The 55,177-nt window shown below is 68.2% G+C and carries 55 protein-coding genes and 2 tRNA genes (1 of these 57 running past the window's edge); 28 read left to right on the top strand and 29 right to left on the bottom strand.

Annotated features, from left to right (window positions below):
• Positions 1–1,385, bottom strand: partial view of an MFS transporter gene (locus tag LY625_RS04155; RefSeq protein WP_233737746.1) — the 5' portion only. The gene continues 301 nt to the left of window position 1, outside the view; the window shows 1,385 of its 1,686 coding nt (coding positions 1–1,385); the start codon lies at positions 1,383–1,385; the stop codon falls past the left edge of the window.
• Between the two features lie 327 nt (positions 1,386–1,712).
• On the opposite strand from LY625_RS04155, the gene ssb reads away from it, so the two are divergent.
• From ssb to LY625_RS04140, 3 genes are all read left to right on the top strand, one after another.
• Complete coding sequence (gene ssb / locus LY625_RS04150; RefSeq protein ID WP_233737745.1) at positions 1,713–2,222, top strand: single-stranded DNA-binding protein; 510 nt, start codon at positions 1,713–1,715, stop codon at positions 2,220–2,222.
• A 16-nt stretch (positions 2,223–2,238) separates the two neighbouring features.
• Positions 2,239–2,796, top strand: a complete 558-nt coding sequence (gene rfbC / locus LY625_RS04145; protein ID WP_233737744.1) for a dTDP-4-dehydrorhamnose 3,5-epimerase — start codon at positions 2,239–2,241, stop codon at positions 2,794–2,796.
• 80 nt (positions 2,797–2,876) lie between these two features.
• Positions 2,877–4,874 carry a S9 family peptidase gene (locus LY625_RS04140; RefSeq protein ID WP_233737743.1) on the top strand — a complete coding sequence of 666 codons (1,998 nt, stop codon included), beginning with the start codon at positions 2,877–2,879 and terminating at the stop codon, positions 4,872–4,874.
• A 67-nt stretch (positions 4,875–4,941) separates the two neighbouring features.
• Here LY625_RS04140 and LY625_RS04135 read toward each other — a convergent pair whose 3' ends face one another.
• Positions 4,942–6,675 carry an oligopeptide:H+ symporter gene (locus tag LY625_RS04135; RefSeq protein WP_233737742.1) on the bottom strand — a complete coding sequence of 578 codons (1,734 nt, stop codon included), beginning with the start codon at positions 6,673–6,675 and terminating at the stop codon, positions 4,942–4,944.
• A gap of 110 nt (positions 6,676–6,785) precedes the next feature.
• On the opposite strand from LY625_RS04135, the gene LY625_RS04130 reads away from it, so the two are divergent.
• Together LY625_RS04130 and LY625_RS04125 are read left to right on the top strand one after the other, a co-directional pair.
• The gene (locus LY625_RS04130) at positions 6,786–8,873 is read left to right on the top strand and encodes a S9 family peptidase (RefSeq protein ID WP_233737741.1); all 2,088 of its coding nucleotides are present in this window, start codon (positions 6,786–6,788) and stop codon (positions 8,871–8,873) included.
• Between the two features lie 19 nt (positions 8,874–8,892).
• The gene (locus LY625_RS04125) at positions 8,893–10,140 is read left to right on the top strand and encodes a DUF819 family protein (RefSeq protein WP_233737740.1); all 1,248 of its coding nucleotides are present in this window, start codon (positions 8,893–8,895) and stop codon (positions 10,138–10,140) included.
• 47 nt (positions 10,141–10,187) lie between these two features.
• Here LY625_RS04125 and LY625_RS04120 read toward each other — a convergent pair whose 3' ends face one another.
• From LY625_RS04120 to LY625_RS04105, 4 genes are all read right to left on the bottom strand, one after another.
• Positions 10,188–11,393 carry a DUF4105 domain-containing protein gene (locus LY625_RS04120; protein WP_233737739.1) on the bottom strand — a complete coding sequence of 402 codons (1,206 nt, stop codon included), beginning with the start codon at positions 11,391–11,393 and terminating at the stop codon, positions 10,188–10,190.
• Positions 11,386–12,270, bottom strand: a complete 885-nt coding sequence (locus LY625_RS04115; protein WP_233737738.1) for a transporter associated domain-containing protein — start codon at positions 12,268–12,270, stop codon at positions 11,386–11,388. The genes LY625_RS04120 and LY625_RS04115 overlap by 8 nt, the downstream gene beginning before the upstream one ends.
• Before the next feature lie 82 nt (positions 12,271–12,352).
• Positions 12,353–12,823, bottom strand: coding sequence for an rRNA maturation RNase YbeY (gene ybeY, locus LY625_RS04110; protein ID WP_233737737.1), 471 nt, complete (start codon positions 12,821–12,823; stop codon positions 12,353–12,355).
• Positions 12,820–13,791 (bottom strand): PhoH family protein, encoded by a 972-nt coding sequence (locus LY625_RS04105; protein WP_233737736.1) that lies wholly within the window; start codon positions 13,789–13,791, stop codon positions 12,820–12,822. The genes ybeY and LY625_RS04105 overlap by 4 nt, the downstream gene beginning before the upstream one ends.
• 100 nt (positions 13,792–13,891) lie before the next feature.
• Between LY625_RS04105 and LY625_RS04100 the strand changes: the two genes are divergently transcribed.
• Positions 13,892–15,559 (top strand): amidohydrolase, encoded by a 1,668-nt coding sequence (locus tag LY625_RS04100; RefSeq protein ID WP_233737735.1) that lies wholly within the window; start codon positions 13,892–13,894, stop codon positions 15,557–15,559.
• Positions 15,560–15,589: 30 nt separating this feature from the next.
• Here LY625_RS04100 and miaB read toward each other — a convergent pair whose 3' ends face one another.
• On the bottom strand, positions 15,590–17,023 hold the full coding sequence (miaB, locus tag LY625_RS04095) for a tRNA (N6-isopentenyl adenosine(37)-C2)-methylthiotransferase MiaB (RefSeq protein ID WP_233737734.1): 1,434 nt from the start codon (positions 17,021–17,023) through the stop codon (positions 15,590–15,592).
• A 138-nt stretch (positions 17,024–17,161) separates the two neighbouring features.
• Here miaB and LY625_RS04090 point away from each other — a divergent pair, with 138 nt between their 5' ends.
• From LY625_RS04090 to LY625_RS04065, 6 genes are all read left to right on the top strand, one after another.
• Positions 17,162–18,046 carry a lytic transglycosylase domain-containing protein gene (locus tag LY625_RS04090; protein WP_233737733.1) on the top strand — a complete coding sequence of 295 codons (885 nt, stop codon included), beginning with the start codon at positions 17,162–17,164 and terminating at the stop codon, positions 18,044–18,046.
• 120 nt (positions 18,047–18,166) lie between these two features.
• Entirely contained in the window at positions 18,167–18,799 is a 633-nt protein-coding gene (gene petA / locus LY625_RS04085) for a ubiquinol-cytochrome c reductase iron-sulfur subunit (RefSeq protein ID WP_233737732.1), read from the top strand.
• 3 nt (positions 18,800–18,802) lie between these two features.
• A complete protein-coding gene (locus LY625_RS04080; protein WP_233737731.1) occupies positions 18,803–20,062 on the top strand; it encodes a cytochrome bc complex cytochrome b subunit in 1,260 nt (419 codons plus the stop codon).
• Entirely contained in the window at positions 20,055–20,822 is a 768-nt protein-coding gene (locus tag LY625_RS04075; protein ID WP_233737730.1) for a cytochrome c1, read from the top strand. The genes LY625_RS04080 and LY625_RS04075 overlap by 8 nt, the downstream gene beginning before the upstream one ends.
• 177 nt (positions 20,823–20,999) lie before the next feature.
• Positions 21,000–21,635: a glutathione S-transferase N-terminal domain-containing protein gene (locus LY625_RS04070; RefSeq protein WP_233737729.1), complete on the top strand. Its 636-nt coding sequence runs from the start codon at positions 21,000–21,002 to the stop codon at positions 21,633–21,635.
• A 12-nt stretch (positions 21,636–21,647) separates the two neighbouring features.
• Complete coding sequence (locus tag LY625_RS04065; RefSeq protein ID WP_233737728.1) at positions 21,648–22,172, top strand: ClpXP protease specificity-enhancing factor; 525 nt, start codon at positions 21,648–21,650, stop codon at positions 22,170–22,172.
• Positions 22,173–22,203: 31 nt separating this feature from the next.
• On the opposite strand, the gene LY625_RS04060 is transcribed toward LY625_RS04065, so the two are convergent.
• The 3 genes from LY625_RS04060 to LY625_RS04050 are packed head-to-tail and all read right to left on the bottom strand — an operon-like array spanning position 22,204 to position 23,661.
• A complete protein-coding gene (locus LY625_RS04060) occupies positions 22,204–22,521 on the bottom strand; it encodes a DUF3301 domain-containing protein (protein WP_233737727.1) in 318 nt (105 codons plus the stop codon).
• A gap of 4 nt (positions 22,522–22,525) precedes the next feature.
• Positions 22,526–23,395, bottom strand: a complete 870-nt coding sequence (gene nadC / locus LY625_RS04055) for a carboxylating nicotinate-nucleotide diphosphorylase (RefSeq protein WP_233737726.1) — start codon at positions 23,393–23,395, stop codon at positions 22,526–22,528.
• On the bottom strand, positions 23,392–23,661 hold the full coding sequence (locus LY625_RS04050; protein ID WP_233737725.1) for a Trm112 family protein: 270 nt from the start codon (positions 23,659–23,661) through the stop codon (positions 23,392–23,394). The genes nadC and LY625_RS04050 overlap by 4 nt, the downstream gene beginning before the upstream one ends.
• A gap of 58 nt (positions 23,662–23,719) precedes the next feature.
• Here LY625_RS04050 and purE point away from each other — a divergent pair, with 58 nt between their 5' ends.
• Positions 23,720–24,223, top strand: coding sequence for a 5-(carboxyamino)imidazole ribonucleotide mutase (purE, locus tag LY625_RS04045; protein WP_233737724.1), 504 nt, complete (start codon positions 23,720–23,722; stop codon positions 24,221–24,223).
• Entirely contained in the window at positions 24,220–25,371 is a 1,152-nt protein-coding gene (locus LY625_RS04040) for a 5-(carboxyamino)imidazole ribonucleotide synthase (RefSeq protein WP_233737723.1), read from the top strand. Before purE ends, LY625_RS04040 begins: the two co-directional genes overlap by 4 nt.
• Before the next feature lie 134 nt (positions 25,372–25,505).
• On the opposite strand, the gene LY625_RS04035 is transcribed toward LY625_RS04040, so the two are convergent.
• On the bottom strand, positions 25,506–26,084 hold the full coding sequence (locus LY625_RS04035) for a Fe-Mn family superoxide dismutase (RefSeq protein WP_233737722.1): 579 nt from the start codon (positions 26,082–26,084) through the stop codon (positions 25,506–25,508).
• 141 nt (positions 26,085–26,225) lie between these two features.
• On the opposite strand from LY625_RS04035, the gene grxD reads away from it, so the two are divergent.
• The 5 genes from grxD to ppnN all read left to right on the top strand — a co-directional run bounded on the left by grxD (position 26,226) and on the right by ppnN (position 32,889).
• Positions 26,226–26,546: a Grx4 family monothiol glutaredoxin gene (gene grxD / locus LY625_RS04030; RefSeq protein WP_233737721.1), complete on the top strand. Its 321-nt coding sequence runs from the start codon at positions 26,226–26,228 to the stop codon at positions 26,544–26,546.
• Positions 26,543–27,313 carry an SDR family NAD(P)-dependent oxidoreductase gene (locus tag LY625_RS04025; protein ID WP_233737720.1) on the top strand — a complete coding sequence of 257 codons (771 nt, stop codon included), beginning with the start codon at positions 26,543–26,545 and terminating at the stop codon, positions 27,311–27,313. The genes grxD and LY625_RS04025 overlap by 4 nt, the downstream gene beginning before the upstream one ends.
• The gene (locus LY625_RS04020) at positions 27,310–27,906 is read left to right on the top strand and encodes a YhgN family NAAT transporter (protein ID WP_233737719.1); all 597 of its coding nucleotides are present in this window, start codon (positions 27,310–27,312) and stop codon (positions 27,904–27,906) included. The genes LY625_RS04025 and LY625_RS04020 overlap by 4 nt, the downstream gene beginning before the upstream one ends.
• A gap of 195 nt (positions 27,907–28,101) precedes the next feature.
• Complete coding sequence (locus tag LY625_RS04015; RefSeq protein WP_233737718.1) at positions 28,102–31,335, top strand: TonB-dependent receptor; 3,234 nt, start codon at positions 28,102–28,104, stop codon at positions 31,333–31,335.
• A 129-nt stretch (positions 31,336–31,464) separates the two neighbouring features.
• Positions 31,465–32,889, top strand: coding sequence for a nucleotide 5'-monophosphate nucleosidase PpnN (gene ppnN / locus LY625_RS04010; protein ID WP_233737717.1), 1,425 nt, complete (start codon positions 31,465–31,467; stop codon positions 32,887–32,889).
• A gap of 437 nt (positions 32,890–33,326) precedes the next feature.
• Here ppnN and LY625_RS04005 read toward each other — a convergent pair whose 3' ends face one another.
• Positions 33,327–34,349 (bottom strand): histidine kinase, encoded by a 1,023-nt coding sequence (locus LY625_RS04005; protein ID WP_233737716.1) that lies wholly within the window; start codon positions 34,347–34,349, stop codon positions 33,327–33,329.
• A 133-nt stretch (positions 34,350–34,482) separates the two neighbouring features.
• Between LY625_RS04005 and LY625_RS04000 the strand changes: the two genes are divergently transcribed.
• The 6 genes from LY625_RS04000 to LY625_RS03975 all read left to right on the top strand — a co-directional run bounded on the left by LY625_RS04000 (position 34,483) and on the right by LY625_RS03975 (position 42,269).
• The gene (locus LY625_RS04000; protein ID WP_233737715.1) at positions 34,483–34,998 is read left to right on the top strand and encodes a GspH/FimT family pseudopilin; all 516 of its coding nucleotides are present in this window, start codon (positions 34,483–34,485) and stop codon (positions 34,996–34,998) included.
• On the top strand, positions 34,995–35,447 hold the full coding sequence (gene pilV / locus LY625_RS03995; protein ID WP_233737714.1) for a type IV pilus modification protein PilV: 453 nt from the start codon (positions 34,995–34,997) through the stop codon (positions 35,445–35,447). Before LY625_RS04000 ends, pilV begins: the two co-directional genes overlap by 4 nt.
• Complete coding sequence (locus tag LY625_RS03990; protein WP_233737713.1) at positions 35,444–36,625, top strand: PilW family protein; 1,182 nt, start codon at positions 35,444–35,446, stop codon at positions 36,623–36,625. Before pilV ends, LY625_RS03990 begins: the two co-directional genes overlap by 4 nt.
• On the top strand, positions 36,615–37,127 hold the full coding sequence (locus LY625_RS03985; protein WP_233737712.1) for a PilX N-terminal domain-containing pilus assembly protein: 513 nt from the start codon (positions 36,615–36,617) through the stop codon (positions 37,125–37,127). The genes LY625_RS03990 and LY625_RS03985 overlap by 11 nt, the downstream gene beginning before the upstream one ends.
• Before the next feature lie 10 nt (positions 37,128–37,137).
• A complete protein-coding gene (locus LY625_RS03980) occupies positions 37,138–41,820 on the top strand; it encodes a PilC/PilY family type IV pilus protein (RefSeq protein WP_233737711.1) in 4,683 nt (1,560 codons plus the stop codon).
• A gap of 83 nt (positions 41,821–41,903) precedes the next feature.
• Complete coding sequence (locus LY625_RS03975; RefSeq protein ID WP_233738324.1) at positions 41,904–42,269, top strand: type IV pilin protein; 366 nt, start codon at positions 41,904–41,906, stop codon at positions 42,267–42,269.
• Between the two features lie 48 nt (positions 42,270–42,317).
• Here the strand turns inward: LY625_RS03975 and LY625_RS03970 are convergent.
• Both LY625_RS03970 and LY625_RS03965 read right to left on the bottom strand, forming a co-directional pair.
• Positions 42,318–42,394: transfer RNA gene (locus tag LY625_RS03970), tRNA-Asn, on the bottom strand.
• 34 nt (positions 42,395–42,428) lie between these two features.
• Positions 42,429–42,974 (bottom strand): Tfp pilus assembly protein FimT/FimU, encoded by a 546-nt coding sequence (locus LY625_RS03965; RefSeq protein WP_233737710.1) that lies wholly within the window; start codon positions 42,972–42,974, stop codon positions 42,429–42,431.
• A 150-nt stretch (positions 42,975–43,124) separates the two neighbouring features.
• Between LY625_RS03965 and uvrB the strand changes: the two genes are divergently transcribed.
• The gene (gene uvrB / locus LY625_RS03960; protein ID WP_233737709.1) at positions 43,125–45,185 is read left to right on the top strand and encodes an excinuclease ABC subunit UvrB; all 2,061 of its coding nucleotides are present in this window, start codon (positions 43,125–43,127) and stop codon (positions 45,183–45,185) included.
• Between the two features lie 69 nt (positions 45,186–45,254).
• Positions 45,255–45,329: transfer RNA gene (locus LY625_RS03955), tRNA-Val, on the top strand.
• 25 nt (positions 45,330–45,354) lie between these two features.
• On the opposite strand, the gene LY625_RS03950 is transcribed toward LY625_RS03955, so the two are convergent.
• The 14 genes from LY625_RS03950 to LY625_RS03885 all read right to left on the bottom strand — a co-directional run bounded on the left by LY625_RS03950 (position 45,355) and on the right by LY625_RS03885 (position 54,030).
• Complete coding sequence (locus tag LY625_RS03950) at positions 45,355–46,434, bottom strand: site-specific integrase (RefSeq protein WP_233737708.1); 1,080 nt, start codon at positions 46,432–46,434, stop codon at positions 45,355–45,357.
• Positions 46,435–46,606: 172 nt separating this feature from the next.
• Positions 46,607–46,852, bottom strand: a complete 246-nt coding sequence (locus LY625_RS03945) for a hypothetical protein (RefSeq protein WP_233737707.1) — start codon at positions 46,850–46,852, stop codon at positions 46,607–46,609.
• Positions 46,849–47,097 carry a hypothetical protein gene (locus tag LY625_RS03940; protein WP_233737706.1) on the bottom strand — a complete coding sequence of 83 codons (249 nt, stop codon included), beginning with the start codon at positions 47,095–47,097 and terminating at the stop codon, positions 46,849–46,851. The genes LY625_RS03945 and LY625_RS03940 overlap by 4 nt, the downstream gene beginning before the upstream one ends.
• A complete protein-coding gene (locus LY625_RS03935; protein ID WP_233737705.1) occupies positions 47,094–47,366 on the bottom strand; it encodes a hypothetical protein in 273 nt (90 codons plus the stop codon). The genes LY625_RS03940 and LY625_RS03935 overlap by 4 nt, the downstream gene beginning before the upstream one ends.
• A gap of 126 nt (positions 47,367–47,492) precedes the next feature.
• Positions 47,493–48,287: a hypothetical protein gene (locus LY625_RS03930; protein ID WP_233737704.1), complete on the bottom strand. Its 795-nt coding sequence runs from the start codon at positions 48,285–48,287 to the stop codon at positions 47,493–47,495.
• Entirely contained in the window at positions 48,277–48,507 is a 231-nt protein-coding gene (locus tag LY625_RS03925) for a hypothetical protein (protein ID WP_233737703.1), read from the bottom strand. Before LY625_RS03925 ends, LY625_RS03930 begins: the two co-directional genes overlap by 11 nt.
• Positions 48,497–48,670, bottom strand: coding sequence for a hypothetical protein (locus LY625_RS03920; protein WP_233737702.1), 174 nt, complete (start codon positions 48,668–48,670; stop codon positions 48,497–48,499). The genes LY625_RS03925 and LY625_RS03920 overlap by 11 nt, the downstream gene beginning before the upstream one ends.
• Before the next feature lie 651 nt (positions 48,671–49,321).
• Positions 49,322–50,131 carry a recombinase RecT gene (locus LY625_RS03915; RefSeq protein ID WP_343223455.1) on the bottom strand — a complete coding sequence of 270 codons (810 nt, stop codon included), beginning with the start codon at positions 50,129–50,131 and terminating at the stop codon, positions 49,322–49,324.
• Positions 50,128–51,057: a PD-(D/E)XK nuclease-like domain-containing protein gene (locus LY625_RS03910; RefSeq protein ID WP_233737701.1), complete on the bottom strand. Its 930-nt coding sequence runs from the start codon at positions 51,055–51,057 to the stop codon at positions 50,128–50,130. The genes LY625_RS03915 and LY625_RS03910 overlap by 4 nt, the downstream gene beginning before the upstream one ends.
• Entirely contained in the window at positions 51,054–51,257 is a 204-nt protein-coding gene (locus LY625_RS03905; RefSeq protein WP_233737700.1) for a hypothetical protein, read from the bottom strand. The genes LY625_RS03910 and LY625_RS03905 overlap by 4 nt, the downstream gene beginning before the upstream one ends.
• 288 nt (positions 51,258–51,545) lie before the next feature.
• Complete coding sequence (locus tag LY625_RS03900; RefSeq protein WP_233737699.1) at positions 51,546–51,728, bottom strand: hypothetical protein; 183 nt, start codon at positions 51,726–51,728, stop codon at positions 51,546–51,548.
• Positions 51,725–52,075, bottom strand: a complete 351-nt coding sequence (locus LY625_RS03895; RefSeq protein ID WP_233737698.1) for a hypothetical protein — start codon at positions 52,073–52,075, stop codon at positions 51,725–51,727. Before LY625_RS03895 ends, LY625_RS03900 begins: the two co-directional genes overlap by 4 nt.
• Positions 52,076–52,270: 195 nt before the next feature.
• Entirely contained in the window at positions 52,271–53,278 is a 1,008-nt protein-coding gene (locus tag LY625_RS03890) for a P63C domain-containing protein (RefSeq protein ID WP_233737697.1), read from the bottom strand.
• Positions 53,279–53,577: 299 nt separating this feature from the next.
• Complete coding sequence (locus tag LY625_RS03885) at positions 53,578–54,030, bottom strand: S24 family peptidase (RefSeq protein ID WP_233738323.1); 453 nt, start codon at positions 54,028–54,030, stop codon at positions 53,578–53,580.
• Positions 54,031–54,324: 294 nt separating this feature from the next.
• Between LY625_RS03885 and LY625_RS03875 the strand changes: the two genes are divergently transcribed.
• On the top strand, positions 54,325–54,552 hold the full coding sequence (locus LY625_RS03875) for a YdaS family helix-turn-helix protein (RefSeq protein WP_233737696.1): 228 nt from the start codon (positions 54,325–54,327) through the stop codon (positions 54,550–54,552).
• A 25-nt stretch (positions 54,553–54,577) separates the two neighbouring features.
• Here LY625_RS03875 and LY625_RS03870 read toward each other — a convergent pair whose 3' ends face one another.
• Entirely contained in the window at positions 54,578–54,880 is a 303-nt protein-coding gene (locus tag LY625_RS03870; RefSeq protein ID WP_233737695.1) for a hypothetical protein, read from the bottom strand.
• Between the last annotated feature and the right edge of the window lie 297 nt (positions 54,881–55,177).

Genomic DNA, 55,177 nt, shown 5'->3' with positions numbered 1-55,177 from the left:
CGCTCCGCCATCGCCCCGAGAAACGCCGGCACGTCCTCCTCGCGGATGAGGTATTCGATCGTGATCACCACCGGCCCGGTGCGCGGCTGGACCGGCACGGCGGTGGCAGGCTCTTTCCAGCGGCTGAGCGGGTCGAGGTTGAGTTCGGCCAGCCTGGCGAGCGGCACCCAAAGGCCAAGCGCCGCGCAGGCGACCATGACCAGCGCCGCCACCAGCAGGGACATGCGCACGTCGCCATGGTCGGCGATGAAACCCCACAGCCAGCTGCCCAGCGCCATGCCGCCGAATGCCGCCATCTGGTACAGCGACAGCGCGCGCGCTACGACCCAGCGCGGGGTGGACAGCTGCACCGTCACGTTGAAGGTCGACAGCGCCAACACCCATGAGGCGCCACCCAGCACCAGTGCCGCCATCGTCAGCAGCAGCCAGCCGCTCACGGCCGCGACCGCCGCCGCGACCGCAAAGGCGATGCAGGACCAGCGGACCAGGCCCTCGGTCGACAGCAGGTCGCGCAGCCGGGTACTGCCTATCGCACCCGCGATCGCGCCTGCGCCGAAGGCGCCGAGCAGCAGGCCGTAGGTCAGCGGGCCGCCCGCGACCAGGTCCCTGGCGACCAGGGGCATCAGCGCCATCACCGCGCTCGCGCCGGCGCCAAAGACGAAGGCGCGCCCGAGGACGATGCGGATGGCCGGCGACATCGCCACGTAGCGCACGCCCGCGGCCATTGCGCTGCCGAGCGCTTCCCGCGGGAGCAACCGCGGTGCCAGTACCGGACGCCAGCGTGCCAGCACCACGACCAGGGCGACGTAGCTGACGGCATTGATCCCGAACGCCGCCGCCGCACCGGCCGCGGCAACGATCGCGCCGCCGATCGCCGGCCCGACGCTGCGTGCGATGTTGAAACCCATGCTGTTGAAGGCGACCGCGCCCGGCAGCTCCGCGCGCGGCACCATGTCGCCGACCGATGCCTGCCACGCCGGCGCGTTGAACGCCGCGCCGCAGCCGATCAGGAAGGTGAACAACAGCAGCAGCCAAGGCGTGATCAGGCCCGCCCAGGTGCATAGCGCCAGCGCGACCGACACCAGCAGCATGAACACCTGCGCGCCGAGCATCATCCGGCGGCGGTCATGGTTGTCCGCCATGGCTCCGGCCACCAGCGAGAACAACATGACCGGCAACGCAACCGAGGCCTGCACCAGCGCGACCATGTCGGCCGACTGCGCGATCGAGATCATCAGCCAGGACGCGCCGACCGACTGGATCATGCCGCCGAAGTTGGAGGACGCGCTCGCGAACCAGACCTGGCGGAAAATCGGATAGCGCATCGCCGACAGCGCCGAAGGACGCTGCGCGAGGCCCGGCGTGGGGTCGGGGGGCTGCGCCATCGGCTCAGACCGGCCAGTGGTTGTGCGGGAGGGCCTCGACGCGTTCGTATGGCATGGCGCAATGGTAACGCCGCGACGTCACGATACCGTCGCGCGAAGGTAGCGCCGCGATCGCGATGCCATCCCGCGGAACCCGCGCGCAGCGAGGCGTGCTGCAGATCGTGTTTGCACCGGGCATGCGCCGGGCTACCGGGGGCCCTGTCTTCTTTTCCGACCCGGCAGGGGGTGGTCTGCCCATGGCGGGCTACCTCCGGGCGGTCGCTATACTGACGTGCATCCCGCCCCAGAGGCGGCTCCGAACCCACCCGAACTCCAGGACCGGTCCCCATGGCACGTGGCATCAACAAGGCGATCCTCGTCGGCAACCTCGGCAACGACCCCGAGACCCGTTACACCCAGGGCGGCATGGCGGTCACCAAGATCAGCCTGGCCACCACCAGCGTGCGCAAGGACCGCGATGGCAATGCGCAGGAGAACACCCAGTGGCACCGGGTGACCTTCTTCGGCAAGCTGGGCGAGATCGCCGGCGAGTACCTGCGCAAGGGTTCGCAGGTCTACGTTGAGGGCGAGATCCGCTACGACAAGTACACCGGCCAGGACGGGGTGGAGAAGTTCTTCACCGAGATCGTCGCCAATGAGATGCAGATGCTCGGTGGCCGTGGCGAGGGCGGTGGCGGTGGCGGCGGTGGCGGTGGTGGCTTCCGCAACAGTGGCGGTGGCGGCGGCGACCGTCCGCAGCGCCAGCAGCAGGGCAGCCAGCCGCCGCGCAAGGAGGCCCAGCCGGCCCGCACCGCGGATTTCGACGCCGACTTCGCCGACGACGACATCCCGTTCTGATCCCGCGGGCAGCGGGGTGAAGCTCATCCAGACCGGCCTGCCGGGCTGCGTGGTCATCGAGCCGCGCGTGCTCGGCGACGACCGTGGTCATTTTTACGAGGCCTTCCGGCTCACCGGGCTGGCGGGCCTCGGCATGTCCGCGTTCGTCCAGGGCAATGTCTCGCGTTCGGCGCGGGGCGTGTTGCGGGGTCTGCATTACCAGTGGCCCAATCCCCAGGGAAAACTGCTCTCGGTGGTCGCGGGCGAGGTCTGGGACGTGGCGGTCGACATCCGCCGCGGCTCGCCGCACTACGGCCGCTGGGCCGCGGTGCTGCTCAACGCGGAGAACCGCCGCCGCTTCTGGGTGCCCGAAGGCTTCGCCCATGGCTTCGTCGCGTTGAGCGAACAGGCCGAGCTGCACTACCTGTGCACCGCCCCTTACGACCGCGAGGCCGACGCCGCCATCGCCTGGGATGACCCCGCCCTGGCCATCGACTGGCCGGTCGCCCGCCCGGTGCTGTCGGCACGTGACGCTTCCGCCCCCCGCTTGTCCGAGATCCCCCGGGACCGCCTCCCGCCCCTTCCAGCCGCGTAGCCCGGGACCCTTCCGATCCGCTAGCCTTCCAACCGGGGAGGCCCCGCAGATCGCGGGCCGGAAAAAGGGGGAAACAGACCATGCGATGTCGACTGGTCCTGGGCCTGGCGGCCCTGCTGGTGATGCCCGCGCTGGTCCTGGCGCGCCCGGCGGTGGATGTCGCCGCCTACGCCCGCGCCGACAGCTTCGAGCAGGTCAAGATCTCGCCCGATGGCAGGCACATCGCCGCGACGGTACCGCTGGACAACGGCGAAAGCACCGCGCTGGTGGTGATGGACCGGGACAACAGGATCACCGGCAGGTTCTCGCTCGGGCGCCATCGCCATGTCGCCCAGTTCCACTGGGTCAACAACGAGCGGCTGTTGATCGCCGGGTCGGAGAAGCTGGGGCGCCAGGACCGGCCGCAACTCACCGGTGAGCTGTACGCGATGAGCGCCGACGGCAGCGGCAGCCGCTTCCTGGTGGGGCAGCGGATGCTGGGCGAGGGCGCCGGCACCCGCATCCAGCCGCGCAAGGTCGAGCAGGTCGCGGCGTTCCTGGTCGACGACCTGCCCGGCGACGAGCGCAACGTCATCATTTCCGTGTGGCCCTTCCACGGCGATCCCTACACCCGCGCCGACCGGCTCGATGTCTACACCGGCCGCCGGGTCACCGTCGCACGCGCGCCGGTCCGCAACGCCGAGTTCGTGACCGACAACAACGGCGAGGTGCGCTTTGCGGTGGGGGCCGGGCCGGACCTCAATTCGCAGCTCTATTACCGCGACGCCGGCAGCAGCGACTGGCGACTGGTCCACGAGCAGTCCGGCACAGGCGTGGTCCGCCATCCGGTCGGGTTCTCGGCGGACAACGCGACCGCCTACCTGCGCACCGAGATGGCCTCGGGGCCGGACGCCATCATCGCGATGGACGTGGCCACCGGCGAGACCCGCGAAGTGCTGCGCGACCCGGCGTTCGACCCGCACGCGATCCTGTACCGCAGTGGCAGCCGCGAGCCGGCGGGCGTGCTCTACCAGGGCGAGCGCCCGCGTACCGCGTTCTTTGACGAGACCTCCGGCGAGGGGCGGCTGTACCGCAGCCTGGAAGCCGCCTTCCCGGATCCCGTGGTGATCACCTCGCGGACCACCGATGGGCGCATCGCGCTGGTGCATACCTGGAGCGACCGCAATCCCGGTGACTACTACCTGTTCGAAGACGAGGCCAAGCGCGCCTCGTTGCTGTTGAGCACCCGGGTCTGGTTCGATCCGCAGCGCATGGCCGAACGGCGCTCCTTCAGCCTGCAGGCGCGCGATGGAACGCCGCTGCACGGCTTCCTGACGCTGCCCAACGGTGCCGGGACGAGCGGATTGCCGATGGTGGTGATGCCCCACGGCGGTCCATTCGGCATCCAGGACACCTGGGGCTTCGACGATGACGCGCAGATGCTCGCCGAGGCGGGCTACGCGGTCCTGCAGGTCAATTTCCGCGGCTCCGGCGGCTACGGGCGCGCGTTCGAGGACGCCGGGGCCCGGCAGTGGGGCCGGGCGATGCAGGACGACGTGACCGATGCGACCCGCTGGGCAATCGGCGAAGGCATCGCCGACCCCGGGCGCATCTGCATCGCCGGTGGCAGTTACGGCGGTTACGCCGCGCTGATGGGTGCTGTCCGGGAGCCCGACCTGTACCGGTGCGCGGTCGGCTACATCGGCATCTATGACCTGCCGACGATGCACACCCGGGGCGACGTGCGGAGCATCGGCTCGGGGGAGACGTTCCTGCGCGAGTGGGTGGGCGAGGGCCAGATGCTCGCCGACGCCTCGCCGACGCGACTGGCGGAACAGATCAAGGTGCCGGTGTTCCTGGCCGCCGGTGGCCAGGACGAACGCGCGCCGATCGCCCACAGTCACATGATGGAGCGGGCGCTCAGAACGGCCGGGGTACCGGTCGAGACGCTGTACTACCCGACCGAGGGCCACGGCTTCTACCGCGAGGCGCACCGGCGCGAGTACTACACCCGTCTGCTGGCGTTCCTGGCCCGCAGCCTGGGCGGCGCGCTGGCCGCCGCCACCGACACCACCGACGACATCGCCGCCACCCCGTAGCCCGGGCAAGCAAAGCGCACCCGGGTCGATGCCCAGCGCATCAACAAGACGCACCCGGGCTGATGCCTCAACGCACCCCGTGCATCCAGCGCCGCGCCAGCGGCGTCACCAGCAGGAACAGCACGCCCGCGCCGATCCCGGTCCACAGCATGATCCCGAACAGGTGGGCATAGCCGGCCGCCGCGCCGGCCATGTCGAAGGCCTGCCCCTCGATGACCTCCACCGAGGCCAGCTTGCCGAACTGCGCCGCCAGCACCTCCGAGTACGCGGTACCCAGCCAGAACGCCCCCATCATCAGCCCCACGACCCGCGGCACCGACAGCTGGGTGACCGCCGACAGCCCGATCGGCGACAGGCACATCTCGCCGATCTCCAGCACGAAGTAGGCCGCCACCAGCCACCACACGCTGGCCATCACCCCGGTGGCACCGGCCTGCTGGGCGGCCAGCAGCAGCGGGATGAACGACAGCCCGGCGAAGATCAGTCCGATGCCCATCTTGGCCGGCTTGCTGGGATTGAGCCCGCGCTTCTCCAGCCATGGCCACAGCCAGGAGAACACCGGGGCCAGCACCACGATGAAGAACGCCCCCAGGAAGGTCAGCGAGCCGGCGGTCTGCGGCACCAGCACCACGTCGTGGACGATCGCCACCGCCAGGCCGGCCGCCATCAGCCCGACCAGCGCCTTGGCGGCGCCCATGTGCCCGCGGTCGCTGGCCATCAGCGCGGCGATCATCAGCGGCGGGCTGGCGCCCAGCGAGTACACCGCCCATGGCAGCGCGGCGGTGTAGCTGCCCGGCGCCAGGGTGCCGAACAGATCCTTGGTCAGCAGCCGGTCGGTGAAGGTCAGCCACGAGCCGTAGGTCTGCTCGTACAGGCTGAAGAACACCAGCACGCCGATAATCAGCAGCACCAGGGTGACCATCTGCTGGCGCTGGACCCTGTTGCATTGGGTCGCCAGGAACCACACGAACCACGCCAGCAATGCCACCGCGATGATGTGCATCGCCCCGTGGACCGTCCAGGTGCGCTGGATCAGCTGCCAGACCACCGCCACCCCGGCGACGCTGCCAAGGTAGATCCACCACTCGCGCGACAGCCCGCCGACGCGCTCGGCCAGCCGCGCCGGGTCGTTGGGCTCGGCATGGCCGTGCAGGTACTTCTGCCCCCACAGGAACATCACCAGTCCGGCCACCATGCCGATGCCGGCGGCGCCGAAGCCGTACTTCCAGCCGTAGGTCTCGCCCAGGAAGGCGCAGATCAGCGAGGCGAACAGCGCGCCGACGTTGATCCCGGCGTAGAACAGGGTGAAGCCCGAGTCCCGGCGCGGGTCGTTCTCCGGGTACAGCCGGCCGACGATGGTGGAGATGTTGGGCTTGAGGAAGCCCACGCCCATGATGATCAGCGCCAGCGACAGGTAGAACACCTGCAGCGCGGCGGTATCGCGCACGATCCGGCCGTCGGCGTCGAGATAGGCCGCATGCCCCTCGTAGGCCATGCCCAGGTGGCCCAGCACCAGCAGCACCGCACCCAGCACCACCGCCTTGCGCATCCCCAGGTAGCGGTCGGCCAGCAGCCCGCCGATCACCGGCACCGCGTACACCAGCCCGCCGTAGGCGCCGAGCAGGTCATAGCCGGCGTCGTCGCCGAACAGGTGGTACTTGAGGATGTACAGCAACAGCAGCGCCTTCATCCCGTAGAACGAGAAGCGCTCCCACATCTCGGTGAAGAAGCACACGAACAGGCCCTTGGGGTGGCCCAGGAACTGGTCGGTGGCGGAAGCAGCGGAAGCGGGAGTGCTCATTTCGTGGACCCGTGGATGACTGGACGGGACGTTCAGCCGGCAGCAGGAGTATGGCCCCAGCCATCACGAGCGCATAACATCAGGGTTCGTTCAGCCTCGGGACTTCCCCCATGAACCTGCACCGCTCCGTGCTGCCGCTGTTGGTCGCGTTCGCCCTTCCCGCCGCGTGGACCCCCGTCCAGGCGGCGGAGCGCGGCCTCCAGCCCGAGGACATGATCGGCCTCGACCGCTATTCCTCGCCGGTCCTGTCGCCCGATGGCCGCTTCCTCGTCTTCAGCAAGCGCGAGCTCGACATGGACACCGGCAAGGCCTCCAGCTCGCTGTGGATCGAGAACCTGCACGCCCGCGACGCGGCGCCGCCCATGCGGCTGACGCCCGCCGGCTGGAACGTGAACTCGCCGGCGTTCACGCCGGACGGCCGCCAGGTCTACTTCCTCAGCAGCAAGCCGGGCAGCCAGCAGTTGCACGCGATCGACGTGGACGGCGGTGTCCCGCGCCAGCTGACGTCCTGGCCGGTCGACATCGGCGGTTACCAGGTCTCGCCCGCGGGCGACCGGGTGGCCTTCCATGCCGAGGTCTTCGCCGAGTGCGGCGCGGACCTGGAGTGCACGAAGCAGCGCCTTGACGCGCGCGAGGCCGACCCGGCCAGCGGCGTGGTCTACGACCGCATGTTCATCCGCCACTGGGATGCCTGGGACGACGGTCGGCTGAACCGGGTGTTCGTCGCCGACCTGCCCGCTGCCGGTGGCAGCGCGGGCCAGCCGGCGCTGCTGGCCCCGGAGCTGCAGGCCAACGTGCCCTCGCGGCCGTTCGGCGATTCCACCGAGTACACCTGGGCGCCCGACGGCCAGTCGCTGGTGCTCAGCGCCCGGCTGGTGGACCGCAGCGAGCCGTGGTCGACCAACTTCGACCTGTACCGCGCCCCGATCAACGGCGGCGCGGCGGTGAACCTGACCGCCGGCAACCAGGCCTGGGATACCGGCGCGGTGTTCTCCCCCGACGGCGGGACGCTGTACTACCGGGCGATGAAGCGCCCCGGCTTCGAGGCCGACCGCTTCGGCATCATGGCGCTCGACCTGGCCAGCGGCGAGCGCCGCGAGGTCGCACCGGACTGGGACCGCTCGGCCGACAGCATCGCGGTCTCCTCCGATGGGGCGACCCTGTATGTCACCGCCCAAGACACCGGCGAGCACCCGCTGTTCGCCGTGCACGCCCCCAGCGGCGGGGTGACGAAGATCATCGCGGGCGGCTCGATCGGTTCGGTGCAGTTGGCCGGCCGGACTCTGGCCTTCACCCGCAACAGCCTGTCCAGCGGCGACCAGGTGCTGGTCGGCGGCATCAACGGTGCACCGGAACGGGCGATCACCCCGTCGGCCGGCGAGATGCTGCCGGAGGTGCGCTTCGGCGACTTCGAGCAGTTCCAGTTCAAGGGCTGGAACGACGAGACCGTGCACGGCTACGTGCTCAAGCCGTGGAACTACCAGGAAGGCAAGCGCTACCCGGTGGCCTTCCTGATCCACGGCGGCCCGCAGGGCAGCTTCGGCAACGGCTGGAGCTACCGCTGGAACCCGCAGACCTACGCGGGGCAGGGCTACGCGGTGGTGATGATCGACTTCCACGGCTCCACCGGCTACGGCCAGGGGTTCACCGACGCGATCAGCCAGCACTGGGGCGACCGCCCGCTGGAGGACCTGCGCAAGGGCTGGCGCTTCGCCCAGCGCGAGTACGACTTCCTGGACGGCGCCAACGCCTGCGCTCTGGGGGCAAGCTACGGCGGTTACATGGTCAACTGGATCGCCGGCAACTGGCATACCCCCTCGTCGGGTGCCTGGAAGTGCCTGGTCAACCACGACGGCGTGTTCGACACCCGGATGATGGGCTACGCCACCGAGGAGCTGTGGTTCACCGAGTGGGAGAACGGCGGGACTCCCTGGCAGGTGCCGGAGAACTACGAGCGCTTCAACCCGATCAGGCACACCGGCGAGTGGAAGGTGCCGATGCTGGTGATCCACGGCGAGCAGGACTTCCGCATCCCGGTCAGCCAGGGCATCGCCGCCTTCACCGCGCTGCAGCGGCAGGGCATCGAATCGAAGTTCCTGTACTTCCCGGACGAGAACCACTGGGTCCTGCAGCCGCACAACTCGCTGCTGTGGCACCGCACGGTAAACAGTTGGCTCAAGCAGCACCTGGGCCAGTAACCAGCACACAAGGGCACGCATGGAACCGGACACCACCGCACTGATCACCAACGACGCCGTCGTACTGGGCCTGTTGGCCGTGACCCTCGGCGCGGTGTTCTGGACCGCCTCGCGCCCAAGCGGCTTCTGGCGACGCTTCTACACCTACGTGCCGGCGCTGCTGATGTGCTACCTGGTGCCGTCGGTGTTCAACAGCATCGGGTTGATCGACGGCAACGCCTCCAGTCTCTACCCGATGGCGCGCGACTACCTGCTGCCCAGCTCGCTGGTGTTGCTGTGCATCGCGATCGACCTCGGGGCGGTGCTGCGCCTGGGGCCTAAGGCGGTGATCATGTTCTTGACCGGCACCGCCGGCGTGATGCTGGGGGCGGTGGTGTCGTTGCTGGCCATGGGCGTGATCAACCCCGACGCGGTGGCCGGCGAGACCTGGCGCGGGATGACCACCGTCGCGGGCAGCTGGATCGGCGGAGGCGCCAACCAGGCGGCAATGAAGGAGGTGTTCGACGTCGAGGCGACCCTGTTCGGCCAGTTCATCGCGGTCGACGTGCTGGTGGCCAACGTGTGGCTGGCGGTGCTGCTGTTCCTGGCCGCGCGCGCGCCTGCGTTCGACCGCTGGACCGGCGCGGATACCAGTGCGATCGACGACCTCAAGCGGCGCATCGAGGACTACCAGGCGCAACATTCGCGCATCCCGGACCTGACCGACCTGATGGTCATCCTGGCGGTAGGCCTGGGCGTGACCGGCCTGTCGCACTTCCTGGCCGAACCGCTGGTCGACTGGATCGCCAGCCTGCCCGAGTCATGGCGCCTGCAGGACTACAGCCTGACCTCCGGGTTCTTTTGGCTGGTGGTCCTGGCGACCACCTTTGGGGTGATCCTGAGCTTCACCCCGGTGCGGCGGCTGGAGGGCGTGGGTGCCTCGCGGATCGGCTCGGCCATGCTGTACGTGCTGGTGGCAACCATCGGGATGCACATGGACCTGGGCGCGCTGCTGGACCGCCCCTGGCTGTTCCTGCTGGGCGCGATCTGGATCACCGTGCATGGCGTGCTCATGCTGGGCATGGCCAAGCTGATCCGGGCCCCGTTGTTCTTCATGGCGGTCGGCTCGCAGGCTAACATCGGCGGCGCGGCATCGGCGCCAGTGGTGGCCACCGCGTTCCATCCCGCGTTGGCACCCGTTGGCGTGTTGCTGGCGGTGATGGGCTATGCGCTGGGCACGTACTTCGCGTACGTCACTGGCCTGCTGCTGCAGGCGATCGCGACCTGACGCCATCCCCGCGTGCGCGGGGATGACCTTCGTGCGCGGGGATGACCTTATCGGCGGCGGCCCCAGGTCCACGCCAGGGCGAGATGGACCGGCAGTACCAGCAGGATCCAGTGCACGTCCTGCTGCGGGAAGCGCGACAGGCCGTGGACGAACCCGGCCGCGACCCCGGTGGCGACCGGCACCCACAGCAGCAGCCGGAACCATCGGCCCGGCACGCGCCCCCGGATCAGCTGGATGGCGCCGGGGAGCAGCAGCGCGCACAGCGGGCTGAAGACCAGCAGGTTGCGGTTGGCCCAGCCGAAGCGGTGTTCGGTGCCAAGCCATATGAACAGCATCAGCCCGGCCAGCAGCGTGCACAGCAACCAGAACGACAGGGCAAGTCCGCCGCCCAGGCGCGGCCGTCGCCGCGCCACCCACGCCAGGCCGGCGGCCACGGCCAGGCCGGCAAGCAGCCAGGGCCAGCTGCGGCGCGGTTGCTCCGCGGGTTCGGCAGGCAGAAGGTGCGGCAGGATGCGCTCCTCGTGCAGCACCAGTGGCCGGCCGTCGGCGGTCTTTGTCCGGCGCAGTTCGGACTGCAGGCGCATCGGCACGAAGGCCTCGTCCCACAGCGACAGCGGCCGGTCCGATGCCGGCCCCAGGCCGAGGTCGAAGCCCAGCCACATCCACGGCGCCGGCCGCGCCAGCCGGGTCGCCTCGCTGCGGTAGGTGCTGCCGCGCGAGCCGGCCATGCGTGAGCGCAGGGTGCCGCCCAGGGCGGTGTCCAGCGCGTCGCGCACGCGGGTCGAGCAGTTGTCGAGGAAGTAGTCGTAGCCGTAGCGGGCGTTTTCCGGCCGGGCGTTCCAGGCCAGCTGCGCCGCCAGGCCGGATGCGACATCGGGCGCCAGGTCCAGCCACTGGATGTCGACCCCGCGGCCGACCTCGCGGTAGTAGGCGAGGTCCTGTTCCAGCGGCAGGGCCACCAGCTGGTACTGCATGTCGCCGCGGATGAAGCCGGCGATGAAGCCGTCCTCGCTGGGGTCGAAGTAGCCGAAGTTGTAGGAGGTCGCCTCGCCGCTGGCGGGGTCGGCGACCACGATCGCGTTGTGGCCGAAGCGCTCGAAGAAGATCTCGCCCGGCTGCATGGTCAGCACCGCGATGCGCGGGGCGGCGAGCGCGGCCGGCAGCCAGGCGGCCAGCAGCAGCGCGAGTGCCAGCAACAGGCCCCGCCGCAGCCAGGGCGCGCGCACCCGGCGCGCGGCCGCCGGCTCAGCCATCGCCGAGCACGCTGACGTGGAAAGCGTGCACCCGCCGGGCATCGGCGCTGGCGACCCGGAACACGAAGCGCGACAGGGTCAGTTGCTCGCCGGCCTCGGGCAGGTGGCCGATGGCCCCGGTGACCAGGCCGCCGATGGTGTCGTACTCGTCGTCGTCGAAGTCGGCGCGGAAGCGTTCGTTGAAGTCCTCGATCGGGGTCAGCGCGTCGACCACGAACTGGCCGTCGGCCTGGGCGGCGATCATCGCATTGGGGTCCTCGGCATCGTCGTGCTCGTCGTCGATCTCGCCGACGATCTGCTCCAGCACGTCCTCGATGGTCAGCAGACCGGCCACCCCGCCGTACTCGTCGACCACGATCGCCATGTGGTTGCGCGACTGGCGGAACTCGCGCAGCAGCACGTCCAGGCGCTTGGATTCCGGGATCAGCACCGCCGGGCGGAGCAGGGCGTGCAGGTCCAGCCGCCCGCCGCCGTTGGCGAAGCGGCGCAGCAGGTCCTTGGCCAGCAGGATGCCGATGATCTGGTCCTTGTCGTCGCCATGCACCGGGAACCGCGAGTGCCCGGACTCCACCACCAGCGCGAGCAGCTCGTCCATCGGCGCCTCGGCCGGGAGCATGACCATCTGCGAGCGCGGGATCATCACATCGCCCACGCTCAGGTCGGAGACCGCGATCGCGCCCTCCATCATGGTCAGTGTGTCGGCCTCGATCAGCCCGTCGGCCTGCGCATCGCGCAGCAGCTCGACCAGGTCCTCGCGGTTGGAAGGTTCACCCGAAAGCGCGGAACTGATCCGGTCGAACCAGCTGCGGCGCTTGTCCTGCAGGCGCTCGGGGGCGCCGTTTGTAGGCGGGGGGTGACTACTGTCGTCCTCGGACATCAGATTCAGGTGTGTGCGGACGCCCAGGGAACGGGGCTTGCGGCGAGTCTATCGCACGCCGGAGTCCCGCGGCACGGCCTGTTCATGCCTCCCGGTACGGGTCCTCGATCCCCAGCCCGGCGAGGATCTCGCGCTCGAGCTGCTCCATCGCTTCGGCCTCCACGTCGTCCTCGTGGTCCCAGCCCAGCAGGTGCAGCACGCCATGGACGGTCAGGTGGGCGTAGTGCGCGCGCGGCGGCTTGGCCTGCTCGGCCGCCTCGCGGGCAACCACCGGGGCGCAGATCACCAGGTCGCCCAGCAGCGGCAGCTTGACGCCCTCGGGCAGGTCGGCCGGGAAGCTGAGCACGTTGGTGGCGTAGTCCTTGCCGCGGTAGTGGCGGTTGAGCGCGCGGCCTTCGGCCTCGTCGACCAGCCGGATCGCCAGGTCCGCCTCGCGGATGCGCCCGTGCAGGGCGGCCGCCACCCAGGTGCGGAAACTGCCGGCGGCGGGGATCCCGGCGCGGGGGAGGCCATAGCTGACGCCGACATCGAGTGCCACGGGGCCGCGGGTCATGGCGATTCGCGGTCGTCGCGCGCCTCATAGGCATCGACGATCCGGGCGACCAGCGGATGGCGCACCACGTCCCTGGCCTCGAAGAAGGTGAAGCCCACGCCCTCCACGTCGCGCAGGACCTCCAATGCGTCCTTGAGGCCGGACTTCTGGTGCTTGGGCAGGTCGACCTGGGTCAGGTCGCCGGTGACCACCGCGGTGCTGCCGTAGCCGATCCGGGTCAGGAACATCTTCATCTGCTCGATGGTGGTGTTCTGCGCCTCGTCCAGGATCACGTAGGCGTCGTTGAGGGTGCGCCCGCGCATGTAGGCCAGCGGGGCGACCTCGATGACGTTCTTCTCCAGCAGCTTGAGCACCGTCTCCACGCCGAGCATCTCGTAGAGCGCGTCGTACAGCGGCCGCAGGTAGGGGTCGACCTTCTGGCTCAGGTCGCCGGGCAGGAAGCCGAGCTTCTCGCCGGCCTCCACCGCCGGGCGCACCAGCACCAGCCGCTGCACCCGCGACTGGTTGAGCGCCTCCACCGCGCTGGCGACCGCCAGGAAGGTCTTGCCGGTCCCCGCCGGGCCGACGCCGAAGTTGATGTCGTGGGTGGCGATCGAATGCAGGTAGCGGGCCTGGTTGGAGCCGCGGCCGCGGATCGTGCCGCGCTTGACCTTGATCGCGACTTCCTGCGGTTCGATGTCGTCGTTGACCAGCTTCGAGGCCTCGGCCTCGGCCAGCGCGAGGTGCACGGCGGGTTCGTCGAGCGCCTGGCCGGCGGCGTCCTCCCACAGCCCGCGCAGCATCCGCTCGATCCGTGCCACGGCCGCCCGCGGTCCGGTGAGCCGGTAGACGTTGCCGCGATTGGCGACTTCGACCCCGCTGCGGAGCTCGATCATCCGCAGGTGGGCGTCGAACGGGCCGTTGAGATTGGCCAGCCGCTCGGTGTCGGAGGGATCGAGGGCGAATTCTGAAGTGGTGCGTGCAGGCATGGGGCGGGCGTGGAGGAAGGGGCGGGCAGGAACCGGCAGCTTGCGCCGGGCCGGCCCATTTCGCAAAGTTGCCGTCTACGCAACGTCAATGGGGTGGGGCATGGCCAAGGGCCGGAACGGAGTGTGCGCGGCGCTGGTCGCGGGTTTGCTGGCGGTCGCGGGCCCGGGACTGGCCGGGGTCACCGTGCTGACCGCCGGACGGATCCACACCCTGGACCCCGCGCAGCCGCGGACCACGGCGATGGCCTGGGAGGACGGGCGGATCCTGGCGGTGGGTACGCCGGAGGAACTGCGGGCGCGGTATCCGCGGGCGCGGGAGGTCGATGCCGGACAGGCGACCGTGGTCCCGGGGCTGATCGACGCGCACGGGCATGTCGCCGGGCTCGGCTTCGAGCAGATGCAGGCCCGGCTGGCGGGCGCGGCAAGCCTGGCGGACGCGCTGCAGCGGTTGGAGGCGTTCGCGCGGGAACAGCCGGACGGCTGGCTGCTCGGCCGTGGCTGGGACCAGAACACCTGGCCCGGCCAGCAGTTCCCCACTGCCGCGGACCTGGATGCACTGTTCCCGGATCGCCCGGTGTGGCTGCGGCGGGTCGACGGCCACGCCGGCTGGGCCAACTCGGCGGCGATGGCGCTGGTCGAGCGCGAACTGGATGGCGACTGGCAACCCGAGGGCGGGCGCATCATGCGCGACGACCGGGGCCAGCCAACCGGCATCTTCATCGACGCCGCCATGTCCCTGGTGGACGCGGTGATGCCGCCTGCCGACGCCGGCCTCACCCGCCGTGCGCTGGAGCTGGGCATGCAGTCGGCGGTCGCCCATGGCCTGACCGGGGTGCACGATGCCGGGGTGTCGCTGCGCGAGCTCGACGCCTACCGTGCCCTGGCCGATGCCGGGAAGATGCCGCTGCGGGTCTACGCCATGGCCGACGGCGATTCGGCGGCGCTGGCCGAGCTGTGCCGGACCGGCCTGTACGCGCACGCCGGCGGGCGCCTGGAAATGCGCACGGTGAAGCTGTTCGTCGACGGCGCGCTCGGCAGTCGCGGTGCCGCGCTGCTGGAGGACTACAGCGACGAGCACGGCAACCGCGGGCTGATGCTGATTTCGCCGGACGAACTGGGCGAGGTGGTGCAGCGCGCCCGCGGCTGCGGCGTGCAGGTCGCCACCCACGCCATCGGCGACCGCGGCAACCGGGAAGTGCTCGATGCCTATGCCGGTGCGCTCGGCAAGGATGGGGAGGCACTGCGCTGGCGGATCGAGCACGCCCAGATCCTCGAGCCGCACGACCTGCCGCGGCTGGCCGAACTGGGCGTGATCGCCTCCATGCAACCCACCCATGCCACCAGCGACATGCCCTGGGCCGAGGACCGCATCGGGCCCGAGCGCGTGCTGGGCGCCTATGCCTGGCGCCGGCTGCGTGACAGTGGGGCGCGGCTGGCCCTGGGTTCGGATTTCCCGGTGGAGTCGGTGGACCCGCGGCTGGGCCTGTATTCCGCGGTGACCCGCACCGACGCACGGGGGCTGCCGGCCGGCGGCTGGCACCCGCAGGAGAAGCTGACCGCCTTCGAGGCCCTGCGCGGCTTCACCCTGGACGCCGCCTGGGCCGGTTTCGCCGAGGACGAGGTCGGCAGCCTGGCGGCGGGCAAGCGCGCCGACTTCGTGCTGCTGGCCGAGGACCCGCTGGCGATCGACCCGGCGGGATTGCGCGAGCTGACGGTGCTGTCGACCTGGGTCGACGGCGAGACGGTGTACCGGAAGGCGGCGCCGTGATCACGGGCGTCCCGGGCGCCGCCTGCGCCCCTAACCCACCCGCACCCGCCCGCGCAGGGAATTGGCCATCGCCCGGGTGATCTCCACGTCCACGAACTGGCCGACCAGCCGCGGGTGGCCGGGGAAGTTCACCGAACGCATGTTCTCGGTCTTGCCGGTCAACTCGTTCGGGTCCTTCCTGGACGGACCCTCGACCAGCACCTTCTGCACGCTGCCGACCATCGCCTCGGAGATCCGGCGCGCGTTGTCGTTGATCGCCGCCTGCAGCCGCGACAGCCGGGCGTGCTTCTCTTCGGCGCTGGTGCTGTCCTCCAGGTCGGCGGCCGGGGTACCGGGACGCCGGGAGTAGATGAAGGAGAAGCTCTGGTCGAAGCCGACGTCCCCGATCAGCTTCATGGTCTTGTCGAAATCGGCCTCGGTCTCGCCGGGGAAGCCGACGATGAAATCCGAACTGATCGAGATGTCCGGGCGCACCGCGCGCAGCTTGCGCACCTTCTGCTTGAACTCCAGCGCCGTGTAGCCGCGCTTCATCGCGCTGAGCACCCGGTCCGAGCCCGACTGCACCGGCAGGTGCAGGTAGTTGGCCAGTTCCGGCACGTCGCGGTAGGCCTCCACCAGCGAGTCGGAGAACTCCAGCGGGTGCGAGGTGGTGAAGCGGATCCGGTCGATGCCCTCGACCTGCGCCACGGCGCGGATCAGCAGTCCGAGGTCGGCATGGAGCTCTTCGCTCGGGCCAAGGCCCTCGCACGCGGCGTCGTTGCCGTCCTCGTCCACCATCGGGCCGCGGTAGGCGTTGACGTTCTGGCCCAGCAGGTTGACCTCGCGCACGCCGGCGGCGGCCAGCCGGGCGACCTCGACCAGCACGTCCTCGAACGGCCGGCTGATCTCCTCGCCGCGGGTGTAGGGCACCACGCAGAAGCTGCAGTACTTGGAGCAGCCTTCCATGATCGACACGAACGCACTCGGCCCCTCCGCGCGCGGCTCGGGCAGGCGGTCGAACTTCTCGATCTCGGGAAAGCTGATGTCCACCTGCGGCAACCCCGTCTCGCGGCGGCCGCGGATCAGCTCCGGCAGCCGGTGCAGGGTCTGCGGCCCGAACACCAGGTCCACGTGCGGGGCGCGCCTGACGATCGCCTCCCCCTCCTGGCTGGCGACGCAGCCCCCGACCCCGATCAGCACCGGCCGGTCGCCGTTTTTCAGCGACTTCCAGCGGCCAAGCTGGCTGAATACCTTCTCCTGGGCCTTTTCGCGGATCGAGCAGGTGTTGACCAGGATGACGTCGGCCTCCTCGGCCTTGTCGGTCAGTTCCAGGCCCTCGGCGGCGGCGAGCACGTCGGCCATGCGGGCCGAGTCGTACTCGTTCATCTGGCAGCCGTGGGTCTGGATGAACAGCTTGCCGCGCGGCGCGGCGGGCGCGGTGCCGGTAACGGGTGCGGGTGTGGGTGCGAGAAGGGTGTCGGTCATGGCAGGTCCGGGAAGGCGGCGGTCAATCCGCGCCGGAGGGGGCACGCATTCTATCGCCGTTGTCCGCCATTCCGGCGCAATACGCCACCCGGTGGGCGGCTATTGCGCCCTACGGGGCGGGTTGGCAGACTCGGAGGCATGAGGGGAGGGGTCACCGCTCTGCTGGTTCTTGCTTGCCTGCTGCCGGCGATGCCCGCGGCCGCCGGTACGATCTGGCGTTGCGACGGCCCCGACGGGGCGATCAGCTACGTCAACAAGAAGGTGGCCGGTGCCAAGTGCACCGCGGTGAGCCATTACAAGTCGACCCCGGCGCCCGCGCGCACGCCTGCGCCGGCACCGGCCGCGGCCTCCACGGCGGCCACGGTATCGAGCTCGGCCGAGGCGGTGCCGGGCGCGCAGATGACCAATGCCGCCCCGCCGTCGGGGGCGAAGTCCGGCTCCGGTACCCGGCTGGTCCAAGGGCAGGTTTACTCCTACATCAAGGACGGCGTGCGCCACTACACCAGCGCGCCGCCGCCGAAGGGCGCGGCCGGGCAGGTGCGCACCATCCGCTACAGCTTCCTCGAGACCTGCTATGCCTGTGCCGCGTCGGGCCCGGACTTCGGCACGGTGCGCCTGAACACCACCGCCTACAGTGCGGAGATCGCCGCGGCGGCCCGCAAGTACGGGGTCGACGAGGCGGTGGTGCGCGCCATCATCCATGCCGAGTCGGCCTTCAATCCCAATGCGCTGTCGCGGGTCGGCGCCCAGGGCCTGATGCAGCTGATGCCCGCCACCGCCCGGCGCTTCGGCGTCGACAATCCCTTCGACGCGGGACAGAACATCCACGGCGGGGTGGAATACCTGGCCTGGCTGCTCAAGCGCTTCAACGGCAACCTGACGCTGGCCGCCGCCGGTTACAACGCCGGCGAGGGCAATGTCGACAAGTACGACGGCGTCCCCCCGTTCAGCGAGACCCAGCGCTACGTGCAGCGGGTCGGGCTGCTGGCCGAGCGCTACCGCGATGCCATCACCGCGGGTTGAGGCGGATTGTCGGCTTGTTAAGGCTTCCGTTACACTGGCGCGTCTTTATGGGCCGCCCCACCAGCTCCATGGCAGGGCAGCCCGGCGGATTCCCATTTCAGATGTTCTGCGGAGTGCCGGATGGCCAACCAAGGGGTCACTGATCCTCAATACGAGCCCGTCAACACCGGGCGGCGGCGGTTCCTGACTGCCACCACCGCGGTGGTCGGCGCCGTGGGCGCGGGTATCGCCGCGGTCCCGTTCATCAAGTCCTGGAATCCGAGCGAACGGGCCAAGCAGGCCGGCGCGCCGATCACCGTGGACATCAGCGCGCTCGAGGTCGGGCAGCGCCTGGTCAACGAGTGGCGCGGCCAGCCGATCTGGATCGTGCGCCGCTCGCCGGCCGTGCTCGAGGCACTGCCGACGCTGGACGACCACCTGCGCGACCCGATGTCGGAGAACCCCGACCAGCAGCCGGAGTACGTGCTCCAGGGCGACGTCCACATGCGCTCGATCAAGCCGGAGGTCTCGGTGCTGGTCGGGCTGTGCACCCACCTGGGCTGCTCGCCGGAGATGAAGGCCGAGATCCGCCCCGAGCCGTTCGACGCGAACTGGAAGGGCGGCTATTTCTGCCCCTGCCACAAGTCCAAGTTCGACATGTCCGGGCGTGTCTACGAGGGCGTGCCGGCCCCGACCAACCTGGTCGTGCCGCCGCACCACTACACCGATGACAACACCCTCGTCATCGGCGTCGATCCGCAGGGGGCCGCGTAAGCCATGGCGAACTTCATCACCCGCAGCGCAACCGGCGCCTGGGACTGGGTCAACGCGCGCGCGCCGGGCATGATGCCGGTGTACCGCAAGCACATGTCCGAGTACTACGCGCCGAAGAACTTCAACGTCTGGTACTACTTCGGCGTCCTGGCGATGGTGGTGCTGGTCAACCAGATCCTGACCGGGATCTTCCTGACCATGCACTACAAGCCCAGCGCCGCCGAGGCCTTCGCCTCGGTCGAGTACATCATGCGCGACGTGGAGTGGGGCTGGCTGATCCGCTACATGCACTCCACCGGTGCCTCGCTGTTCTTCATCGTGGTCTACATCCACATGTTCCGCGGCCTGATGTACGGCTCGTACAAGAAGCCGCGCGAACTGGTGTGGATCATCGGCATGCTGATCTACCTGGTGCTGATGGCCGAGGCCTTCATGGGCTACGTGCTGCCGTGGGGCCAGATGTCGTTCTGGGGCGCGAAGGTGATCATCTCGCTGTTCGGCGCCGTGCCGGTGATCGGCAACGGGCTGACCGAGTGGATCATGGGCGACTACCTGCCGTCCGATGCCACCCTGGGCCGGTTCTTCGCCCTGCACGTGATCGCCCTGCCGCTGGTGCTGCTGCTGCTGGTCGTGCTGCACATCGGCGCGCTGCACGAGGTCGGCTCCAACAACCCGGACGGCATCGAGATCAAGAAGGGCCCCAAGGGCAACCGCTGGTCGCCGGACGCACCGGCCGACGGCATCCCGTTCCACCCGTACTACACCGTGCATGACCTGGTGGGCATCGGCTTCTTCCTGATGATCGCCGCGTTCATCATCTTCTTCACGCCGGCGCTGGGTGGCTGGTTCCTGGAGCACGACAACTTCACCGAGGCCAACCGTCTGGTGACCCCGGAGCACATCAAGCCGGTGTGGTACTACACGCCGTTCTACGCGATGCTCCGCGTGGTCCCCGACAAGCTCGGCGGCGTAATGGTGATGTTCGGCGCGATCGCCATCCTGTTCCTCATCCCGTGGCTGGACCGCAGCCCGGTGAAGTCGCACCGCTACCGCGGCTGGATCACCAAGGCGATGCTGGCCCTGCTGGCGGTCAGCTTCATCTGGCTGGGCAAGATCGGCGCCGGCCCGGGCACCGACCCGGTGGAGACCATCGTCGGCCGGGTCCTCACCGCCGTGTACTTCCTGATCTTCCTGACGATGCCGATCTGGACGAAGCTCGACAAAACCAAGCCGTTGCCGGAACGGGTGACCACGCATGACTAAGACACTCTTCCGCATCCGCAACGGCGTGCTCGCCCGGGTCGCGGTCGTCGCCGCCGGCCTGCTGCTGTCCGCCTCGGCCCTGGCGGCCGCCGGCGGGGACCTGCAACAGGCGGGGACCGACCTGAGCGACCGTGGTTCGCTGCAGCGCGGTGCCAGGCTGTACATGAACTACTGTGCCGGCTGCCACTCGCTCGAGCACCTGCGCTACTCGCGCCTGGCCACGGACCTCGGCCTGACCGAGGAGCAGGTGATGGAGAACCTCAACTTCACCGGCGCCGCCTTCGGCGACCACATCATCAACGCGATGCCCCAGGACGCCGCGGCGGACTGGTTCGGCAAGGCTCCGCCGGACCTGTCGCTGATCTCGCGCGTGCGGGGCACCGACTGGCTCTATACCTACCTGAAGTCGTTCTACCTGGACGACAGCGCCGCGCTGGGCTGGAACAACAAGCTGTATCCGAATGTCTCCATGCCCAACGTGCTGTGGTCGCTGCAGGGGCTGCAGCACGCCGAGTACGGCGCTCCGGACGCGACGACCGGCGAGCGCCCGGTGGTCGGCCTGACCGTCGCCCAGCCCGGGTCGATGGAGCCGGCGGCATTCGACCAGGCGGTGCGCGACATCACCGCGTTCCTCGAGTACGCCGGCGAGCCGGTCGCGCTCAAGCGCGAAGGCATCGGTGTGTGGGTGATCCTGTTCCTGGCGGTATTCACGTTCCTTGCCTGGCTGCTGAACAAGGAGTACTGGCGGGACGTGAAGTAACGCAGTCCACCGGCGCGTGAGCAGGGCCCGGCAGCCTGTTGCCGGGCCCTCGCCACGGACGGCCGGCGCCGCCGGGGAGGGCGGTGGGCAGGCGGCGGCCAGGGCCGCGGCGACCGTCCACGTGGGGTGGGCGGCGTTTTTGCGTCCGGCGGACCCGGGCGCCGGAGAGAGGTCGAAATGGCAGCCAGCCAACGTTTGCGTAACGCTCTTACCCTGTTCTCCTCCACCGATTGCGTGCTGTGCCACCGCGTCCGGCTGGTACTGGCCGCCAAGGGCGTCACCTACGACCTGATCCCGGTCGACCCGCGCGATCCGCCCGAGGACCTGATCGACCTGAATCCGTACCACTCGGTGCCGACCCTGGTCGAGCGCGACCTGGTGCTGTACGCGGCCAGCGTGGTCAGCGAGTACATCGACGAGCGCTACCCGCACCCCCCGTTGATGCCGATCGATCCGCTGTCACGGGCGCGCCTGCGCCTTGGCATGCTGCGCCTGGAGCACGACTGGGTGCCGCAGGTGCAGGCCATCCAGCTGGGCACCAAGGCCCAGGCCGATGCCGGCCGCAAGCGCCTGAAGGAACTGCTGACCGCCTCGGTGCCGCTGTTCAAGGCCTACAAGTTCTTCCTCAATCCGGAGATGAGCCTGGCCGACTGCGCCATGGCCCCGATCATCTGGCGGCTGGACGCGCTGGGCGTGTCGCTGCCGCGCGACGGGGCCAAGGTGATCGAGGACTATGGGAACCGGATCTTCCGCAACCCCGGTTTCGCCCGCAGCCTGACCGAGCAGGAACGCCGCCTGCGCACGCTGCCCTGACCGGAACCGCGAATGACCGATACCGTCCCGGCGATGACCAGCCACCGTCCGTACCTGTTGCGGGCGCTGTATGAATGGATCGCCGACAACGACATGACCCCGCACCTGCTGGTCGACGCGACCCGGCCCGGGGTCCAGGTTCCGCCGGGCGCGGTGCAGGACGGCCGCGTCGTGCTCAACATCGCCGCCCGGGCGGTGGCCGGGCTGCAGATGGACAACGAGCTGATCAGCTTCAGTGCCCGCTTCGGCGGCGTCAGCCAGGGCGTGCGGGTGCCGGTCGGTGCGGTGCTGGCGATCTATGCGCGCGAGACCGGGCAGGGCATGGCCCTGCCCGACGAGCCCGGCGGGACCGGGCAGGAGCTCGATGCCGACCCATCGCCGGCCGCACGCCCGGGGCTGAGCGCGGTGCCCGATGCGGGCGCCGGCGCGGAGACGCCCGGCACGCCTGGCGCGGCGGGCCCGGAGGACGGCGGCGACGATGACGGCCCGGACAGCCCCGGCCCACGCCGCGGCGGCCACCTGCGGGTGGTCAAGTAGCGTTCGCCCGGCGGCCGTTGCCGGCCAGCGATTACCCGGGCAGTTGCGGGGCTATCGGCCCGGTGAACGAAACCAACCGGTCGCCGCGCAGCACCAGCCGTCCCGAGTGCCGGTCCTCGCCATCGCGCGAGTAGTCGAAGCGGAAGGTCCGCTCCCAGCCCAGCCAGCCATCGTCCAGCCGGCAGGGCCGCAGCCCGAGCAGGTGCACCGACTGGTCCAGCAGCTGGACCCCCGCGTCACGGCAGGCGTCGCGGCCCATTTCAGTGGCCCGCTCGGCAGCAGCCCGGCCGGCGCTCCAGAATCCAAAGGCGGCGCCGCCGACGATCATCATCAGGACCAGGGTCGGCATGGCATCAGGCCGGCGGCGCGCCGAGCTTCAGCGACAGGTCGATGGCGTGCAGGTGCTTGGTCAATGCGCCGACCGAGATGAAGTCCACGCCATCGGCGGCGATCGCCCGCAGGCCCTCGAACTCGACCCCGCCGGACACCTCCAGCGGGACCGGCCGCGGGTGGGCGGCGGTGATGCGCACCGCCTCGCGGCGGGTCGCCGGGTCGAAGTCGTCGACCAGGATCCGGTCGCAGCCCGCGTCCAGCGCCTCGCGCAGTTCGGCCAGGTCCTCGACCTCCACGATCAGCGGCAGCCCCGGGGCACCGGCGCGCGCGGCCTCGACCGCTGCGGTGAGCGAGCCGGCGGCGCGCACGTGGTTTTCCTTGAGCATCACCGCGTCGTACAGGCCGAGGCGGTGGTTGCAGCCGCCGCCGACGCGCACCGCGTACTTCTGCGCCTGGCGCAGGCCCGGCAGGGTCTTGCGGGTGTCCAGGATCCGGGTGCCGCTCCCGGCGACCGCGGCGACGTGCTCCGCGGTCGTGGTCGCGGTGCCCGACAGGGTCTGCATGAAGTTCAACGAGGTGCGCTCGGCGGTGACCAGGCTGCGCGAGCGGCCCTGCAACGTGGCCAGCACGGTGCCCGCGACCACCCGGTCGCCCTCGGCGACGTGCCAATCGATCCGCACCGACGGGTCCAGCGCTTGGTGGCAGGCGTCGAACCACGGCCGGCCGCAGACCACCGCGTCCTCCTTGCACAGCAGGTAGGCCCGGTCGGCGGTGTCGGGGAGCAGCACGGCGGTGGCATCGCCGCTGCCGACATCCTCGGCCAAGGCCGCCGCCACGTCACGGCGCACGGCCTCAAGCGGCGGCACGAGCGCTCCGTCCGGCATGCTCATGCCGCCGGGAAGGCGTCGACGCCGGCGGTGGTGATGGCTTCCTCGGCCAGCAGCACCGGGATGCCGTCATCGATGCGGTACACGCGCTTGCGGTCACGGGTGACCAGGGCTTCGCGCAGCGCGCCGTGCTGGGGCTCGCCGCCCTCGCGCCGGACGCTGCCGGCGGCGATGGCCTCGTTGAGCGCCCGCAGCCCGCGGCCCTCCAGCAGGCCCAGCGGCTGCCGCGTGGCAGGACATACGAGCAGGTCGAGCAGCTTGCGATCCATGGAGTCCTCGGCACCGGCGGAAGACCGGTAGAATACCGTTTTGCCGCAGGCAGCAGCCATGACAGAAGCCGTGCAGGCGCCGCTGGTCGGCGTCGTGATGGGTTCCAGGTCGGACTGGGACACGATGCAGCACGCCACCGCCCGGTTGGAGGCGCTGGGAATCGCGCACGAGGTCCGGGTGGTGTCCGCGCACCGGACGCCCGACGTGCTGTTCGAGTACGCCGCCGGCGCTGCCGGCCGTGGGCTAAGGGCGATCATCGCCGGCGCCGGCGGGGCCGCGCACCTGCCCGGCATGCTTGCGTCCAAGACCGCCCTGCCGGTGCTCGGCGTGCCGGTGAAAAGCCGGGCGCTCAACGGCCTGGATTCGCTGCTGTCGATCGTCCAGATGCCGGCCGGGGTGCCGGTGGCGACCTTCGCCATCGGCGATGCCGGCGCCGCCAACGCGGCCTTGTTCGCCGCTTCGATCCTGGCCGCCGACCATCCGCAGGTCGCCAACGCGCTGGATGCCTTCCGCGCCCGCCAGACGGCCGAGGTCGCTGGAAACGACGACCCGCGCGCATGAGCCGCCTGGGCATCCTCGGGGGAGGGCAACTGGCGCGGATGATGGCGCTGGCCGCCGCGCCGCTGGGCGTGCCGGTGGTGGTGCTGGACCCGTCCCCCGGGGCCTGCGCCGGCCAGGTCGCGCCGCTGCTGGCGGGCGGCTTTGACGAGCAGGCGGCGCTCGCGCGTTTCGCCGCCCGGGTGGACGTGGCCACCTTCGATTTCGAGAACGTCCCCGCCACTTCCGGTGACTGGTTGCGCCGGCACATCGTCGTCCACCCCGGCCCGGACGCGCTGGCCACCGCCCAGGACCGGCTGGCGGAGAAGACCCTGTTCCGCGAACTCGACATCCCGGTGCCGGCCTTCGCCGACATCGGCAGCCGGGAGGCGCTCGCCGCGGCGGTGGCGGACATCGGGATTCCGTCGATCCTCAAGACCCGCCGCCTGGGCTATGACGGCAAGGGCCAGTTCCGGCTCCGCCCGGAGATGGGCGGCGCCGCCGTGGACGCGGCCTGGGACGCGCTGGGGCCGCAGGCCGGGCGGACCGGGCTGATCCTGGAAGGCTTCGTGCCCTTCGACTTCGAGCTGTCGGTGATCGCCGTCCGCGGCCGCGATGGCGCATTCCGCAGCTGGGCGCCGACCCGCAACTGGCATGTCGACGGCGTGCTGTCGGCGAGCCTGGCGCCGGCCGGCGTGGATCCGGAAATCGAGGCCGAGGCGGTCCGCTATGCGCGTCGCATCGCCGAGGCCCTGGACTACGTCGGTGTGTTCGCCCTGGAGCTGTTCTGCCGCGACGGGCGACTGCTGGCCAACGAGATCGCCCCACGGGTGCACAACTCCGGCCACTGGACCGTCGAGGGCGCGGAAACCAGCCAGTTCGAAAACCACGTGCGCGCGGTGATGGGCCTGCCCCTGGGATCGACCGCGACCCGCGGCCACGCCTGCATGCTCAACTGGCTGGGCGCAATGCCCGATCCCGGCCCGGTGCTGTCACAGCCCGGCGGCCACTGGCACGACTACGGCAAGTCCCCGCGCGAGGGACGCAAGGTCGGCCATGCGACCCTGCGCGCCGATTCGCCCGCCGAACTGGCCGCGGCCCTGGAGGCCGTGGGCGCGGCACTGGACCGGCGCGACCAGGTCGCGCCGGTGCTGGGGGAGCTGAAGAGCTGAGAAACGAGCAGGAAGAGCGAGAAACGAGTGAAGAGGAGTGAGAAACGAGTAACGGCAAAGGCAAACAGCCCGCCGCGTTTCGCTCCTGCTCCTGCTTTTACTCGTTTCTCACTCCTTTTCACTCGTTTCTCGCCTTACTTCACGTTCGAGGCAACGAAATCCCAATTGACCACGTTCCAGAACGCCTCTACGAACTTCGGTCGGGCATTGCGGTAGTCGATGTAATAGGCGTGCTCCCATACATCGCAGGTCAGCAGCGGGGTGTCCTCGCTGGTCAGCGGGGTGTTGGCGTTGGAGGTGCTCACCAGCGCCAGCGCGCCGTCGGGGCGCTGCACCAGCCAGGCCCAGCCGGAGCCGAAGGTCTTGATGGCGGTGTCGGTGAACTGCTGCTTGAAGGTCTCGAAATCGCCGAACGCCTTGTTGATGGCCTCCGCCAGCGCACCGGTCGGCTGGCCGCCGCCGTTGGGCGACATGCAGTTCCAGAAGAAGGTGTGGTTCCAGGTCTGGGCGGCGTTGTTGAAGATGCCGCCCTGCGACTTGCGGACCACCTCGACCAGGTCCATGCCGGCGAACTCGGTGCCCTCGACCATCTTGTTGAGGTTGTCGACGTAGGCCTTGTGGTGCTTGCCGTGGTGGTAGTCGAGGGTCTCGGCCGAGATGTGCGGCTCGAGGGCGGCGCGGTCGTACGGAAGCGGGGGAAGTTCAAAGGCCATTTCAGACTCCTTGCGTCACTGCGGGGAGGGACACCGGTGGACGGCTGTCGCGCCGGTGGCGTGGTCAAGAATACAATTGTCCATTGTAGCGGTCCCGGCCGACTTGGCCGGCGGTCGCCGGCACCCACTGGAGGAGACGCCATGTCCGTCCTGGAACGGATCCAGGCCCTGGTCGACAGCCACCCCGTGGTGCTGTTCATGAAGGGCACCGCGCAGTACCCGATGTGCGGCTTCTCGTCCCGCGCGGTCAAGGCGCTGCAGGGCGCGGGCGCCAGGGACGTGCACGTGGTCAACGTGCTCGAGGAGCCGGAGATCCGTGCCAACCTGGCGCGCTTCTCCAACTGGCCGACCTTCCCGCAGCTGTTCTTGCATGGCGAGCTGATCGGCGGCAGCGAGGTCACCGCGGAGCTGGCCGAGTCCGGTGAGCTGGCGCGGATGCTCAGCGAGGCGGAGCAGCCATGAGCGAAGCGCTGGGTTCGACGTCCGGCGCGCTGGCCGGCCGGGTCGTCCTGGTCACCGGGGCGGCGGGTGGATTCGGTTCGGCGGCGGCGCGCGCCTGCGCCGCGGCCGGTGCGACGGTGGTCCTGCTCGGGCGCAAGCTGCCGCGCCTGAACCGCCTTTACGACACGATCGCCGCCAGCGGCCCGGCGCCGCTGCTCTATCCGATGGACCTGGAGGGCGCCACGCCCGACGACCACGCGGAACTGGCGACGCGCATCGGGCAGGAACTGGGGCGGCTGGATGGCGTGCTCCACTGCGCGGCCGATTTCCCCGGCCTGACGCCACTGCTGCACACCGATCCGGCCGCGTTCGCCCGCGCGGTCCACGTCAACCTCACCGCCCGCGCGTGGCTGAGCCAGGCCTGCCTGCCGCTGTTGTCGGCCGCGCCGGACGCGGCGCTGGTGTTCGTGGTCGATGACCTCGAGCGGGTGGGCAAGGCGTACTGGGGCGGCTATGGCCTGGCCCAGCACGCCCAGCACGCGCTGGTGGGGATGCTCCAGGCCGAGACCGCCAATTCCAGCGTGCGGGTCAGTGGGCTGCAGCCCGGGCCGATGCGCACCGGCCTGCGCGCCCGTGCCTATGTCGACCAGCACGACACCCGTGCCGTGGATCCGGGGCGGGCCGCCGAGGCCTGCGTCACCCTGTTGTCGCCCGCCGGCACCGCCCATCGTGGCCGGGTCTGGGCACCGTTCCATCCGCTGCCGCTCGCGGAGACGGCCACGCCATGACGATCGTCTCCGCCGCGCTGCTGCTGTTCCTGATCCTCGACCCGCTGGGCAACATCCCGATCTTCCTGGGCCTGCTGCGGACCCTGCCGCCGGAGCGCCAGCGCAAGGTGCTGGTGCGCGAATTGCTGATCGCCCTGTTCGTGCTGATGGCCTTCCTGTGGGGCGGCAAGTACGCGCTGGAGGTCATGCACCTGCGCCAGGACGCGGTGTCGATCGCCGGCGGCATCGTGCTGTTCCTGATCGGCATCCGGATGATCTTCCCGCCGCCGGAGGGCTTGATGGGCGAACTGCCCGACGGCGAACCGTTCATCGTCCCGCTCGCCATTCCGCTGATCGCCGGCCCCTCGGGCATGGCCGCGGTGATGCTGATGGGCAGCAACGAGCCGGACCGGCTGTGGGAATGGAGCCTGGCGCTGGGCATCGCCTGGGGCGCGACGTCGGCGATCCTGCTGTCGGCCACCATGATCTACAAGTGGCTGGGCCGCCGGGTGCTGTCGGCGGTCGAACGGCTCATGGGCATGCTGCTGGTCGCGATCTCGGTGCAGATGTTCCTCGACGGCCTGCGCAGCTACTTCCTGGCCACGGCCGCCTGACCCCGGGCGGGCCCGGGCTGCCCCTGTCACCGTTTTGAAGCAAAATCGCCGTACCGTTCGTGCCGGTGTTAAACTGACGTTAACCGGCGCGCTGCCGGTTTTTCCGTTCCCCGCGGCCTTACGCCGCTACGCGCATCGCCCATCTGCTTCCCACTCCGAGGCCTTCTCGAAATGTCCCAGCAACGTCGCGTCCGCATGTCCAGGCTGACCCTCGGCCTGCTCGCCGCCCTCGCTACCGCCCCCGTTTTCGCGCAGAGCACCTCCGCCGGTGTCGGCGGCCAGATCGTCGGGAACGACGGCCAGCCGGTGGCCGGCGCCGAGGTCACCATCGTGCACACCGAATCCGGCACCGTCAGCCGCGTGGCGACCGATGCCAGCGGCCGCTACAGCGCCCGGGGCCTGCGCGTGGGTGGCCCGTACGAGATCACCATCACCAAGGCCGGCGCGGGCACCACCTCGCGCGAGGGCGTGTACCTGCCGCTGAACCAGGTCGCCACCGTCAACGCGCAGCTGGCCGGTGACATCACCACCCTGGGTTCGGTCTCCGTCACCGCCGCCGCGCTGGGTTCGGAGATCTTCAGCGCCGAGAAGATGGGCACCGGCACCAACCTCAGCCAGCAGCAGATCGAGGCGCTGCCCTCGGCCAACCGCAACATCCAGGACTACATCCGCCTGGATCCGCGCATCTCGCAGATCAGCAAGGCCGATGGTGCGATCAGCGCCGGTGGCCAGAACACCCGCTACAACGCGGTCCGCATCGACGGCATCAACGCCTCCGACCCGTTCGGCCTGGAGTCCAACAACCTGCCGACCGAGCGCCAGCCGGTCTCGATGGATGCCATCGAGGAAATCACCATCGACCTGGCCAACTACGACACCACCATCTCCGGCGGCACCGGCGCGGTGGTCAACGCGGTGACCAAGTCCGGTACCAACGAACTGCACGGCTCGGTGTACTACACCTACCGCGACAAGGACATGGTTCGCACCCGGCTGGAAGGCGACCGCGCCGACTTCAACGGTTTCGACGACGAGACCACCTACGGCATGACCCTGGGCGGCCCGCTGGTCAAGGACCGCCTGTTCTTCTTCGCCAACTACGAGAAGTACGAGCGTTCCGCGCCGGGCGTCGCGCTGGGCAGCACCCCGTACGGCAGCGGCGACATCACCGATGCCGACATCAGCACCGTGCGCGACTTCATGAGCGCGCAGGGCTATGACATCGGTGGCCTGTCCGCCCCGGACAACAAGACCGAGATCGAGGAATACGCGGTCAAGCTGGACTGGAACATCAACGACAACCACCGTGCGGCGCTGCGCTACAACAAGATGGAGCAGAACGTCATGCGCTTCCCGGGCATCGGCTCGGGTACCGTGTCGCTGAGCAACTACTGGTATGCCCAGCCGAAGGTCTACGAGACCTGGATGGGCGAGGTGTTCTCCGACTGGAGCGAGAACTTCTCCACCGAGTTCAAGATCTCGCACAAGGACTACTCGGCCAACCGCGTGCCGTCGGTCGACCTGCCGATGATCCGCATCAATGGCTTCGGCGACAACAACGCCGCGCTGCTGTTCGGCACCGAGCAGAACACCCACGTCAACATCGTCGAGAGCAAGGAGCTCAGCGCCTTCGGTGCCGGCACCTGGTACGCGGGCGACCACACCGTGAAGCTCGGCTTCGACTACTCCGACAACGAGTTGATGAACTTCTACGGCCGCAACCTCAACGGTGTGTACGAGTTCAGCAACCTCAGTAGCTTCCTGGCCGGCACCCCCAGCCGTTACCAGTTGCGCGCTCCGCGCGAGGGCGGCAGCCGCGCCGACATCCCGGCCGCGTTCACGCTCAAGAACACCGGCTTCTTCCTGCAGGACACCTGGGCGATCAACTACAACCTCAACCTGATGTTCGGCGTCCGCGTGGACGTGCCCGACTTCAGCGACCAGCGCCTGTACAACCCGCGCATCCACGAGCTGTACGGCTACGACAACACCGTGCTGGTGGACGACGAGCTGTGGCAGCCGCGCTTCGGCTTCAACTACACCTTCGACAGCGAGCGTCCGACCCAGCTGCGCGGCGGCGTCGGCCTGTTCGGCGGCGCGGCTCCGAACGTGTGGCTCGCGGGCGCCTACCAGAACACCGGTCTGAACTACGTCGAGTACGACCTGAAGGGTGACGACGCTCCGGCGTTCGACCCGACCGTTCCGCCGTCCACTGCCGGGTTGACCCCTGGGGCGGCGCGCCAGAACGTCGACATCATCGAGCCGGGCACCCGACTGCCGTCGGTGTGGAAGACCAACCTGGCCCTCGACCACGAGCTGCCCTGGTACGGCCTGGTTGCATCGGCCGAGTTGCTGTTCACCAAGGTCAACGACGCCCTGTACTTCGAGCGCCTCGACGTCATGGACCCGGCTTTCACCGGCGCAATGGACGGGCGGGACAGCTACTGGAACGCAGCAGGTCGCGACCCGGCCAATGCGGGCCGTTACGGCATGGAGGCGGGCAAGATCAACGGCCAGAACTGCAGCACCGAAGTGGTTGCTGCCGGACTCTGCCCGGATGTCAAGGCCAACCGGCCCGGTGACATCGGCGACGTGATCCTGCTGCGCAACACCAGCAAGGGCCGCAGCTCGCAGGCGACCTTCTCGCTGAGCAAGCCGATGACCGACAACTGGGGCTGGTCGCTGGGCTACACCTACACCCAGGCGGAGGAAGTCAGCCCGCTGACCAGCTCGCAGAACACCTCGAACTGGAACAACACGCTGGTCTACAACGCCAACGAGAACGTCGCCTACGACTCGCGCTACGCGATCAAGGACCGGGTGACCGGCACCCTGGAGTGGAAGCACAACTTCTTCGGTGACAACGCGACCCGCGTCGGCCTGTTCTACGAAGGCCGCTCCGGCCGTCCGTACAGCTACATCTTCTACAACGACGTGAACGGTGATGGTGCCAACACCAACGACCTGTTCTACGTCCCGGAAGGCCCCGGCGACGTGCTGTGGACCGGCGGTGCCGAGATGGAGCAGGCGTTCTTCGACTGGATGGCCGAGAGCGCACCCGAGCTGCAGGCCTACCGCGGCGGCGTCGCCCCGGCCAACCGCTTCCGGGCCGGCTGGACCAACAGCTTCGACGTGCGCATCAGCCAGGAGTTCCCGGGCTTCTGGCAGGGCCACAAGGCCGAGCTGGCGCTGGACATCATGAATGTCGGCAACCTGCTCAACAAGGACTGGGGCCTGATCGAGGACTACGGCTTCTATGCGACCCGTCGCGTGGCGAACTACGCGGGTATCGACCCGGAGACCGGCAAGTACGTCTACAACTTCACCGGTTCCACCGACAACGCCCAGGTCCAGGAGAACAACAACGACAAGGGCAACACCGCGGTCTCGCGCTGGTCGGCCATGCTGACCTTCCGCTACAAGTTCTGATCCACGCTGTACCTGCGACACGGAAGCGGCCGGGGCGACCCGGCCGTTTTCGCGTGCGCGACCCGCGTACGGTGCCTGCCGTGCGCTAGAGTTGTCCGGCTGACAATGACGAGAACAAAGAAGGAACGAATGGAACAACCCGAAAACGCCCGCCTGCCCACCGTCGACGCCTGCATCCACCCCTCCGGTGGGCTGGAGATCCTCTCGCGCGCGGAAGTCGCGCGCCTGGCCGACACCGCCTCCGGCGGCATGCACGACCTGATGCGCCGCTGCGCGTTGGCCGTGCTCACCAGCGGCAGCGCCTCCGACGACCCGCGCGCCGCGCAGGAGCTGTACCCGGACTTCGACATCCAGGTCCACCAGCAGGACCGCGGCGTGCGCATCGACCTGTTCAATGCCCCGGCGATGGCCTTCGTCGACGGCAAGATCATCCGCGGCGTTGCCGAACTGGTCGCCGCCGTCGTGCGCGACCTGGCCTACCGGGCCATCGAGCTGGGCTCGGAGGGCTACGACCCCGACCCGACCGACGACATTCCGCCGCCGCCCGGCCAGCGCAACCTGGAGACCAGCGACGGCATCACCGACGCGGTGTTCGGCCTGCTGCGCAACTCCCGCGTGCTCGAGCCTTCCGAGCCGAACCTGGTGGTCTGCTGGGGCGGCCATTCGATCAACCGCGAGGAGTACCTGTACACCAAGGAGGTCGGCTACGAGCTGGGCCTGCGCGCGCTGGATATCTGCACCGGCTGCGGCCCGGGCGCGATGAAGGGCCCGATGAAGGGCGCCACCATCGCCCACGCCAAGCAGCGCAAGCAGCGCATGCGCTACATCGGCGTGACCGAGCCGGGCATCATCGCCGCCGAGTCGCCCAACCCGATCGTCAACCACCTGGTGATCATGCCGGACATCGAGAAGCGCCTGGAGGCCTTCGTCCGCATCGGCCACGGCATCATCGTCTTCCCCGGCGGGGTCGGCACCGCCGAGGAAATCCTCTACATGCTCGGCCTGCTGCTGCGCGAGGAGAACGCCGGCATCCCGTTCCCGCTGGTGTTCACCGGCCCGACCAGCGCGGCGCCGTACTTCGAACAGATCGACCGCTTCATCCGCCTGACCCTGGGCGAGGAAGCCGCCTCGCGCTACGAGATCATCATCGACGACCCGGTGCTGGTCGCCCAGCGCATGCTGGCCGGGGTGAACACCGTCCGCGGCCATCGCCTGGCCAGCGGCGACTCGTTCTTCTTCAACTGGCAGCTCAACATCCCGATGGCATTCCAGGTGCCGTTCGTGCCCACCCACGAGGCGATGGCCGGGCTGGACCTGCACCACGGCCGCAAGCCTGCCGAACTGGCGGCCGACCTGCGCCGTGCGTTCTCCGGCATCGTCGCCGGCAACGTCAAGGAAGACGGCATGCGCCGGGTCGAGGAGCACGGCCCGTTCGAGATCCACGGCGACGCGGACATGATGGAAGCCCTGGACGCCCTGCTGCGCGCGTTCGTGGAGCAGCGCCGAATGAAGATCGCCGGCGACTACGTGCCCTGCTATCGCGTGGTGGCGTGAGGCGTTCGACCGGGAGGGCGCGCGTTTCCGGCCTCCTGGCGAACCCATCCGCGTCTACATCGCCGGCGGCGCAGCCGTGCAATTCCGGACCCGCGCCCGGATCAGCACCGACGTAAACCCGGAGTCCTGCTGATGGGGGCGGGCGCCTGCCCTGGTGCCGCTCAGGGCAGCACGATCACGCCTTCCTGAGAGGCGGCCTCACCGGGGGATGCCCAGCAAATGGCTGCACTTGCGTCCAGTACCAGCGCGCGGTTCAACTGCGCCCCTCATCGCGCGCAGTCAGGACCTCCTCCACGGACAAAGGCTCGCGTTCCCGGATCGCTGGCGCCGCAGGTGCTCGAGTCCCTAGCGCGGCGCAACCGTTCCCGGTTGCCGCCGGATACCGGGCGCAGTTCGGCGACGGGTCGACCGCGTCGGGTAACTGGTCTGGATACAGACTAGTCGATACCGATCGGCAACCGCACCGTCGCCACGAAGCGCCCGTCCCCCATCTCGGTGCGGACACTCCCGCGCCCACCCGTCAGCGCCTCGATCCGTGCCTGCGAGGCATTCAAGCCCACCCGGTGCCCCGCATTGCCGGCCGCGTCCGCGGCGGGCAGCGGATTGCTGATGCGTACCACCACCGTGTCGGAAGTGGTGCTGACTGCGACCTCGATGTCCGCCTGCGCCATCCGCTCGGCGCCGTGGCGCACCGCGTTCTCCACCAGCGGCTGGATCGATAGGGCCGGGACCTGCACGGGCGGGATTTCCCGCGGCAGATCCCAGCGCACCTGCAGCCGGTCGCCGAAGCGCAGCTGCTCGATCTCCAGGTAGCGCCGGGCCAGGCTGAGTTCCTCGCCCAAGGGGATCTTCCGCGGGCCGGCGAGGGCGGCGCGGAACAGGTCGGCCAGGTCCAAGAGCAGGCGCTCGGCTTCCTCGGGGCGCTGGTGCACGAGCGCCGCGCCGGTATTGAGGGTGTTGAAGAGGAAGTGGGGACGGATGCGGGCCTGTAGGGACTGGAGTTCGGCCTGCTTGGCGCGGATGGCGTTGAGGCGGCCGCGCCAGTGGGTGTGGAAGGCGGCCAGGCCGAGCAACCCGAGTGCCAAGGCGATGCCGAGCGCATGCAGGGTGGTCACTGTGTGTCCGCTGTCAGCGCCGCTCCAGCCGGGAAAGAACAGCCAGATCGTCTCCGTGACCGCGGCGGTGGCGGCCAGCAGAAGCACCAGTGCCAGCTGCGCAATCGCCATCGGCCGCAGCCGCTGTGCGCGGTGCCGCAGGCCATACAGGGACGCCAGGGTCATCATCAGCACCCACTGGATCGCCAGCGAAGACAGGCCGAAGTACTCCAGTCGCCCGACCGCCAGCCCTGGCGCAAGGGCGAACGCGAGCGCGAGCGCCTCTCCGGCGAGCAGAATCCAGACAATGGCAGGCGCCTGCCAGAGCGCGTCCAGCGGGGCGGGGGCGGGTAGCTTCCGGGGCATGGCTACAGGGTAGGGGGAACTGGCGACCACTGGGGAGGGTCAGCTGACCGCCTATCCGGACCGTGCTTGCAGCACGCAAGCCCGACTGGCCATGATTGACTGGGGTAGGGGAACCAGAAAGATGAGTAAACGCATGAACAAGCGTGGGGCACGCTGTGCCGGGTTCACGCTGGTCGAGCTCATGATCACGGTCGCGGTCCTTGCCGTGGTCGCGGCCATCGCGTTCCCGAGCTTTCGTGGGGTGCTGCAGTCCAATCAGGTGGCCAGCACTTCCAACGAGGTGGTTGCCACCCTTGCGCTCGCGCGCAGCGAAGCCATACGCAGCGCCCGCGGAAGCGGCGTCTGCGCGAGCACGCAAGGCACTGCGTGCGACGGGGCGTGGAGCGACGGACTGATGGTGTGGAGCGACGAAAACGGCGACGGAGCCTACCAAGCGGGCGAACCGGTACTGCGGTTCGTTGCCTTTCCGCCGGGGTTCCAAGTGGAGGGCCCGGACACCGCGATCGGGTTCGACAGCCGCGGGCGCCGCCGTGGCGCTGCCGACGCGCTTGCGCTGCAGCCGGCCGATTGCGCATCGCAGCCATATCGCCGGGTGGTTTCGCTCGGGGTCACCGGCCAGCTGCGCACGAGGAGGGGGGATTGCGAATGATCCACGCACGCGGAACACAGGGCGGTTTCAGCCTGATCGAGGTGCTGGTCGCGGTGCTGGTGCTGTCGCTGGGCCTGCTGGGCTACGCAATGCTGCAGACCATGACCGTGCGCTTCACCCAGAGTGCCAACTACCGCACCCAGGCGACCAACCTGACCTACGAGCTGATCGACCAGATGCGGGCGAACCGGGTAACCGCGGCCACCTACCTGCGCGACTACGCCGCCGATCCCGATGCAGCGGCGTGTACCCCCGAGACCGGGGCGAATCTGGGCGCGGCGGCGTTTGAAAAGGCATTCCAGTGCCGGCTTGCCCGTGCGCTGGGACCCGGCGCCACCGCGAATGCGCGCGCGGCGGGCGATGACCTGGTGGTGACGGTGGCCTGGGGAGACGAGCGATGGAACGAAGCCGCCGAGGCGACCCGGTTCGTGGCGAGGACCCGGCTGTGACCGCCTGGCGCGCGCGACAGGCGGGACTGTCGCTGGTCGAGTTGATGGTCGCCCTGGTGATCGGGACGATCCTGATGCTGGGGGTGGTGCAGGTGTTCGGGGCTTCCCGCGCCTCCTACCAGTTGTCAGAAGGCATGTCCCGAGCGCAGGAAAACGCTCGTTTTGCGATGGACTTCCTGCAGCGAGACATCCGGATGGCCGGTCACTTCGGATGCGTGAATGACCAGGCCCACGCACAGAACACGCCCTCCGGGCTGCGGACCACGTTCGCGGCACCTCTTGACCCTCGGCTGGATTTCGGAATGTCGATCCAGGGCTTCGAGGCGGCCAACTCCGGACCGGGTGTAACCTTGCAGATCGTGGAAGATCCGGTGGCCGGGGCGGGCGGGTTCAATCCCGCACTGCCGGCGGAGCTGGCAGCAGCGACGTCCAACCGCATCCAGGGGAGCGACATCCTCGCGCTGCGCTTCCTCGCGCCGGAAGGGGTTCCGGTGACGGCCATCGCCGGCTCCGTTACCGAGCCGCGATTCGGGTTCGACGCCTCGCGCTGGGATGTGTTGCGCAGCGGGACGGACATGCCGGGGCTCTACGGCGTCGCCGACTGCCTGCACGCGGTCGTCTTCCAGGCTTCGACGGTGGACCACGCGGCCGGCAGCATCGTTGCCGGAGGCGGCGCCCTCAACGTCAATGACTTCGTCAATGGTTTCACCGACGGGCAGTCCTACCTGCACCGGGCCGAAAGCATCGTCTACTACGTCGGCGCCAACGGCCGGGGCGGAGCTTCGCTCTACCGCACACGGTTCACGGCCGAGCCCGGCGGAAGCCTGGGCTTCGACCGCCAGGAGATGGTCGAGGGGGTGGAAAACCTGCAGCTGCTGTTCGGCCAGGACCGCGAACTGGATCCGGCGCGGCCGCCCACGGGATACATCGATCGGCACCGCGTTGCCGCAGACATCCATACCGACGCCACGGCACCGGGATCGGCCGGCTGGCGCCGCGTCGGCACGGTGCAGGTGGGCCTGCTGACCGCGAGCCCCGAGCGCGCGGCGGCACCCGCCGCGGTCACGGGCAACGAGCTGCGCGCCGCGGGTGTGACCTACAACGTGCCCGGCGACGGGCGTTACCGCGCCACGTACCAGACCACCGTGGCGCTGCGGAACCGACTCTATGGGAACTGACACTGACATGGCGACTGGCGGAGCATCGGTGCCTTCACCGGTGCACGGCCCGGGACGGCAGGGCGGCGCAGTGCTGTACGTGGCCCTCATCATGCTGGTACTGCTTGCGCTGATCGGTATTGCAGGGATGCAGGTCGCCGGCATGCAGGAACGGATGGCCTCGAACTATCTGCGCAGCAACGTGGCATTCCAGGCCGCCGAGGGCGAGGCGCGCTCCTCGGAGGCGAAGATCGAGGATGCGCTCTACGGCGCCGGCACCTACACCGCCGACCAGGAAGTCTGCGAGCCGACCTTCGACCCGGTCACCTGGGCAGACGGAAGGGGCTCGGAGGAGGCGGCTTATGTGCGTCGCGTCGACAAGTGTTTTCCGGCGTCCTCGATCATGATCGGTTCTACGGTCTCAGAGGAAACCGGGAACATCTACGAGGTCAGCGCCATTTCCAACGACCAGGCGGAGGCACCCGGCGCCACCGCGGTCATCAACACCATCTTCATTCCGTAGGGCGGTCCACATGGCTTCCTTTACCCGGTCCAGGATCTCGACTGTCGCCGCCGTGCTCGGCATCGCCGCGGTCGCGGGCGTTGCGATGTTCGCCGCCAGCAATTCGAATGCGGCTCGCGACGACTACCAGATCGCCCAGAAGCCCCTTTACACCGGGCAATCGGTTCCGCCGCTGATGATGATGGTCATGTCGCGCGACGAGCGGCTGTTCACCAAAGCCTACAGCGACTACACCGACCTCGACGGTGACGGCGTGGTCGATACCACGTACAACGACGAATTCAGCTACGCGGGCTATTTCGATCCCAACCTTTGCTACGACTACAACAACGGCCACGGCAGGTTTTCCGCAAAGAGCGCGGCCTCCGGCGCGCACGGGCACTACTGCAGTAACCGCTGGAGCGGCAATTTCCTGAACTGGATGACCATGAGCCGGCTGGATATCGTCCGGCATGTGCTGTATGGCGGAAAGCGCTCGGTCGACAAGGATGATAAAACCGTACTGCAGGGGGCGCACATCCCCAATGACCTGCATGCCTGGGTCAAGGTGTATTCGGGCACGGACGTCGCCAGCCTGGCGCCGCTTTCCGGAAACACCTTCTCCTTCTGTGTCGCGTCCTTCGACGTGGGGCAAACGCCGAAGATCCGCGTCGCGAGCGGAAACTGGTCCGAGTGGGCGGCGACCGCGCTGAGCCAGTGCAACTGGCGGGCGCAGGCCCACAACGATGCCAAGAATGACACGCCGACCGCCAAGGCCTCGGGCACCGACGAGATGCTGGTGCAGGTGAACGTCTGCGCTTCCGGTGATGGCAAGACCGACGAGGCGTTCTGCGCCGATTACGAGAATGGGCGCAAGCCCACCGGGCTGCTGCAGTCGTACGGCGAGTCCGGCCGGCTGCGTTTCGGCCTGCTGACCGGAAGCTATTCCCAGCCCCGCAGCGGCGGAGTGCTGCGGCGGAACATCGGCAAGATCGCCGGCAACGGGGATGCTCCCTGCACGGCCGGTGACGAGATCAATGTCCGCACCGGGCAGTTCTGCAACCAGACTTCCGGAAGCGAAGGCATCATCAACACAGTGGACCGCTTCCAGCTGGATCGCTGGTCCAGTGCCAGCACCCGCTGGACCGATTGCTCGACCTGGGGGATCAACAATCGCACCGGCGGCTCGGGGCAGCTCAAGAATCCGGGTAACGGAAGCTATGAATGCAATGCCTGGGGCAACCCCATCGCGGAGATGTACGCCGAGGCCCTGCGCTACATCGCAGGCGAGACAAGCGCCACGCCCGCGTTCATCGACGGCAGCGACCTTGCCGGGCTGCCCACGGGTGTCCAGTGGAAGGATCCCTATCGTTCCCCGGCCGAAGGCGGGAACTCCTACTGTGCGGACTGCAGCATCCTGGTGCTGTCCTCGGGCCTGAGCTCCTTCGACAGCGACGAGCTTCCTTCCGTGCCACGAGGCATCGGTGACGGCACGGCCGCCACCACCGCGGTGGGGGCGCATGAAGGTATTGCGGGCAGTTACCTGGTAGGGCGGGTCGGCACCACGCCGAAGGGCTCCGCCCTCAATACCCACGAGGATATCTGCTCGGCGGAAACGGTGGGCGACCTGAGCCTGGTGCGCGGCATCTGCCCCGACATTCCCTCGCTCGAGGGCAGCTACATGCTGGCGGGCTTGGCCCACAAGGGCAGGACGACCGACCTGCGCCCGAACCTGCAGGGCAAGCCATCGGATTACAAGAACACCGTGACCACCTATGCGGTGGCTTTGGCGGACAACCTGCCGAAGTTCGACGTGCCGGTGGGCGGGGGCACGATCACCCTGTCACCGCTGTGTCAGGCGAACGGCACCAGTTCGGCGAAGATCACCAGCACCGGCTGGCGGACCTGCCATCTGGGATCGGTGAGCGTGGGCAAGCGCATTGCCTCGATCGCGCCGAACCACGAATACGGCAGGCCGCTGCAGCTGGACGGCCAGGGCCGGGCAGTGGCCGGAAGCTTCTCGCTGGTGTGGGAAGACTCGCTGTGGGGCAATGACCACGACAACGACGTGGTTGCGATGCTCACCTACTGCGTTGGATCGAGCTGTGCCGCGGACACCAACCCACGCAACGGCAGCTACTCGGGCCACGACATCTGCTGGCGCTCCGACTCGTCGATCTGCACGCAAAACAATCATCGTCCGCTTGTGGGCGACAACGAGGTCCTGGTCCGTATCGAGAACCTGTCGGCCTACGCCGGCAACGCGATGCTGAGTGGCTTCGCCATCACCGGTTCCGACCAGGACGGCGTGCACAAGCTCGCACTGCGGCCGGGCTCCACTGACGGCTCGCTCCTCACCAGCCGGGCCGAACCGGACGGCGGCAACGAGGCCAAGTGGGACAAACCCAAGGTGATGAAGTTCCGTCGAGCGACCTCGGAAGCCAAGCTGCTGGAGACACCGCTCTGGTACGCCGCCAAGTACGGCGGCTTCAAGGACGGCAACGCCAACGGCATGCCAGACAATGGCGAGTGGGATACCCGCAAGCCCGGTGTTCCGGACAACTACTTCTTCGCACGGGACCCTTCCAGTCTGAAGTCCGCGCTGGAGGCGATCTTCGAGGAGGCGTCCGGTGGCGGCGGACCGACTGGTGGTGGTGGCGCGGGTGCACGCATCGGTGCCGACTCTTTCACCATCGAGGTGGGCTACGACCTGCCGGACGAGACGAATGACTGGAAGGGTTTCCTGCGGGCGGTAAGGGTCGGCGAGGACGGTGGGCGCAGCACCGGATTGTGGGACGCGGCGGAAGGCATTCCAGCCCACGGCAGCCGCAACATCCTGATGGCTTCCCGTCCAACCGTGCTGCGTGCGGACGGCAGCCTGGACGTCAAGGTCCAGGCCGAGCCCTTCAACTACCAGAACCTGCCTGGCACCAGCCAGCCGGAAAAGGCCAAAGCTCTGGGGCTTGAATGGAGCAGCCTGAAGTGGCCGGGCTCACTGGGGGACGTGGTGGACTACCTCAGGGGTAAGACCGTGTCCGGATTGCGAACCCGTACCTCGCGGCTCGGGGACATCGTGAATTCGGACGTGGCGATCAGTCTGCCCAGGGATGACTACGGCTACGGTGCCTGGCGTTTCGACAATGATTCCGACAAGCCCTGGAAGGCCGCCTACGGGGAAAGTTACCGCTCCTACGTGGAAGCAAAGACCCAAGGCAGCCGACGCGCCATGGCCTATGTGGGCGCGAACGACGGAATGCTGCATGGCTTCACTGCCGACGAGTCGGGCGGGCAGGAAGAGTTCGCATTCATTCCCTACGGTTCCCTGAGGCACCTGGGCGAGCTCGCCAGTCCCGATTACGACCACCAGTACTATGTTGATGGTGGCCTGGCACTCGGCGATGTGCCATTCAGTGGCAGCGGGAACTGGAAGACCGTGCTGGTCGGCACGACCGGCGCGGGAGGCGCGGCCAGGCGCGATCACCAGACCACCGTGAGCCGGGGCTCGGTGTACGCGCTCGACGTCTCCTCGCCTTCCAGTTTTGCGGCCGCCAACGTGTTGTGGGAGCTCAGTGGGTTCGACCACGACGACCTCGGCTTCACCCTCGGCAAGCCGCACATCGTGCCGGTGAAGGGGCCGACTGGCCCGCGCTGGGTCGCCTTGTTCGGCAACGGCCCGAACTCGCGCGGCGGTGCACCGGTGCTGTTCGTGGTCGATGCCAAGACCGGCGAGATCCTGCGAACCCTCAAGCCGGCGAATGGCGACCATGCGGTGAAAAATGGCTTGATGAACATCGCCCCGGTGGCGATGGGCAACTCCGACGGGCTGGTGGACGCCGTCTATGGCGGCGACCTGCAGGGCAACATCTGGAAGTTCGACCTGTCCGGCAGCAGCGCATCGCAATGGAACGTCGCGTTCTCCGGCGCCCCCCTGTTCACCGCGCGACGTAACGGGTCGCCGCAGCCGATCACCGGCACCATCGAGGTGTCGCGTGGGCCGATCGGCGGGGCGACGCTTTTCTTTGGCACCGGACGCTACTTTGCCGAAGGCGACAACGAGAACCACGCGGTGCAGAGCCTGTACAGCATCTGGGATGCGCCGGGCGCCGGGGCCATCGACAGCGGGCGCAGCCAACTGGTGCAGCAGGTAATCAGCCACGGCACCAGCTCGCATGGCTATACCACCCGCAATGTCAGCCACAACACGGTCAACTACGGCAATGCACGTGGCTGGTTCGTCGACCTGCTGGTGAAGGACGACGCGGCGGGTGAGCGTTTCATCGGCGAGCCGCAGCTGCAAAGCGGCAAGGTGATCTTCACTACCTACGTGCCCGGAGAGGCGGTGTGCTCCGCGGGCGGCGGCACCAACTGGCAATATGCACTCGACTTGCTGAGTGGCGGAGGTGCCATGCGCGGCGTGAGCACCGATCCCGCAGGGGACGATCCAGTATGTCTGGGGGAGGAGTGCGGGGCCATCTCGCTCAAGAAGGGCGATGATCCTTCGGCGCCGGTCAAGTCGGTCGAGGTCTTCGTGCCCAAGCCGCTGCGGCCGGGGGTGGGGGCGCCCGTGTGCCCGCCCGGGGAGCCGGCTTGTGAGCCGGACGTGGATGAACTACTCGAGGCGGGCCGATGCACCTTCGTGCTGCATACTCCGGGTGCCGATCCGCTCTACCTGCCACGCCCCTGCGGCCGGCAGTCGTGGAGACAGGTGCGATGAGCGCTCCTCCGTACATCCCAGTGGCAAGGAAACGGGAACGCGTGGCAGGTGCCCACCCGTCGGGGTTCACCCTGATCGAGTTGATGATCGTGGTGGCGGTGGTGGCGATCTTGGCCGCCATCGCCTATCCCTCGTACCAGGAATACGTGCGCAAGGCGCGAAGGGCACAGGCGAAGGCCGACCTGGTGGAGTACGCGCAGTTGGCGGAAAGGTTCCACACGGTGAACAACACGTATGTTGGATTCAATCTGCCCGCGATAAAGTCCCCCAGGGAAAATGGAGCGCCGCAGCACTATTCCCTGGGCTTCAACCCGGTTTCCACTGCATCGAGCTTCAAGATCGAGGCGATCCCGCAAAATGCTCAGGCCAATGACCGGTGTGGAACGCTTTCGATCAACCAGGCCGGGGTCAAGACACACAGCACCGGCTCATACGCCGAGTGCTGGTGAGCCAAACACGAAAAAGGCCACGACATTGTCGTGGCCTTTTTCGTATTCTGGCGCCCGAAGTTGGACTCGAACCAACGACCCCCTGATTAACAGTCAAGTGCTCTAACCAGCTGAGCTATTCGGGCGGGGACGGCAATTGTAAGGCCTGGACCCGTGGCGTCAAGCGCCTGCGGGGTCGCAGCGGTCGCCGGGCCCGGCTTGCTCGGTCCTGGCCCGGCCCACGTTGTTCACAACGACTTTTGCCAGCAGCTGCTGATCGCTGTGGCAGACACGCAGGCTCAGGTTGCTACCGGAAGCGCGTCCGTTCGGCTGGTAGCGGATCAGCGGCCGGCCTCGGCTGCTACGCACCAACAGCCCGCCGCCAAGCGCCTGGAACCGCTGGATCACTGCATCGGCATCCGCCGGGCTCCCCAGCTTGTCGGGGTCGGCAAAGATGATCCAGCCGTCCTCCCACACTAGGTCCCGACGGCACTCTTCTCCATCCGCACTCGGGCAGACGGTCACTGGTTGCCGCCGGGTCACCGCTGCAGCCCGCGCCATCATCAGCGAGGCCGTGAGCTGGTGATTTGCCGTTGCCGCGCGCGTGCGCTCAAGCATTCCTTGGAACGACGGAACGGCTATCGTCAGCATCACGACAAGCACTGCCATCGCCACCATCAGCTCCACTAGCGTCAGCCCCGTCATCCTGCCCTTGTGACCTGCCATTGCCGGCCTCCATCCTTGGAAGCCCACTGTCGTCGCCGATCCGCTGAACCACACTCGGCCGGTGGACCACGCAGGGGTAGGGAAATGTCGCGTGGATCCCCATCCGATACAGGTCCTTACACTGGGGTTTTCCCCGAAGTCTCCGAGCCGATGTCCAGCCTTGATGCCCGTCCCATCGCGACCGACGCGCCGCGTTCAGGGGGAGCGTTCCAGCTCATCTCCCCCTACAAGCCCGCAGGCGACCAGCCGCAGGCCATCGAGCGCCTGTCCGAAGGCTTCGAGAACGGCCTCGCCCACCAGACGCTCCTGGGCGTCACCGGTTCGGGCAAGACCTACACCATCGCCAACGTGATCGAGCGGGTGCAGAAGCCGACCCTGGTCATGGCGCCCAACAAGACCCTGGCGGCGCAGCTGTACGGGGAGTTCAAGTCGTTCTTCCCGCACAACGCGGTGGAGTACTTCGTCAGCTACTACGACTACTACCAGCCCGAGGCCTACGTGCCGTCCTCGGACACCTTCATCGAGAAGGACAGCTCGGTGAACGAGCACATCGAGCAGATGCGGCTGTCGGCGACGAAGGCGCTGCTGGAACGCCGGGATGCGATCATCGTCTGCACCGTGTCGGCCATCTACGGGCTGGGCGACCCGAACGAGTACTTCCGGATGGTGCTGCACATGGTCCGCGGCGAGCGGATCGACCAGCGCGAACTGATTCGCCGCCTCACCGAAATGCAGTACACCCGCAACGAGACCGAGCTGCGCCGCGGCACCTATCGGGTGCGTGGCGACGTGATCGACATCCATCCGGCCGAGAGCGATGACGAGGCGGTGCGCGTCGAGCTGTTCGATGGCGAGATCGAGAACGTCACCCTGTTCGACCCGCTCACCGGCGAGACCCTGCAGCGGGTGCCGCGCTACACGATCTATCCGGGCTCGCACTACGTCACCACGCGGCGCACGGTGCTCGATGCGGTCAACACCATCAAGGACGAGCTGCGGATCCGGCTGGAGCAGCTGTACGGGGCCAACAAGCTGGTGGAGGCGCAGCGGCTGGCCCAGCGCACCCAGTTCGACCTGGAGATGCTCGCCGAGGTCGGCTACTGCAACGGAGTGGAGAACTATTCGCGCCACCTGACCGGGCACATGCCCGGCGAGCCGCCGCCGTGCCTGTTCGACTACCTGCCGCCGGACGCGCTGCTGGTGGTCGACGAGTCGCACGTGACCGTCCCGCAGGTCGGGGCGATGTACAAGGGCGACCGCTCGCGCAAGGAGACGCTGGTGGAGTTCGGCTTCCGGCTGCCCTCGGCGCTGGACAACCGGCCGCTGAAGTTCGAGGAGTGGGAGGGACGCTCGCCGCGGGCGATCTTCGTCTCCGCCACCCCGGGCAAGTACGAACTGGAGCATTCCGGCGGCGAGGTGGTCGAGCTGGTGGTGCGCCCGACCGGCCTGATCGACCCGGAGGTGGAGATCCGCCCGGTGGCGACCCAGGTCGACGACGTGCTCGGCGAGATCAACCAGCGCGTGGCCATGGGCGACCGGGTGCTGATCACCACCCTGACCAAGCGCATGGCGGAGAACCTGACCGAGTACCTGGGCGAGCACGGGATCCGCGTGCGTTATCTGCACTCGGACATCGACACGGTGGAGCGGGTGGAGATCATCCGCGACCTGCGGCTGGGCAAGTTCGACGTGCTGGTCGGCATCAACCTGCTGCGCGAGGGCCTGGACATGCCGGAGGTGTCGCTGGTGGCGATCCTGGACGCGGACAAGGAGGGGTTCCTGCGTTCCACCGGCTCGCTGATCCAGACCATCGGCCGCGCGGCCCGCAACCTGCGCGGCAAGGCGATCCTGTACGCCGACCGGGTCACCGACTCGATGAAGCGGGCGATCGAGGAGACCGACCGCCGGCGCGAGAAGCAGGTCGAGTACAACCTCGAGCACGGCATCACCCCGCAGTCGGTGAGCCGGCCGGTGAAGGACATCATGGAGGGCGCCCGCGCCGAACCGGAGCAGGCCAGGGGTCGCGGCAAGGGCCGTCGTGCCGCGGAGGCCCCAGCGGATTACGCCAGCCTCAGCCCGTCGGAGTTGGCGGCGCGGATCCGCAAGCTGGAGCAGCAGATGTACCAGCACGCCCGCGACCTGGAATTCGAGCAGGCCGCGCGCGTCCGCGACGAGCTGCACCGCCTGAAGGAGCAGGGCTTCATCACGTAGGGCGGCTATTGCGCCCTGCGGGCGCGGCGGGATAAACTGCGCGGCCTCGCCGGGCTGACCCGCGGCGAAGGGCGGTTAGCTCAGCGGTAGAGCACTACCTTGACATGGTAGGGGTCACAAGTTCGAACCTTGTACCGCCCACCAATTATAACAACGACTTAGGCCACCTTCACCGGGTGGCCTTCGTCGTTTCTAGAACGCAACTCAAACGCAGCATGTAGGCGTCAATCGCCTGCACGGCGTGTCCGAGGTAGTCGGGGCGGTACTTCGCGTACACCTCGGTCTTGCCGCCGTAGGCCCGGTGCCCCAGGAATCCCTGGATTTCCGCCTCCGGCACGCCAGCGGCCCGCAGCTCGGTAGCCATCGTGTGCCGGATCGTCTTGGGGACCGCCCCCTTCGGCAGCCCGGCACGGTCGCGCATCTTCCGCCACGCCGTCTTGAAGCTGGCGATGGGCTTCCCGCGCCACGTCACCAGCGGCCCCGGCTCCGCATCGGCCAGCCACGGGAGCAGGAAGTCGCACACCGGCACCACGGGCCGGTACTTGCGGGTCTGCTTCCTGCCGGGCGGGTTCTGCGTCAGCAGTCGCCGGTTGAAGTCCACGAACTCCCTACGCAGCGCCAAGGCCGCCTCTGGCCGCGCCAGCGTCCCGTACAGCAGCGCCAGCATCATCCGCTCATGGGGAAGCTCGGCAGCGCTCCAGACGGCCACAGACTGCTCCAGCGTGAGCACCAGGTCGTTCGGCTCCCCGTCCTCTCCCGGCAGGATGTACGGCACGGTGTCCAGCTCGCCTTCCTTGTAGGCGTCGTTCAGCGCCGCCTTGCCGATCCCGAGGATGCGCTTGATGTAGCCGGGGGACAGGGGCGGGGTCCGCTGGCCGGCAAGCCACGCGATGAACTCCCGCTGCCGTGCCGCCGTCACCTCCGTGACCGTGGACTCCCCGAAGAACTCCGACCAGTAGCCCAGCGCGATCTTCGTCACTTCGGCGGACGCCAGATCCTTGCCCTTGCGGTGCCAGTAGCGCACCAGCACCTGCCCCAGCGCCACGTCCCGCGCCGCCTGGCGGCCCATCGTGGCGTGGGCGACGACCCACTCGGCTAGCTTGAGCTGCGCCGCTTGAAGGTCGCTTGTGCCAATTGATGCGCGCTTCGTCTGTCGAGCGACGGGGTCGTACCAGGTTCGGCACCACTTGTCGGACCCTGGCCGCTTGGAAAGCCAGTAGTCCCCGATTTGTCCGACCCGCTCCTGCATGTCCGTAGGTACTCGCTCAAGATTTCGTCGGTGTAGCGGATGATCCGCTCACCCATTCGGATTGCACCGATCCTGCCGGCGATGCGCTCGCGCGTCAGGGTGGCCTTGCTGACCCCCAGCCTGCGGGCTGCCTCGGCCTCGGTGTAAAGGGTCGGGATCTTCTCCGCTGCGCTCACTTCCCGGCACCTCCCTTCGGTTCTGGCTTGCTCGCGACTCCGCCATTGCGCATCATTCGGAGCAGGGCATCGCGCGCCGGGATCGTGAGCACGCACCGGTCGCCCATCATCACCGCGATTCCCAGGTCGCATAGTCGGCGCGCCTTGCTGCCGTGGACCCGCTCTTTGCGCATAGCCTCGATCGCCATGTCCACTACGCGCCCCGGCCAGGTGCCGGCTAGTGTCGGGTCGATCAGGGTCATCCCGCCACCCCCTTCCCGCGCGCCTGGTCGATGGCGGCACGCAGGTCTTGTGAGTTCAAAGGGAGGGACCCGAGGATGAAGTTCACGTCCGTTATCCGCATTTGGTCGGCCAGCCAGTCCAGCCGCTCCGCATCCTCCCGCGCCGCTTCGAGGGCGGCGGCGGCTTCGCGGAGTAGGGAGAAGTCCCCGTTTCCCAATTCGTCGGAAGTCTCGAACGCCTCCAGGCGCTCCACAAGGTCGCTCACTGGTCACCTCCGGCAAGGGCGGCTAGGCAGCTATTCCAGCCGCGCTCGAACTGCATCACGCTGGGCGGTATGTCGGCGGGAATAGCGAACGGCTCCGGGCGAGCCCTCTGCTGCGAGAGGGCGGCGACGATGGCGCGGATGGCGCGCTGTTCTGGCACGGTCAGCATCGCGTCCTCGCGGATGCAGCGCCCGACGTATTCCACGCCATCTCGCTCGTACTCCGCCGCAAGCAGCTCGCGGGCTTCGGCTTCCAGCTTGGGGTCAGTCACGGCGGGGCTCCTGCTTCAGAAGAAGGGCAATAGGTATCTGGGCCGTCTGCCCTCGGAAACAGAACAGCCACCCGTACATCCGCCGCCCGCCCGTAACGGTGCCCCAGTGCCAAAAGACCTTGACCATCACTCCACCCCCTTCGCGGCTGCGGCGAGGGCGTCCAGAAGGGCGGCAACCGGCCACCGCACCTCATCCTCTCGCACGCCGCCGCCGCTTCCTTCGGGGTCATAGACTTCCCACTTGAAGCCGTGGTGTTGGCTCGTGGCGAACATCACGCGCCACCCCACCACCTCCGCATCGAAGCCCTGCGCGGGCGGGGCATCCTCTCCTGGTGGGGTCCACCCCATACTGATGAGGTGTTCGCGGACGGCGCCCTCTCGCTCGGCTGGGGAGGCGTCGAACCGCACTGCCGGGGTCATGCCCGGGACGCAGGTGCAGGTGGCACAGTGCGCCTCATCCGTCACCACCTCCCCAGCCGGGGCAGCCGGGGCGAGGTAGGCGTCCGGCTTTCGGTACATGTCCATGCCGAGCCAGTCGTTCCCGCACTCGCCGCCGCATTCCTCCCGACCACAGCAGCGCGTCAGCAGCACAGCATCGCCAGCGAACTGCCGCGCCTCCCACCCCTTCCACGCTGCCTGCGTGTCGCCGACTGCATCCCATACCGTGTGGCCGGCGTCCGAAATCCCGGTGTCCAGCCAGTCGTTGAACGCCTTGTCGGTGAACCGTGTGCGATCGGCCTCGCGGTCGCGGGACACCACCCCCGGCTCCGGCAGGGTGGCGAGGATGGCGGACAGGCGCTTGTGCCAGTCTCGCAGGGACTCAGTGGGGAGCCGGGTAACGGCGAGATAGCTAGCCATTTCCAACTCGTCGCTCATTTCCTCCACCAGCCCCGCCAGCTGCTCCTTGGGGTCACTGCTCATTGGTGGCCTCCTTTCGGACCCATTCGCGATTCACGAAGGCGACCAAGCCGCGCCGCCGAAGCGCCTGGAGTCTGCGATCCAAGACCCTGTCCCACCCGTTGGGTGCGAGCTTCTTCGCCTCGGTCTTCGCGATTTCCCAGTCGTAGTAGCCGCTCCGGGGGCGGTCGTGGAGGTCCAGAACGATCCCGGCATCCACGCCTGCGTACTTCTCACTGCTCATTGATCTTCTCCAGTCGCTCCGCCTCGGCCAGGTACTCGGCTGCCCGGCGCTCGCGTTCATCAGGTGGGAAATACGGGTTGAAGCGCTCCGTCTGCGCTGCCTCTCGGTACGCAGCCGCCAGGAAGGGCGGGGAGTGGCGGTACAGGCCGAGCTGCTGGGTCATGCGGCGGTCCTCCGGAGGATCGGCAGCACCACCCCTAGGCCGCTACGCTCCAGTGCCGCCACGTTGGCTAGCCCGTAGGCGACAAGGCAGATGGGGGCGCCGGAGTTGAAGGGCGCTCGTGCGCCGCTGGGGGAGTGGAAGTGCGGCCGGCCCTGCAGGAACAAGACGGCATCGGCCGCGCCCCACACGCTTTCGTAGAACATTGCGGTTTCGGTCCGCGCTGGAATCAGGGCGATCCCGTCTCCATGCGCGGCCAGCCTCCGAAGCCACCAAGCCGCCTCGCGGCCGAACGGTGGGTTCAGCCACACGCGGCCGGACCACTCCGCTGCAAGGCCATCATCGGGCAGCTCAATGTGCCGAGATGCGGTAGGCCACGGACGTGGGGATGGCCCGGCGCACGGATCCAGGTCGAAGGCACCCAGCGCGGACACGATGCCCGGAGGCGTCAGCCACGTGCTCGTCCCCATGCGTGCCGACTGGTGGCCGGACAGGCTCACCACAACACCCCCTGCACCGGCTCCCGGCGCATCGACCTACGCGCCGCCTGCGCCCATCCGAACAGCACCCAGTAGAAGTCCCGGTTCACCCGGCTATGCCTGCGGGCGCGACACTCGTTCAAGTACACACGCGCGCGGCTCACCTCGGCACGCATCACTGCACCTCCGGGGGGATCACCTCGCCGGTTTCCGGATCGACTTCGGGCACGGGATCGGCTGCGGGACGGGACTCGTCAACCGTTTCCGGCTCCGGTTGCGCCTCCTGCGCCGGCTCCGCCTGGTGATCCAGCGCCGCCCGCTGCTGCAGCCGCTCCTGCAACTCGGCCAGGTCCTCGCGCTCGACGCGCTGCACCCGCACGGTTTCCGCCTCGATGATCCGCTCGCCCTCGTCCTGGTCGTAGATGCCGGAGAAGCCGAAGGCGATGCGCGCGCCCTGGATCAGCGTCTTGTGGCGCAGGAACCGCTTTGTGTGGGTCTGCCACGGCCCGCTGATCGTGTAGTCCTTGCCTCGGGCCTTGAACGGCTCCCGGTACACTTCGTCCAGGTACTCGCGCACCACCACGGGGCGGGCGCGGTCCTTGCGGTAGATGCGGATTTCGCACCACTCTGGGCAGGGCTTGCCGCCGGTGGGGGTTACGATCGACTCGCTGTAGTCGAACTCGATCCCGTCCAGCTCCGGGTGGCTGTTGATGATCCGGCTCCAGCCGTCCACCGACACCACCGGCACGATGCTGCCCTTGTCCTCGAAGGCGTAGATTTCCTTCGTGAAGGGGTTGAGGCCGTACTGGTCAGCCACCACCAGCAGGGCAGCCATCTGCTCGTTCGACACCTGCATATCGCCGCGCTGCTTGAAGGCGGTGGCCTTGAGGGTCGCCAGCAGGCGGGTCGGCTCGATGCTGAACTTGTCGGCGAACTTCTGGACCAGCGAGCGGCGCTCGGGCTGGGTTGCGATGGCGGTGCTCATGCGGCTTCGTCCTCAATTCCGTAGTGCGCCCAGGCGGGCAGGGTCAGTTCTTCCAGGTTCTCGCTGTAGCCCGGCCACTTGCCGGTGCGGACGCACTCGGCCTGCCGGCGCATGGCCTTGCGGCGCTGCGCCTCGCCGAGCTGCTCGGCCTGCACGTCCAGCGCGTAGGGCTGGCAGACATAGGGGGCTTCCGACTCGACCGCGAGGAACAGGAAGTAGCGGATGCGGTCGCCGCAGGTGCGGATGCCGGATAAATAGTGGGCCTGCTGCAGCGCGTACATGTAGCTGGTCACCGCCCGCGCGAATCCTTCGTGGCTCGCGTCCCGGCAGGTTTTCAGGTCCATCAGGTACTCGCCGCCCAGGTACAGGTCGGCGCGCGCCTTGCAGTCCAGGCCGGTTTCCTCGTCGGTCCAGTTGAACGTGACCTCCCGATCACCCCCTACCAGCAGCCCGGCGGCTACGGGGTGCGCCCGCACGCTTTCGGCCATGTACCGGGCGCGGTCGTAGTCGTCGCTGGACAGCTTCACGCGGCCGGCGTTCTCGGCCTCCCATGCGCGCCACCAATCCATCGCGGCGATGCTGTCGGCGCTCGGCTTCTTGGCGTTCCACTGCGCCGCGGTCGGGTAGCGCGGCGCGTTCGCCGGCACGACCGTGTAGGTGCGCTCGAAAACGTCCGGCTCCAGGGTCGCCATGTGGAAGGCGCGCCCGAAGGTCAGGGCCGGGGATTCGCGGTCGGCCTCGGGATCCTCGCACCAGTGCTTGAAGTGCGCCGGGGAGCGCAGCATCAGCTTCAAGCCGCTGGCGCTCGCCACGTCCAGGCGGCGCTGGTGGTAGACCTCGGCCGGCACGTCGGTGGTGATGGTGCAGCTGGCGAGGGACTGTGCCGCCTCCATCGCGTCGGCTTCCCATGCAGGCTGCGCGCTCACGACACCAGCTCCCCGCGCTCACGGGCGCCCTTCGCCATAACGGAGTAGTTCTCGACATACTCCGGGAAGGTGGCGGCCAGCTTTTCGCTGTTCACCGGATCGGCGCAGCGCCACGCGCAGGCCAGATAGCGGACGAAGGAGCCGCCGTAGCGCTCCATCATCGCGAGCATGCCGTCCAGGTCTTCGATTTCAGTGGTCATGGGTTGCTCCAGGTAGGTGCCCGACCGCCGGGCGGGGAATGGCAGGGGGTGCCCCCGGCGGCCGGGCGTTGCGGGGTTCAGCGCGCCGCGAGGTACAGGGCGGCGGCGAGGGTGGCGAGGACGACCAGCCGGGCGGCGATAACGCGCATGCGGCGACGGATTCGGCGGGCGCTCGGGGCGCAGCGGGTGACGGCGGTCACTGCCCACCCCCGGACAGCAGCAGCAGGGCGAACAGCGCCCAAAACGCCATCACGACCATGCATCCGGCGAAGGCGCGCAGCAGGCGGTTCATCGCGCACCCGCCTTGTCGCTGGCGACGAACTCCCGAGCGGCCTGCACGTGTTCGTGCTCGCCCAGGTTCTCGGGCGTCACGTCGTAGCTGCCATCCGGGCGGATGAAGTCGCGCGGGTCGACCGGCGTGGGGATCGAATCGAACGCAGCGCGGAAGTCGGCAAGCGGGCAGGGCTTCATGCCGCCTTCCTCCCGCACTCGCGCGCCATCAGCTCGTTCTCGGCCATGTGGAGCAAGCGCGCCCGGCGAGCCTCGCCGTGGACCTTGGCCAGCTCCAGCAACCGCGCCAGAGCCTGGGAGCCGATCAGCTTCTCCGGCGCATATCCGTCCAGGTCGGCCATCGCGCGCTCCAGTGCGGAGTAGTGCTCGCCGGAGAACGTGCCGTCGTTGAACTCGTCGGCCTCGCGGCACTTCTCGGCGTCGTCCGCCCATTCGGTCGCCAGCTCGTCGGCTGCCTCGGCGAAACGCTGGTCGCGCTCGTTGATCCCGAGGTCGCCTTCCAGCCAGGTGTCGTATGCGTGTGCCATTCCCGTGTCTCCCGGCCCCTGCCGCGTTGCTGCGGTGGTCTGTGGGGCGTTGGAGACAAATGTAGGCAATGCCTAGGTGTCTGTCAATAGGCAATGCCTAGATTTCTTCATCTAACAATGCCGCGCCGCAACAATCCCCGGCGATCGGGCACAAAAAAGCCCCGCCGGAGCGGGGCTTGGAGGCCGAAAGTGGTGCTACAGGTCGAGCGGCACCGTGTCTCCATAGCGGGTATGGATCTTGTTCAGGTTCGCTATGAAGTCGTCGTAGTCCTTACTCAACTTCATGATGGCCGTGACCGACGCCAGGTGTTCTCGCAACTTCGGGTGCCCCATGTCAGGCGTCAGGCGCTGGTGCAGCTTTCCCTTCTTCTCGTCCTTGGCTGCTTCCTTCTTCAGCTCCCTCCGGACTCCGGGGGCCAGCCTGTCGTAGACGATGTTGTTGGTCAGGATGCCGAAGTACTGCGGCCTGTAGGAGGCGCGCTCCGGTGGGTACTGAAGACCACGAAGCCGGAACAGCTGTTCGTAGTAATCAGATGGGAACGTCTTGACGTAGGGCTGTAGCTCCTTGGCTACGAACGCCTCAAGTATCTGTGCGAGGGCATCCTTGTCGCGATCCTTCTGATAGCCGGTAGCCTCGTCAACAAGCGCAATAATGCCAACTCGGGCGAAGCCACGTACGAGGACTTCCGCTTGAGCGGCAATGTGTTCCTGCTGCTTCTGCAGGAGCTTGCCCGAACGCGCTTCCAGAATTACGTCGCACAAGTCCGCGAGAACAGTGGCCTCGTACCCATACACCGGACGTCCCTGGCCGGGAACGCGAAAGCGGATTGGCGTCCGGAGGCGCTCCGATAGTTCAGCGCTGCGCACGGACAACTCTTTGTTTCCTATGGCTTTATCAGCTACAGATTGAGCGAAAACCGCAAGCCGCTGCTCACCGGCAGATCCGCCACCGGTTGACATGCCGACCCCGCTCTGGAGCCCGCGCTGCGAAAGAACGCGCGTGCCGTCATCTAGGACATAACACGAAATCTCTACATGCCCGATCTTCAGGGGATGGTCTGTCGATCCGTGGGTAGCCTTCGGCAGCTTCTGCATCTCGGCCTTAGCGAGCGCTGCTTTCCGGGCGCTCTCGCTCCGCTGCTCTGGGGTCATTGCAGCCGCCCTCGCTTTCCCCCCTCGGGCCCTACCTTTCGTTTCGCTCATTGCACGTGCTCCAATGGAATTACGTGCATTAAAGCACAATGCACGCAGGGTTCGTGATGCGCGTGCACGGGCCTCTAGTGCTTCCTGAACTGCCAGTCAGTCCACGGTGTATCCGTATCTCGCATCGACGCGGGCCATCAGCACTTGAGGGGCGACCATCAGCACAGCGACGAATACACACGACTCGATCCACCCCGCCTGCGCTCCGCGCCACCCCAACCACCCGCCGATCACCATGCCGTACAGGCAGGCGACCCCCACGGACGCGTGAAGGTGCTCCCGTCGTGCCTTGGGAGTCATCAATCTTCCCAGCTCCCGATCCAGCGCACGCGGCCGATCACCTCGAAATCGTCGCCCTCGCGTACGAGCACCGGCCGGCGCCACTTCGGGTCTGTGTCGTTGTCGCTTTCGATGAACACAAGGTCGCCATGCACCTGGAGCCGCTTGGCGTAGACGTGCCCTTCGTAGCGCACGACGTAGATCCGGTTGTCCACCACCCGGGTGTCGCTGGTGTCGAACAGGATCGCGTCCCCATCGTGGATCCGCGGCTCCATTGAGTCGCCCGAACCGTAGTAGACCTGCAGAGCGCCAGGGCGCAGACCCTTGCGCTGGAGGCTGTCGCGCCGGAACTTGAGCTTGTGCGTCTCGGCGTACTCATCGGGGAGCGAGCCGTCGCCCAGCGCCACGTCTTGCGCGTAACCGAGAACGTCCGACCAGTCGGCATCACCGGGATCCGGCCCGCCCCCCAGCACGCCAGACTTCGGAAGCCCCCAGTGCTCCGGACCGACTACGTCAGAGAAGTAGTTAACCAGCTCGGGTAGGTGGTGCTTGCTAATCCTTCCGTGCTTGATCCAGTCGTACACAGACGGGCCCTTGATCTTGAAGTGGCGGGCAACCTCCGCCTTCGATACGCCCTTCAAGCGGATCGCTTCGTCTACCGCCTCACCAAGGGCTGGCCCCATAAGCATTGCCTAATCACACCACGTACTAGGTGCCCGTAGGCAATGCCTTGACGGCGAACATAGGCAATGCCTAGACTGTGCGCCATGGACAAGACCACAGTCGAGCGAGTCATCGAGGAGGCCGGTGGTGTGAGCGCCCTGGCCTCCAAGCTGGGCGTGAAGCCCCCCACCGTCTACCAGTGGAAGTCCGGTGACCGGAAGGTGTCGCCGCGCCTCGCCATTGCGATGAGCAAGAAGTTCCCCGGTATCGCGTCGGTCCACGACCTCCGCCCCGACGTCTTCGGCCCCGAACCCGAGCGGAGCGCCGCGTAGATGGCGGCAGAGGCGGCCATCGTCGCTACTCTCCAGCGTCAGCTCTGTGTTGCTGCAAGGCAGATTGCGTGGATTGAAGTTCAGACCGCTTTGCTTCGAGCTGGAGTGCCCGAGCGAGCACTTCGAGCATCGTGGAGTGAAGCTCTCCTCGCTCGTCCTCGGACGCAATCTGTCGAAAGTCGGCTTCCAGCTTGGAAAGGCTCGCGCCTGACTGCCGGGCCATCGCGGCAAACATCTGCCCGACCAGGGTCGACAGCGCAATTGCGGTGTCTCCGATGGCTCGGTTGGTGTTCTGTAGTTCTCGCTGCGTCGCTTTCCTTTCAAGCATCGGCTCATGGCTCCGTGGTGGGTGAGGGTGGGTCGCACCTCCGATCCTGCCACGGGGCCGCCTCCTACGCGGCTCACCGCCGCGCCAGCCGCCGGATCACCAACCGGCCGTCGACGCGGCACACCGCGAACGCATTTCCGCACATCCGCACCAAGGCAACGACGTTGCCCGCGGCGCGAGCTACCTGCTCCTGAACTGACACCGGCTGCACTCCGTGAATGGGGTGCGGCCTTTTTCACCCCTCGGAGGGGGAATCAATGGGAACGAATCATCCCCATGCTTCCGCACAGCTTTCCC

This window comes from Lysobacter sp. GX 14042 (genome assembly GCF_021390425.1).
GTDB lineage: Bacteria > Pseudomonadota > Gammaproteobacteria > Xanthomonadales > Xanthomonadaceae > Novilysobacter.
Note: the sequence above shows the minus strand (reverse complement) of the source record. Positions and strands in the feature narration are given on the sequence as shown.

What these genes read in the sequence shown, in the direction of transcription:
- ssb (WP_233737745.1), top strand. Translation starts at nt 1,713, where the DNA reads ATGGCACGTGGCATCAACAAGGCGATCCTCGTCGGCAACCTCGGCAAC.
- LY625_RS04140 (WP_233737743.1), top strand. Translation starts at nt 2,877, where the DNA reads ATGCGATGTCGACTGGTCCTGGGCCTGGCGGCCCTGCTGGTGATGCCC.
- LY625_RS04135 (WP_233737742.1), bottom strand. Translation starts at nt 6,675, where the DNA reads ATGAGCACTCCCGCTTCCGCTGCTTCCGCCACCGACCAGTTCCTGGGC.
- LY625_RS04130 (WP_233737741.1), top strand. Translation starts at nt 6,786, where the DNA reads ATGAACCTGCACCGCTCCGTGCTGCCGCTGTTGGTCGCGTTCGCCCTT.
- LY625_RS04125 (WP_233737740.1), top strand. Translation starts at nt 8,893, where the DNA reads ATGGAACCGGACACCACCGCACTGATCACCAACGACGCCGTCGTACTG.
- LY625_RS04120 (WP_233737739.1), bottom strand. Translation starts at nt 11,393, where the DNA reads ATGGCTGAGCCGGCGGCCGCGCGCCGGGTGCGCGCGCCCTGGCTGCGG.
- LY625_RS04115 (WP_233737738.1), bottom strand. Translation starts at nt 12,270, where the DNA reads ATGTCCGAGGACGACAGTAGTCACCCCCCGCCTACAAACGGCGCCCCC.
- ybeY (WP_233737737.1), bottom strand. Translation starts at nt 12,823, where the DNA reads ATGACCCGCGGCCCCGTGGCACTCGATGTCGGCGTCAGCTATGGCCTC.
- LY625_RS04105 (WP_233737736.1), bottom strand. Translation starts at nt 13,791, where the DNA reads ATGCCTGCACGCACCACTTCAGAATTCGCCCTCGATCCCTCCGACACC.
- LY625_RS04100 (WP_233737735.1), top strand. Translation starts at nt 13,892, where the DNA reads ATGGCCAAGGGCCGGAACGGAGTGTGCGCGGCGCTGGTCGCGGGTTTG.
- miaB (WP_233737734.1), bottom strand. Translation starts at nt 17,023, where the DNA reads ATGACCGACACCCTTCTCGCACCCACACCCGCACCCGTTACCGGCACC.
- LY625_RS04090 (WP_233737733.1), top strand. Translation starts at nt 17,162, where the DNA reads ATGAGGGGAGGGGTCACCGCTCTGCTGGTTCTTGCTTGCCTGCTGCCG.
- petA (WP_233737732.1), top strand. Translation starts at nt 18,167, where the DNA reads ATGGCCAACCAAGGGGTCACTGATCCTCAATACGAGCCCGTCAACACC.
- LY625_RS04080 (WP_233737731.1), top strand. Translation starts at nt 18,803, where the DNA reads ATGGCGAACTTCATCACCCGCAGCGCAACCGGCGCCTGGGACTGGGTC.
- LY625_RS04075 (WP_233737730.1), top strand. Translation starts at nt 20,055, where the DNA reads ATGACTAAGACACTCTTCCGCATCCGCAACGGCGTGCTCGCCCGGGTC.
- LY625_RS04070 (WP_233737729.1), top strand. Translation starts at nt 21,000, where the DNA reads ATGGCAGCCAGCCAACGTTTGCGTAACGCTCTTACCCTGTTCTCCTCC.
- LY625_RS04065 (WP_233737728.1), top strand. Translation starts at nt 21,648, where the DNA reads ATGACCGATACCGTCCCGGCGATGACCAGCCACCGTCCGTACCTGTTG.
- LY625_RS04060 (WP_233737727.1), bottom strand. Translation starts at nt 22,521, where the DNA reads ATGCCGACCCTGGTCCTGATGATGATCGTCGGCGGCGCCGCCTTTGGA.
- nadC (WP_233737726.1), bottom strand. Translation starts at nt 23,395, where the DNA reads ATGAGCATGCCGGACGGAGCGCTCGTGCCGCCGCTTGAGGCCGTGCGC.
- LY625_RS04050 (WP_233737725.1), bottom strand. Translation starts at nt 23,661, where the DNA reads ATGGATCGCAAGCTGCTCGACCTGCTCGTATGTCCTGCCACGCGGCAG.
- purE (WP_233737724.1), top strand. Translation starts at nt 23,720, where the DNA reads ATGACAGAAGCCGTGCAGGCGCCGCTGGTCGGCGTCGTGATGGGTTCC.
- LY625_RS04040 (WP_233737723.1), top strand. Translation starts at nt 24,220, where the DNA reads ATGAGCCGCCTGGGCATCCTCGGGGGAGGGCAACTGGCGCGGATGATG.
- LY625_RS04035 (WP_233737722.1), bottom strand. Translation starts at nt 26,084, where the DNA reads ATGGCCTTTGAACTTCCCCCGCTTCCGTACGACCGCGCCGCCCTCGAG.
- grxD (WP_233737721.1), top strand. Translation starts at nt 26,226, where the DNA reads ATGTCCGTCCTGGAACGGATCCAGGCCCTGGTCGACAGCCACCCCGTG.
- LY625_RS04025 (WP_233737720.1), top strand. Translation starts at nt 26,543, where the DNA reads ATGAGCGAAGCGCTGGGTTCGACGTCCGGCGCGCTGGCCGGCCGGGTC.
- LY625_RS04020 (WP_233737719.1), top strand. Translation starts at nt 27,310, where the DNA reads ATGACGATCGTCTCCGCCGCGCTGCTGCTGTTCCTGATCCTCGACCCG.
- LY625_RS04015 (WP_233737718.1), top strand. Translation starts at nt 28,102, where the DNA reads ATGTCCAGGCTGACCCTCGGCCTGCTCGCCGCCCTCGCTACCGCCCCC.
- ppnN (WP_233737717.1), top strand. Translation starts at nt 31,465, where the DNA reads ATGGAACAACCCGAAAACGCCCGCCTGCCCACCGTCGACGCCTGCATC.
- LY625_RS04005 (WP_233737716.1), bottom strand. Translation starts at nt 34,349, where the DNA reads ATGCCCCGGAAGCTACCCGCCCCCGCCCCGCTGGACGCGCTCTGGCAG.
- LY625_RS04000 (WP_233737715.1), top strand. Translation starts at nt 34,483, where the DNA reads ATGAACAAGCGTGGGGCACGCTGTGCCGGGTTCACGCTGGTCGAGCTC.
- pilV (WP_233737714.1), top strand. Translation starts at nt 34,995, where the DNA reads ATGATCCACGCACGCGGAACACAGGGCGGTTTCAGCCTGATCGAGGTG.
- LY625_RS03985 (WP_233737712.1), top strand. Translation starts at nt 36,615, where the DNA reads ATGGGAACTGACACTGACATGGCGACTGGCGGAGCATCGGTGCCTTCA.
- LY625_RS03980 (WP_233737711.1), top strand. Translation starts at nt 37,138, where the DNA reads ATGGCTTCCTTTACCCGGTCCAGGATCTCGACTGTCGCCGCCGTGCTC.
- LY625_RS03975 (WP_233738324.1), top strand. Translation starts at nt 41,904, where the DNA reads ATGATCGTGGTGGCGGTGGTGGCGATCTTGGCCGCCATCGCCTATCCC.
- LY625_RS03965 (WP_233737710.1), bottom strand. Translation starts at nt 42,974, where the DNA reads ATGGCAGGTCACAAGGGCAGGATGACGGGGCTGACGCTAGTGGAGCTG.
- uvrB (WP_233737709.1), top strand. Translation starts at nt 43,125, where the DNA reads ATGTCCAGCCTTGATGCCCGTCCCATCGCGACCGACGCGCCGCGTTCA.
- LY625_RS03950 (WP_233737708.1), bottom strand. Translation starts at nt 46,434, where the DNA reads ATGCAGGAGCGGGTCGGACAAATCGGGGACTACTGGCTTTCCAAGCGG.
- LY625_RS03945 (WP_233737707.1), bottom strand. Translation starts at nt 46,852, where the DNA reads ATGACCCTGATCGACCCGACACTAGCCGGCACCTGGCCGGGGCGCGTA.
- LY625_RS03930 (WP_233737704.1), bottom strand. Translation starts at nt 48,287, where the DNA reads ATGAGCAGTGACCCCAAGGAGCAGCTGGCGGGGCTGGTGGAGGAAATG.
- LY625_RS03925 (WP_233737703.1), bottom strand. Translation starts at nt 48,507, where the DNA reads ATGAGCAGTGAGAAGTACGCAGGCGTGGATGCCGGGATCGTTCTGGAC.
- LY625_RS03920 (WP_233737702.1), bottom strand. Translation starts at nt 48,670, where the DNA reads ATGACCCAGCAGCTCGGCCTGTACCGCCACTCCCCGCCCTTCCTGGCG.
- LY625_RS03915 (WP_343223455.1), bottom strand. Translation starts at nt 50,131, where the DNA reads ATGAGCACCGCCATCGCAACCCAGCCCGAGCGCCGCTCGCTGGTCCAG.
- LY625_RS03905 (WP_233737700.1), bottom strand. Translation starts at nt 51,257, where the DNA reads ATGACCACTGAAATCGAAGACCTGGACGGCATGCTCGCGATGATGGAG.
- LY625_RS03900 (WP_233737699.1), bottom strand. Translation starts at nt 51,728, where the DNA reads ATGAAGCCCTGCCCGCTTGCCGACTTCCGCGCTGCGTTCGATTCGATC.
- LY625_RS03895 (WP_233737698.1), bottom strand. Translation starts at nt 52,075, where the DNA reads ATGGCACACGCATACGACACCTGGCTGGAAGGCGACCTCGGGATCAAC.
- LY625_RS03890 (WP_233737697.1), bottom strand. Translation starts at nt 53,278, where the DNA reads ATGAGCGAAACGAAAGGTAGGGCCCGAGGGGGGAAAGCGAGGGCGGCT.
- LY625_RS03875 (WP_233737696.1), top strand. Translation starts at nt 54,325, where the DNA reads ATGGACAAGACCACAGTCGAGCGAGTCATCGAGGAGGCCGGTGGTGTG.
- LY625_RS03870 (WP_233737695.1), bottom strand. Translation starts at nt 54,880, where the DNA reads ATGCTTGAAAGGAAAGCGACGCAGCGAGAACTACAGAACACCAACCGA.